The following is a 42,107-nucleotide window of genomic DNA, read 5'->3' as shown; positions in this document are numbered from 1 at the left end:
AGTCGTGAAACGACACGTCCACCGTCGCTTCCGTTGGTCCGTACAGGTTGACCAGTTCCGTCTGTGAAAGCAACCGCTTGCATCGGTGCGCTTGCGGCACCTGCAGCGCTTCCCCGCTGGTGAACACGCGGCGAAGACTGCTAAGCTGCTTTTCGCTCTCAGTGCTCTCCACCGCTTCCAGAAACAGATGCAACATTGACGGCACAAAGTGCATCACCGTCACGCCCCAACGCTCTACGGCCTCGACGATCGCCTGCGGATTTTTCTCCTCTCCTGGCCCTAAAAATGCTGCCGAAGCCCCCGTCATCCCCCACCAGAACAGCTCCCAGACCGAAACGTCAAAACTGAACGGGGTTTTCTGCAAGATCACATCCTGCTCTGTCAGGGGATAACGTTTTTGCATCCATTGCAGGCGGTTGATCACGGCATGATGCTCGATCATGACGCCCTTGGGCTGACCGGTTGAGCCGGAAGTGTAGATCACATACGCCAAATGACGGGGGCCCGATGTCACGCCCAGGATACTCTCGCCCTGGTACCAGCATTCATCTTCCAAATCCAGTGTCTCACCCGCAAAAGGCAGATCCACTAAAGCGCCCTTGACTAGCAAGAGTCTGGCTTGACTGTCTTGCAACAGATAGGCGATCCGCTCCTTGGGATATCCGGGATCGATTGGAAGGTAAGCCCCTCCCGCCTTCAAGATCGCCAAAATCCCGATGATCATCTCTGGCGAGCGGTCCGTCATGATGCCGACCGGTTGATCCGGCCCCACCCCTTTGGTACGCAAGACACGGGCTAATTGCCCTGCTTTCTCGTTAAGCTCTCCGTAGCAAAGCGTCTGCGTGTCAAAAATGGCCGCTGGAGCATCCGGATAGGCCCTGGCCATTTTTTCAAACAGCCCGTGCACCGTTTCCTCCTGGTCATACGCCCCCGCTGTCGAGTTGAACTGATTCAGGATCAGATTCGTCTCCTCTTCGTCAATCAACTGCAAATCTGCCAACCGCCTATCAGGCTGGAACAACGCAATTCGCAACAAACGCTCCAGATGCACCATCCACCGCTCTACGGCATCCGCTGTGTACAGGCTGGCATCGAAGCGTACCATCAGTTGCAATTCCTCATCTTTCCCTTGCACGATAAACTGCGCATGAGTCTCACCTGGCTGAACAATGTTAGTGTCGTGGATTTGATCGTGCAACACCAGTGTTCGCACCAGTACTTGCTCATCCTCCGTCCTTAGCCCGGCTAGTTGCAGTGCTTGCCGGATCGGGAAGTTCTGATAGCGGTTGGCTTCGGTTACCGTATCTTTCGTACTCAACACCAGATCCCGAAACGTGCCGCACTCTTCAAGAGAAGTGCGCAACAACAGCAAGTGATTGAGATGACGGCCGTCCTTACTCTCTTGCCGAAACACGGGCATGCCGACTACGACCTCTTGGCTGCGAGAATACTTGGCCAGCAGGACGTTCACAGCAGCCAAGATGAGCACATACAGGGAATAGGTAGAGCCCCTGCTCATCTGCAACAGCCGGGTTGCGAGATCCGGCGCGACAGGAAAAACACATTCGTGTGAGGCTTTTTCCGGCGCATCTCCCCGTGGAAGGTCGGCAGGAAATGCACTGAGTACAAGATCGCCTTGCAATTGCAGTTTCCAATACTCGTATTCAGCGTCCAGTTTGCCATTGGCCACTGCGAGATTGTATGTAATTGTATCCGACATTCTGCACTCTCCCTAAAAACTAAAGTCGATCTCCTCGGTTAACACATTTTGCAGGGACACCGCACCACTTGCCATTTCCAACTGTCGGATCGGTCTTAGGGGGTCCTCTGCGATCTGTTTCAGAAGATGCCCAAAGTCTTCCGACATCCGCTCGATCGTCTTGGGATGAAACAAGGCCGTCGCGTATTCGATCACGAGGACTAACCGCTCCATCTCCAGCGTCGCCTCCAGCGTCAGGTCCACTTTTGCCACTCTATGCCCCATCGGTTGCGACTCGATATACAACGGCAATTCGGACAGTGCTACTTTGTTTTCATTGTGCATGACAAACATCGCGTCAAAAAGCGGATTGCGACTCAAATCCTTGCCGAGAGCCAGATCGGCAACCAGCTTCTCAAACGGATATTCCTGATGCTCGTATACGCGAAGAGCATTCTCCTTCACTTCCTGGAGGAATTCCGCAAAGGGGAGTTCACCCATGGGTCGGTTGCGATAAACGAGCGTGTTGGCAAACATCCCGATCAACGGCTCGGTCTGCACATGCGTCCGTCCGGCTGACGGCGAACCGATCACGATATCCTCTTGATTAGCGTACTTGGCCAACAGCACGTTGAAAGCAGCCAACAGCAACATGAACATCGACGTGTTCGTTTGTGTCGACCATTCCTTAAGAGAAGCCAGCACGTCTCCCCCTACAAAAAACAAGTGCGTGTCGCCGTCCAGGCTCTGCACCGCCGGCCGAGGATAATCCGCAGGGAGAAGGAGCAGTGGCGGTTCCGGTGAGAACTGCTCCTGCCAAAACGTCTGGTGCGATGCGAGGGCTTCGCCTGACAACTGCTCATTTTGCCAGTTCGCAAAGTCCTTATATTGAATGGACAAGGCAGGCAATTCATGCCCCCCGTAAAGCGCGAAAAATTCTTCGGTCAAGATGCCTATGGAGAAACCGTCAGCGATGATGTGGTGCATGTCGAGCAACATCACATGCGTTTCATTGCTAACCTGCAACAGCGTCACCCTCCAAAGTGGAGCAGTTTTCAAATCGAACGAACGAACGCTCTCCTCCAGAACTTGGTTTACCTCCGTCTCCGACACTTGCAGATGATTGATTGGCACCTCGATCCCGGTCAGCACCTGTTGCATCGGCACGCCGTCAACTACCAAAAATCGTGTGCGCAGAGTCTCATGGCGATCCATGATCGTCTGAAATGCCTCCGTAAATCGCTCGCGGTTCAATGTGCCTTTTATCCGTAATGCTACGGTCACGTTGTACGCCGTCTGCTCCGGCTGCATTTGATTCAGAATAAACAGGCGGTGCTGTGCTGACGAAAGCGGATAAGCATCCGCCTGCAATATGGGCTCGATGCGGTGATGCGCGGTGCCCCAACCACTAGCGGCTTTCTCTTTAAGAAAACGCGCCAGATCCGCGATGGTCAGATGTCCAAGGAACTCGACCATCGACAAAGACAGTCCGAAGGATACCTGAATTGCGTTGACCATCTTCGCGGCGAAGATCGAATCCCCTCCAAGCTCATAAAACGAGTCGTAGAGCCCGACCTCCCGCACGCCCAGCGTCTGTTTCCAAATGTTTGCCAGTTGCCATTCATGCTCGTTGTATTCACCCGAGTCCCGCCCAGTCAACACAACTGGCTCCTCATCAACCGCGCTAATTTTCTCCCTGGTTTCGCTGGCATTTATAGCAGTTTCCACCAACTGCTCGACCTGAGCCAGCAATGGGGGACTGAGAATTATCGGAAAGCGGGGCTGATCCATAAGCGGTTTGATCTTTCTTAACTCACGGAAATTGAATGCACCGATCAGAACTTGGGTCAAGCGACTGTTCAAAGCGATATCGAACGCGTCCAGCGCTTCCTGAGTCCAAAGCGGATGAAACATGTGCTCTTGATCGACCACCCCGTGCTCCACTCCCATACCGGTCTCGCGCCACACTGCCCAGTTGATCGTTAGCGTCCGCGCTCCGCGCTTGGTGCGGGCCGGGGCAAACGCGTCCAGATAAGCGTTTGCAGCCGCATATTCACCTTGTCCGAATCCTCCTGTTAGTGAAGTCATCGCTGAGAACAGGACAAAAAAGTCCAACGGCTCTTCCTCCGTCAATTTCTCCAAAACCTGAGTGCCTTGAATCTTCGGTCGCAGCACGCGCTTGAACGTTTCCTCCTCTTTGGCATAGAGCATTCCAGCACTGGGTACCCCAGCCGCATGAACGATGCCGTTCAACCCACCCCATCGGCTACGCAGATCTTCGATCACCCTGAGCATAGCGGTTTCGTCCCCGCAGTCGGCAGCATAGAGTAGCACGTTTGAACCGGCAGCTTGGATCTCGCGAATCGCTGCCCGCTGTGATTCCGTCCGGCCGGGATCACGGCTGACCAGTGCCAAGCGCACCGGCTGTTTCGTTGCGAGATGCTTGGCGATCTCCAATCCCATCCCACCAGTGCCGCCGGTGATCAAATACGTCCCGAATGGGCGGATTTTCACTTCCTGATGTCCTATGATCTCCGATGTCGCTTCGACGATCTGTTGGACATAGCGCCGACTGTTCCGATACGCTGCCAGATAGGGCGGTTCGGTATCATTTAGCTCTCGAAGCAAATCGTTCACGCATATTGATTTGTCCAAATCCAGAGCGCGCACGAGCAGTTGCGGGTGCTCTACGGCAATGGTTTTGCCCAGAGCGAACACGGCTGAATAGATGGGATGCAGATCCGTTTCCTTCCCATCTACTTCATGGACGGTCGGCGCGGCGAGCACAAGTTCCAGTTTGTCCCCCCATTTCTGGCTGGCGAACAATCGGACGTATCTGAACAGGCTCTCCACCGGATCGAACTCCCCTGGTTCTGAGGCCAATGCTGACATATCGAGAACCCGCGCGAACGTGCCGTCTGGAAAATCAGCTGCTTGCTCCAGCGCCACCGCTGTTTCGTAAGCCAGCCCCGCCTCCGTGCATACGTTCAAAAGCTCGTGCGCTAATGGGTTGCTCCCGCTTCCGGTGACGATAAGTGTTTTGCCCCAATGCCTTTCCGAATAGGCATGAGGGGCCGCTTCTACCCACTGGATCGTTGAAAACATTCTGCTTCCGGCTACGGGGTAAATCTCCAACCAACAGCGCGTCCGATCGAACGCATATTGGGGCAAAGGGATCCGCCGTTTGTCCTCGATGGTATACAACGCCTCCCAGTCAATCTCCGCTCCGCAGGCATAGAGGTTCCCCAGTGACGTCAGCGCACTCCAATCCGCATCTCTTTGCACCAACTGATTCGCTTGCTCACGCAGTACTAGCAAATCTTTCTGAGTCACGTCCCCTGCTTCGTGTTCCCTCTTATGGTCGGGAACAACCCTGTGAACTTGGCAGAAGACTCCTTTTTGAGACGGGACCAATCCATTCTCCAACAACCGCGCGATTTTAGACCTTAGATCGCTCACACTGTCTGTCACGATTGCTACCCGAAAGGGAAAGTGACCACGTCCCGTTTGTACCGTATAGCAGACTGCTCCAAGGCTCGCCTTCGTCTTTATGGTGAGATCGCGTTCATACGAGCGCAACAGGGCGGCCAGCGCCGTGCGACTGTTCGCTGAGGCGGTAAACAAGCGCGGGACTTCACGATAAGTCAGCTCAAGTTGCGGTGCTTCTTCCAGTACCACGTGACAATTCGTTCCAGACAGCCCAAACGAGCTCACTCCGCAACGACGAGGCGTTCCGTCCGTCTCCCACGGCTCCAACTCATCCTGCACATAGACAGGGGAGTGAGTAAAAGGGATTTTGCGGTTGGGTCGCTGAAAGTGAATCGACGGCGGCAGCTCACGGCGATTCAATGCGAGCACCGCCTTGATGAACCCGGCGATTCCGGATGCCGCGTCGAGATGGCCGAGGTTGGGCTTGATCGAGCCAATTCCACAAAATTGACTTTGGTCTGTATACCGACGAAACGCCATCGTCACTCCTTCGATCTCGATCGGGTCCCCCAGCTCTGTTCCCGTGCCGTGGGCCTCGATATAGCGGATCGATTCCGGATGGATGCCCGCTGACTGCCACGCACGTTCCAGCACATTGGCCTGAGCCCGTGCGTTCGGCACCGTGATACCGTTGGTCGTCCCATCCTGATTGACGGCGCTCCCCTTAATCACGGCATAGACGTGATCACCGTCAGCGAGCGCTTGACGCAAAGGCTTAAGCAACACTGCCGCTGCGCCTTCTCCGTCAGCCGTGCCAGTTGCCTGATCATCAAAAGTCCTCGCCCGGCCGTCCTGCGACTTGCCGATCTTGTCCTCATGTTCGAGTGACAACAAGCGGATATTCACGCCGCCGGCCAACGCCATGTCGCAATCCCCCGTCTTCAAGGCTTGGCAAGCCAGATGCAATGCAACCAAGGAGGAGGAGCAAGCCGTATTTACGATCAGGCTGGGCCCGCTCAAATCGAGCGCATAGGAGATACGGCTCGCAGCCATCGAAGTTAAATTGCCGGGCAGTGCTGTCTTCAACGCATCCGGCTGCACATCCCGGATATATTGGAAATAGTTTTCAATGGCGTTAGGATTTAGCCCCAAATAGACGCCGGTCACCGATCCTGCCGAGCGTTTCCCCACATATCCTGCATCTTCCAATGCTCGCCACGCACATTGCGTAAACAGACGCTGGACCGGGTCCATCAGGCTGGCCTCCAAGGGGGAGAGTTTGAAAAACCTGTGGTCAAAGCGGTCGATCTCGTCCAGATAAGCAGCAGGGGAAAACTCCACCTCTGCTGGGTCGTTTCCCTTATGCAGGAGATAGTTTTCGATGTCACGCCGTCTCCCGGTAGGCATCCCACCAATCAGGTCGCGGCCTGTGCGCAGATGATCCCAGAACGCCTCCAGCGTCTTGGCTTGCGGAAAATCGATCGCAACGCCGATCACCGCTACATCGCTGACTGCCGGCTCTTCGATCTCCTCGACGATTTCTCGATCCTCGATAGGCACATCTTTCAGAGACAGACCTTGGAAGGTCAACATGCAGTCTCCTCCTTTGAGAAGATGTCAGACAACCGTTCAGTCATCCCTGTATCGGAAAGCACCTTTTCGATGCGCCGCTTTTCTTCCTCCTCAGGAACCCCTTTGGTACGCATGATTTGAGAGAGCCACTCTAGCGCTTGGCGCATCTCAACCTCTGAGGGAAACCTGCGGGCAGCTTCCAACTCGCCTTGCAACCGTTCCAGTTGATCGTACGTCACGATGACGCCTTGTCGGTAAGCGTCTGCATCCTTGTTACGATTGCGTGTCGCTACAGCCATCGCCAAGCAACGAGTCACTACAGTTGGCACGTGCGGGTCAAACGCCGGTGCTGCAAGCCGTTCGCGTAGTTGGAGACGGTCTTCCCTCTGTCCATACGACATGGCTTCTATCGTTGTATTAGCCGTGACAAGATTGGTGAGCACTGCTTGCGGCCCCATCTCCACGACTAACTCCACTCCCTGCTCTTGCAAAAAGTCGATGGTCTTTGTCCACTGCACCGTGTCGGTCAACTGACGCGTGAGATAGGGGACGATACGTTCGGCCCCTTCGTATGGGCGACCGGTGACATTCGCGATCACTGCGTATTGTAACGGCCTAAACGACAATTTGTTCAATTCCGCCTCCAATTCCGTAGCAGCATGTGCCATCAGCGGACTGTGGAAGGGCGGAGTCGTCAACAACGGCGTGACTTGCATACTCTGCTCCAGAAAATAATCCTCTACTCTCTGCACGCCCGCCGCGTGCCCTGAGATAACGAACTGGTCACGGCCATTGTCACAGGCGAGTGCGATAGCCTCCTTCTCTGTCGAAAAAAGCCGGCATGCCTCGGAGACCTGCTCTTTCATGACGCCGTTGAGCACAGACATCGCGCCGCTCCGCACCGATGCGGCCAGCAGACTGCGCTTGCGAACCAACCGAATCGCATCAGCAAACGGCAATGCCCCCGCGCAGGTCAACGCCGAGTATTCGCCAAGGCTGTGCCCTGCCAGAAATGCTGGCTCGATTCCGATCTCTTCCAAATACACGCGAAAGGCAGCAACACTGACCGTCAGGATGGCTGGCAGCATATGTTCATGGCGATTCAATTCTCGCACTCCGCCTTCAAAGCAGATCTTCGTTATGTCATAGCCAAGGGCGTCATTTGCTTCAGCGAAGGTCAGCTTGGCCGCATTGAACTCTTCCCACAAAGCCTTTCCCATCCCGATATACTGAGATCCTTGACCTGGAAACAGAAACGCAAGTTTATACATTGAGAGGCACCCCTTTGGAAAAGTTACGGGTTTGATCTTTCAGAATACCGTCCGGATTACAAGAACTCCTGGTATGCGTGATCGGCGATAATCATCTCGTGCATTTGTGTCGAACCCTCGATTATCTCCATCACTTTACAATCGCGATAATGACGCTGCGCTGTCGACGCTTGGCTGCAACCGATGGCTCCGTGCATCTGCACCGCATCGCTGGTCAACTTGGGTAACATCGTCGAGGCAAAATACTTGGCTGTCCACATCTCTGCCAGCGACCGCGGATCTCCTTGCCCCTTTAACCGGGTAGCCCGCTCGCACAGCAGACGAGCTGCTTTCACCTGCGTGACCATTTCAGTGATCATCTTCTGGATCAGTTGGTGCTTGCGGAGAGGTACCCCGAACTGCTCACGGCTGGCCGTATAACGTACCGACTCCTCGATACAGGCTTGTCCGATTCCAACGCACCCCCATGCGATGGTAAAACGGCCATAGTCCAGACACGTTGTTGCCACATAGGTGATACCAAAACCGGGTAGCCCCAGCAGATTGGCCTGAGGGATCGCGCAGTCGATCATCGTCAGCTCCGCTATCATCGAAGCGCGGGTCCCCAACATACCGCTAACCGGATAAGTTGCAAATCCGGGCGTATGGCGCTCGACGAGAAAAGCGGTCGGTTTGCCTTCATGCTGCGCGAAGATCAGAAACAAATCGGCCAGCTGTCCATAGGTGATCCACTTCTTGTTACCATTAAGAACATACTGATCTCCTCGTAACTCCGCAGTCGTCCGGATGCTCTTCGCATCGCTTCCGGCAAATGGCTCGGTGAGGCCGAACGCGCCGACCAACTCACCACTCGCCAATCTAGGCAGCCACGTTTCCTTCTGCTCCTTCGTCCCGAAGCGAGTGATGGCTACACACACCATTCCGTGCACAGTTAGCAAGGAACGGATGGAGGAACAGCCTCGTCCGATCTCCTCATGCAAAAGTCCAAGCGACATCGCATCAAGACCAAGTCCACCCCACTCCTTCGGAACGGCCGCACCAAGATAGCCCTGCTCGGCCAATTTTCGGATAATCTCGTTGGGGGTCTCTTCGCGCACATCCCATTCGTTCGCATTTGGTGTGATATGCTCATCCACAAAAGCTCGGCAAGAGGCGTAAAACGCCTCTTGCCCTTGTGAAAATTCAAGATTCACGTGTATCCGTCTCCTCTATACCGCTTGCTTGGTTCTGATCAAGTTCAGGATTGCGTTGATACTGCGGAAATTGTCCAAATGAATATCTTGATTCTCTAGTTCAATTCCTAACTCCGTCTCGATGAACATCACCAGTTGCATAGCGAACAGCGAATTCACAAAACCAAGGGCGAATATATCATCGTCATCCTGCAAATCGGGTTTGCGGAAAAATCGATGTAAAAACTGTTTGAGCTGTTCTTTCGTCTGTTCCATGAATGATACCTCGCTTCCGTCTCGTATTTGTTACAGGGACACCAGAGGGTTCTGCCCCGCATACTCGACCACCCTGCCCATTTCCAGCTTGATATGCTGGTCAGCCATGTGAAAGTAGCGGTCGTCGTGCGTGATGGCGATTACACACTTGCCCTGTTCTTTGAGCCTGGGCAGAATCTCATCATAGAAATGCCGGCGGTACTCTGGATCTTGATCGGCTGCCCATTCATCAAACAGGCAAATCGGACGATCTTCCAGATAGGAAAGCAACAGAGCCAGACGCTTTTTCTGACCAGTTGACAAGGATGTCGTCGTAAAACGACCGTCCACTACAGCGACTTTTTCCGACAATTCCAATTGGCTGAGCAGTTCCTCAATCTTGGCCTCTTGTCCCTTAACGTCGATCCCGTATAGGCGATCAAACAGGTAATAATCGCTAAATATCGCTGAGAAATACTGACTTAGTTGCTCCGAAGATAAGCTCTCACCGTTGACGAGCACGAAGCCTTCCTGTGGGACGTACAGGCCCGTGAGCAGCTTGGCTAACGTCGTTTTGCCACTGCCATTGCCTCCCGTAAGGAATGTGATGCTTCCGGAGCGGAAGGTCAAGTCAATCGGTCCGACGCCGAACGCAGAACCGTCGGTCGCCGCATACTTGTACGATACCCCCCGCATGACCAGTTCTACTGGCTCCTGGCCGTTCGGAATATACAAGTCTTCATCATTCGGTGCATTCAGATTGGCTATCTCCTCGCTCAGTTCCTGAATCCGTTTCCAGGAAATGCGAATCTGCACGAATGTTGGATAGGACATCAGGATTCCATTGACTGGACCTGTCATATAGAGAAAGACAAACACAAACACTTGCAGGGTTCCCGCCTGAATATGGGGGAAGATCAATGGAAACAAAAAAGCCACAAACCCGATCACGACCGTGAACAACAATTCCCCGATCACCGTGACACTGGCAAATCGAACGTCTCCTTCCGTCCGTTTCCATCTATAAGCGTCACAACTCTTTTCCATCTGATCGCGAAAGCTCAGGTTACGGTGATGGTTAAGGCGCAACTCCTTAAACCCCTTAATCAGGTCGTTCATAAGACGGAAAAAGGTCGTTTGGATGTCGCGTGTCTCCTCCCACAGCTTCTCCGCCTTGTTGCCCATATAAAAATACAATCCGGCGGCGAGCGCGATTACGGCCATGGAGATAAAAAGCGCATATCCGTTCAGCAACCCTAGATAGAGAAAGCAACAAATCAGTGTAACCAGAGAAGTGAGGCCGCCGACCAGCACATTCATAGATCGAGAGACGACTTCGGTATCGTTATTGAGCACAGCGTGCATACGCCCGTCCGCGATGGCTTCCATCTTATAAAATGGTGTTCGCAAAATTTTTTGAATCATGTCCGTTCGTTTTTCATACACGAGATTATTGGTCATCGTCACGAGTTTTGTGCGAATGTACCGCTGCCCGCATACGTACATGATGATCCCAAGCACGAAGTAAAACAGCAACCCATTCGTCAAATTGTCCTGATTGCCGAAAGTTTGGTTGATCACGAAGATGATAAACGCGTTACCAAAACCACTGACAATCCCGAGAAGGATCAACGCCGGATAGAGTTTTTCCATACTTTTTGGGAAAAACAGGATCAACAAGTGATACAAAAAGAACTGCACGCCTACTGCGATCATCGCCAAGACAGCCGGAAGCAGCGATTGAGGGCCCCAGACGCTCACTTCGCCCCATGGCAATCGCTCGAACAAGATATTTGGCAACCAATAAAAACCAAGGAGAAACAACCCGAGGAAAACACCGGATAAAAGTGCTCCCCTAACTTCCTTGCCTCGAAAGCCTGCAAACTTGCGCACGCCGCTCCCAATCTCCCGAACTGCTCGGATTTGAAAAACTAGCAGAGCGAGTGCCGTCGGTACCATCACAGCGAGAACGAGTGTTGCAATTTTGTCTACTTGGTCGAGTTGATCTTTTTGGGGTTTGACCAGCTCACGATCCTGAATCAGATCAAGTAGGCTTCGGGCGATATATTCGGTATAATCAGAATTCATGTTAGCGAGAACGGCTATTCCGATCTTGTCACCGGGACGAAGCACCATGAATGAAGAAAAGGCCGGATTCTCGCCTCCATGTGACAATTCGCCACTCCCACGCTGGAAGACCGACCAGCCTGCCGCATACGATGATCCGTTGCTAGACGGTGGCACAGTCGTGTCGGGGGCATGCGAGCGGCGGATTAACTCCTCACCGAACCCGTTGATCTTTTTCGTGCCGAGCTGGATTTTCATCCATTCCGCCACATCCTGCATGGACGCGCTTATATAACCTGCAGGTACATTTCCCCTATATCGGGGCGCCTCATAGGCAAGTGGATATGTAAAACCCATCTTATATCCAGCAGAGAGCCCGTTACGAACGGCATCCTCATAATTGGCATAAGTATGATCGAGTCCAAGCGGCTGCAGGACATTTCGCTGCATGTACTCCTCATAGGGTATTCCACTCACCGTCTGAATCACCAAACCAAGAATATCGTAATTGGCTGTTGCATACTCGAATCGCTCGCCAAGCCGGGTTCCTTTGGCAGGCTTGAGTTCTATACCGCTCAGTTTCCGTACCCACTGCTCCAGAGCATCGTCTGAAGACGAGCGCGGAATGAGCCCGACGGTCTCCGGCGGAAGTCCAGACTTATGGTACAACAGCTGTTCCAGCGTTATTTCAACAGGCTGTCCACCAAGCGTTACCGTAAACCAAGGCAGGTACTTGCTAACCGGATCCTTTAACTTCAACCGGCCCTGTTGTTCCAATTGCAACACAGCCAGTGCGGTGTACGCCTTCGTGTTCGAACCGAGCTCAAACACCGTCTCGCGGGTGACAGGGCGCTGTTTCTCCAGATCGCTGTACCCAAAACCGCGCTCATATACGACCCGATCTCCATTTACAATTACCACAGCTAGGCCAGGGATTTTGCTTGCGTCCATTTGTTCATAGATGAATGTTTCGATCTTATCCGGAGCATTCGTTACTGCCATTGCAGTAGGAAGTAGTGGGCTGCTCGCGATTAGGATAGTCAAGAGCAGGAGACACAATCGCAGCAGATTCATATAAAAGCTCCTTTTCTTATTCAAATAACAGGTCGAGTGCCTCTTGGCTAAGCCCAGCAGTTTCGAAGTCTGACGGCGTAAACTCCCTGTCCTCCTTACCCATGCAATGGGCGATTAATCGTTGTACCTGCAAACGCCACAGGCTCGCAAACCGTTCCATTGTGTCTGGGGAGAATTTGCGCGTGCTGTATGTAAACACTGCGCTCAGGCGCTGATCCTGTACATACGCAACGATGTCAAGCCGGGCTGTCAATACGTTCTCCCCCGACTGTTCAGGACCGGTGTCCAAAGAGCTACGCTCGATCCATTCGCTCGGGGCCTGATTGTCGATCACGCCCAAGTAGTTGAATCGCACCCGCTTGCGTCCGACTTCTCGGAGTTTGCCCCGAAGGGCTGACAGGACTCCGTAGCCGATACCTTTATTGGGGACAGCAAACACTTGCTCTTTGATTTGCTTGATTGCCTCTCCCAACTCTAGCTCGCCCGCAAAAGTTAGACGAATCGGGTACAAGGCTGTGAACCAGCCGACTGTTCGCGATATGTCTTGTTCCTCAATGAACGGTTCACGCCCGTGGCCCTCACTCTCCACTGTTACAGCTCCCGTGGTACCGCTCATCTCCCGTAACGCAAGTCCCAAGGCGGTCAATAGCAAGTCGATCGGCTGTGTGTTGTACGCACGGTTGGCGTCAGTGATCAGAAAACCCGTCTCCTCCTTCGACAGATTTACCGTTACAGCCTTACACTCTCGGAGAAGGTCAGCCCCGTAGTCGAACTCATAAGGCAAAGTCTCCGTCTCCTCCTCTAGAACCTGTTGCCAGTACGGTAACTCCTCGTCCAACTCCATATCGTGCAACGCGTCAGCCCACGCCTGATACGACATCGTCTTGGCAGGGAACTTCACCTCTTCTTCCCGTGACAGAGCGGTCAGGGCTAGGTTGAGATCCTCCAGCAACACATGCCAAGACACCGCGTCAACCAGCAGGTGATGAGCCGTTAGCAATAGGTAGTCCACTTCCTGCATATGGAACAACGCAGCACCAAACAGCGGTCCTCGAGTCAGGCGCAGGCTCTCTTTGAACAGTTGGGCCTGACGCTGCAGATCGTCTTCATCAGAGACGGTAATCTCCGCCAAATCAAACTCCTTCGTTAGCCATGCAGGATCATACCAGAGCGTACCTACGGCCTCGTCATAGCGAAGTCGAAGGGTATCATGATGGCGCATCACACAGGTCACAGCGGTTTGCAGAAGCGACGGCGAGACCAAATGACGCAGCTTCAAAAACACTGTTTGATGGAAAAAGTTCGGATTCGTAAGCTCTTGTGCCCAAAACCAGGCAACAATCGGCGTTAGCCGCACTTGCCCTTCAACCGGGACTTGCGCAGCGGCAACTCGTAAGCTTTGCTCCTCGATCACGGCAGCCAGTTCACCGATCACCGGGTAGGACAGGATGTCTCTGACCTTCAAGTGCAGACCCACCTCAGACAGCTTGGACACCACTTGGATTGCCTTGATCGAGTCACCGCCAAGGTGATAAAAATTATCGCTCGCCGCTACCTGGTCCACCTGTAAAATACTTTGCAAAATATTTCGTAAAATCTCCAACGACTGAAGTGAGTTGGTTAACATCGTACTACTTTCTGTCAGTGGATCGGGTAACGCCTTCCGGTCCACCTTCCCGTTTGATGTCAGTGGCAAACTATCCATCAACACCAGATAGGCTGGCACCAAATAGCTGGGCAAGCGTCCCAGCAAGGTCTTGCGAATCTCGAACGCTGTGAGCCCGCCGTTCGTGACCACAAACCCGGCAAGTGCCGTCTGCCCAGAAGCGTCTTGGACATCGACGACCACTGCTTCGACAACACCCTCCACAGCGAGCAGTTGATTTTCAACTTCCCCCAGTTCGATGCGATGCCCCTTCACTTTGACCTGGGAGTCCATCCGTCCGAGATACTCCATTACTTCATCCGCACGCCATCTCGCCACGTCACCCGTCTTAAACATACGCCCCGTGCCCCATGGGTCTTGCACAAATCGCTCAACAGTCAACTCAGGGCGGTTCAAGTAACCGAGCGCTACGCCGTCTCCGGCAATGCACAACTCACCTTTTTGCCCAATCGGCACAGGTTCGCCTCTTGGGTCCAGCAGATACAGGCGTGTGTTGAAAATCGGGCGCCCAATTGGCACTGAGCCTTTCCGGCCATCCGCTTGGTCATATCGATGAAACATGCACCCGACCACTGTCTCGGTCGGACCGTATTCGTTGAAGATCGACACTCTTCCATCGAAAATCGACAAGACATCAGCAGCCAACGAAGCTTTTAGGTCTTCTCCCCCAACAATCAATGTGTGTACCGCCGCATCTGGATAACGTTTCTCACGAATTAGCGCCAAGTGGGCAGGTGTCGTCTTGACAACCGTCGCTACTCCTTCACGCAAGAGCAAATCCAAGACGAACTCGTCTTCCTTGGCTGGATAAATAGCGATGGCGCCGCCACAGATCAAAACCGGATAAATTGAGGTGACTGTCAGATCGAAGGCGAGTGACGTGTAAAGAGCCGAAACATCGTCCGGCCCGCGAAGATAGCTTTTCATCGCCCACCACACGTAGTTGACCAGCCCCCTCTCCGTGACGACAACCCCTTTGGGCAGTCCGGTCGAACCTGATGTGTAGATCACATAGGCGGGGGCTTCCGCATTCATACTCGTCTCCAGATCTTCCGGCGAGCCTGCGTCATTCGCCAGCTCATTCACGCGTATTATATCGGTGACAACCTCAGCGCCGGCCGAAAAGGACTCGTCCGCCAACAACAGAGCCGCCCGACTGTCTTTTAATAGAAAGGAGATCCGGTCTGACGGATACGCCGGATCCATCGGTAGGTAAGCAGCGCCCGATTTTAACACTGCAAACAGTGAGATCAGTAGCTCAAACGAATGCCGAAGATGTACGGCTACAATCGATCCCGGCCCTATGCCACGCTCCTTCAGTAGATGTGCCAATCGATTTGAACCCTCATGCAATTCACCGTACGTGAGTGTCTTCCGCCCGAGGATTGCAGCTATTCTATGCGGGGCAGCTTTCGCCTGCTGAACGAACAGTTGATGCACAGGAACGGATGGATAGTCCGTAACGGTGCGATTGCGCCTCACAAGCAACTCCTCTCGTTCCGCCTCTTCAAGGATTGTCAGCCCATCGATTGTGACCTGACCGCCGGACAGTAAAATCTGTTCTGACAGCAATACCATCCGACGTTGCATCCGTTCGATCGCGTCTTCATCATAATCGTCCCTTTTAAAATCAAACTGCAGTTCAATTCGTCCCGAATCCTGCCAATCCTTAATAACGACTTGCAACGAATAGACTTGATACCCGCTATAGAACTCCTCATTCTCTACCGTGACGCCATCCCAACCGCTCACTAGTTTTGTGTTGTAATAGTTTACGCAGACTTGAAACAGTTGATCGACTCCCTGCTTGTTCAGCTCCAACTCCGAGACCAGTAGATCGTACGGATAGCGCTGATGAAAATACGCGTCGCGAAATTCACGGTTCAACCGCTTGAGGAATTCGGAAGCTGCGGCTTCACCGTTGACAGTTGTACGAAAAGGAACTGTGCTGGTGAACATTCCTACCATTCGTTTTTCCTTAGCTCCGGAACGGTTCAATACCGGGCTACCGATGATTAAATCCTGCTGTTGAGTCGTCTTATAGAGATCGAGCAAAACCAACCCGGTGAAATATGTGTTAAGCGAACACTTCGTTTGTTCGACATACTCTCTGATACGCATAGACAACGGTCCGTCCAGCAAATACCGTTTTCGCCTTCCCGACAGGTCATCCGAACTCTTGTGCAGAAATCCCTCCGGCAGCAAGCGGAACTTGTCCAGCCAATAACGACGGTTTTTGGTGCAGCGCGCACTTTCCAAATACTCGCGCTCCCCTTTGATCGTTTCGATATAACTAGGTTCCGGGGTCTGATCGATCTCTTCTTGAGCGAGCAGTTGGAGGTATTGACTGCAGATCTGATCAGTCATGATCTGAATACTCCATCCATCCGCCACCAAATGGTGAAACTTCACAAAATAAGCGTTATGCTGTTCAGTCATTTTAAGCAGAGCAAAACAGTACAGCGGCTGCCCAACAAGCTGGAAAGCTCGTCTGAATTCCGTCTCCGCCCACTTGGCCGCCGCAGCTTGTGGATCATCCTCTTGGCTGAAATCAAGCAACGGTACAGTTTCACGGCGATAGGGAACGACAATCTGAGCAGGTATACCCTCATGCTCGCTGATCCGAACATGCACGCCTTCATGTTTCTCAAGAAACAGATGGATTGCCTCTTCCAACAGCGCCAACTCAACAGGGCCTTTAAGATGTACAATCCCTCCGATGTTGTACATAGGCAGATTGGGATAGATTTTTTCAATGTACCAAATTCGTTTCTGTGGATGAGTAAGCGGTAACACCAGACTTTGCAATATCTTCGCCCCTTCTATTGACCGAAAAAGAAGAGATAATATACCTAAATCTCCTTTTGTTGGAAACCATATAAGAAATAAGTTAAATCATAGCACTTGGAACGTCAATATAATTTTTAATTTTACGAAAATAATTCATCCACAACCTTTTACTACTAAAAACTTCTCTTGCTATCAGCCGTTTTTTATGAGCTCGGTCAAGTAATTAAAATGTAATCCTTCACATCGTTGAGGATCTGGCTCCTCTACAATAACAATCGTACTCTCCCAAGGTGGACTCAAGGAGTCTTAAACCAAACTCAATGAAAAAAGGACTCCCTAAACGAAGTCCCCTACTCAAGTTGCTAATCGTATCACTTATGAAAGTGCTTCTGTCATCATTTGTGCGGCTCCTCCATCGCGTGCACCTTCCTACTGGGCTGTCAAACGACTCCGAATCGCCTTCGTTGCCGCAACCATGTTTCGTAATGACTGAATGGTTTCTTCTCTCCCTCTTGTCTTCAGCCCGCAATCCGGATTAATCCAAAATTGATCTGGTGGAAGTACTTGTACACCTCGTGCTACCATCTCTTCCATTTCTGAGACAGCTGGAATCCGGGGGCTATGGATATCGTATACACCGAGCCCGATGCCTTTGTCATATGTACCTGTTTCGAACACAGACACGAGCTCTCCGTGGCTGCGGGAAGTTTCAATCGAAACCACATCGGCATCGAGTTCGCTGATGACATCCATAAAATCATGGAATTCGCAATAGCACATATGTGTGTGAATTTGGGTGCTCGGCGCAACGGTTGAGGTCGCTAGACGAAACGCTCTGACAGCCCATTCGAGATAAGCTGCCTGTTCTTCCTTTTTGAGCGGAAGTCCTTCGCGCAGTGCTGGTTCATCGACTTGAATCATGAGAATCCCCGCTTCTTCCAAGGCTTCTACTTCTTTTCGCAATGCCAAGGCGATTTGTTCGCACACTTCTTGTCGGGTGACATCGACTCGAGCAAATGACCAATGTAAGATGGTCGCTGGACCTGTTAACATGCCTTTCATTGGTTTGTCGGTCAATGACTTTGCATACACACTTTCTTTGACCGTCATCGGTGCCACAAACTCCACATCTCCGTAAATAATAGGTGGCTTCACGCAGCGCGAGCCATACGACTGCACCCAGCCGTTTTTCGTGAACAAAAAGCCATCGAGCTTTTCGCCAAAATACTCAACCATATCTGTTCGCTCAAACTCGCCATGGACGAGGACATCCAAACCGAGCTCTTCTTGTATCTCGATCCACTCCTTGATTTGCGCCTGAATGAAAGCATCGTATTGCTCCACTGTCCAGTTCCCTTTTTTAAACTGCTGTCGGGCTTGGCGAACCTCCGCCGTCTGCGGGAAGCTTCCGATTGTAGTAGTTGGCAGCAGTGGCAGCTTCCACATATCTTGTTGAATCTCTCGACGTTCGAGATAAGGGACGCTTCTTTCAGGTTTTGCAGCAGCTATTTGACGCAAAGCATTCTTCACTTCTCGACGATTCCTCGCTGGAGATAGTGCCAGCTTGAGCAAATCCGCTTCATTTTGGGAGATCTCTCTCGAAATGACATACTTACCATATTGGAATCCTTGGACTAAGAGCTGTACTTCCCCCAGTTTTTCGTCGGAAAACGCCAATGCTGGCATGACTTCCTCTGGCAAGTCGCTCTCTGCTTCAACCGTTACCGGTACATGCAACAAACTACTGGACGGCTGCAGCCACAGCTTTTCGAGTGGAACTATTTCGGAAATTTCTTTGACCAGCTCCCATTTCTCCTCAATGGACGCACGCCATATGTTTCGACCGTCGATGATTCCCGCCGCGAGAATCTTTTCTGCCGGAAACCCATGTCTTGTCAGATTCGCTAGATTGCGCTTGGCCCCGTGTACAAAATCAAGACCAATTCCTTTTATCGGTAATGAAACCAGCTCCTCATACCAATCCACCGCTTCAAAATAGGTTTGCAGCATGCACTGTAGATGCGGTAGTGCTTGATCGATTTGCGTATAAATCCGTTTGATGATGGCGCGATCATGCGACGAGACATCCCGTACAAATGCTGGCTCATCGATTTGCACCCATTCCACGCCATGCAGCTCCAACTCCCGGAGAACTTCTATGTAAAGCGGAACGAGTTGATCCACGACAGTCTCAAATTCGTTTTTCTCATATCCTTTGGACAATTTGACAAACGTATACGGGCCTACAATGACAGGCTTTCCGATGATACCGAGCTTTTCTTTGGCCTCCAAATATGCCTGGAGAGGCTTGTTCTCCGTTATGGATGGTTGTCGTTCACCGAACTCCGGGACGATATAATGGTAGTTCGTGTTAAACCATTTCGTCATTTCGCTGGCGACAGCTTCCTTCGAACCGCGAGCCATGGCGAAGTATGTAGCGAATGAAACCGGGCCTCCCTCGTATTCATAACGCTTGGGGACCATTCCAAACATCACAGCCATATCCAGCATGTGATCGTAGTACGTAAAGTCACCCACAGGGATCAGATCGACCCCTTTTTCCTGCTGACACAACAGGTTTTGGTGACGGATTTGCTCCATTTGCTGTACCAGGCTTGCCTCATCGATGGTGCCTGCCCAAAATGCTTCCAATACCTTTTTCCACTCGCGGTTCTTCCCGATCCGTGGATATCCCAAATTGCTGCTTTTCATGAGCTTCCTCTCCATTCTTTAATCGATCTTGACTCGAATCCGCCCAATAAAAAAGGCATCTCCAACGATCAAAAAGAACGTTAGAAATGCCAAATAAGCACTGAGATCACAGCATCCTAACACCTCCCTATCTCCCGTAGGTTAAGCAGTGTCGTCGAAACAGGCAGGTCTCCTGACTTTGGGATCATCATCTGCACATGCCTTCCCAATCCGTTTGGATCAGTGGCTATTCAATGTGCCGACTCCCCTCATACAGTGGCGGGACCGTGTCGGAATCTCACCGACTTCCCTTTTCATCCTTGGTCGATCCTGACGACCAAAGAACCTGTTCCCACTCCTATGAAATTGTCATGGTTCTGTGAAGTGCCCCAATAAATTAGCAGGGCAACATACTGTTCATACAGTAACACAGAATCCATTTTTTGTCATATTAAAATATAAAATCATCGTCCGTCAACGGTTCTACGTTCAGTGTGCGGACATAGCCATTTCCTTTTTTCGAGAAGAAGTCATGCTGCTTCGTCTGCGTCCGAATGCCATTCAGCACGATCGGGTTCACTTCTTCCTCTGGGAATAGCGGGTCCAGCCCCAGATTCATCAATGCCTTGTTCGCGTTGTAGCGCACGTAGGCATGAACCTCGTCAGCCAATCCGATTTCCGTATACAACGAAGTCGTATAGGCCTCTTCATTTTCTTGCAGCTCACGCAGAAGGGCATACAGCTCCTCTTTTGCTGCGGTCTGCTCGACCACACTCAGACCTTGATATACTTCTTGGGCGAGAACGCCGACATAGAGTCCGTGGATGCTCTCGTCACGAACAATCAGGTCGATAATTTCCCCGCTGCTTGTCATCTTGCCTTGACCCGCCAAATAGAGCGGATAGAAGAAGCCGCTGTAAAACAGATAGCTTTCCAGGAAGACGGACGCTACCATCGCCATGTACAAGTCTTTCGGTTTCTCAATTTCCTGATAGCGCTTAGAGATGAGGGCCGCTTTCTTTTGCAGATGCGGATTGTTTTCTACCCACGAAAAAATACCGTCAATCTCTTCTGTCGATGCCAGCGTTGTAAAAATACTGCTGTACGATTTGGCATGGATTTGCTCCATCATGCCCATGAAGGCGAGAACCGCTTTTCTTTGCAGTCCATCGACATGCTCCATGATCTTCGGCATCCCTACTCCACCCTGAACCGTATCCAGCAAGGTGAGACCGCCCAATACTTTTTTATACGTATCCCGTTCAGTCGCACTGAGCTCCATCCAGGACATCTTGTCATCTGACAGCGGAATCTCATCATCCGTCCAGAACTGCATGATGTTTTGATTCCAAAACGTCATCGTAAAATCGTCGTCCGGCCTGTTCCAATTGACTGCTTTCATATGGCGTTCCTCTTCTCTTTTTGCTTGATGCTTTTCCTTTAATGAATCTCGTTCCCTAAATTGCGCAGCTAATGCACTCTTCTACAGTCAAATGCTTCGTACGCGTATAGTAGAGTGATTTCAGACCTTTTTTCGCTGCGTAAATGTAATAGCGAGCCAGTTCTCTGGTGGAAATATTGCTGTTCACGTGCAGCACAGTCGAAATTCCTTGGTCGATGTGCTCTTGAATTTCGGCAATCAGATCAATCACTTTGAATTGATCAATGACATACGCCGATTTGTAGTAAAAATAGTTTTCCTGCGACAAGTACGGCATCGGGTAATACGTCGTAGAGTTGGCATACGTTCTCGTTTCGATATGCTCGACGATTGGCATCACGCTGGAAGTCGCATTCTGAATGTAGGAAATGCTCTGTGTCGGCGCAATCGCCAAACGGTACGCATGGTAAACGCCATGCTTTTGCACCTTTTGCTGTAGTTCCGCCCAATCCTCTGGCGTTGGAATGTGCATCCCTTCGAAGAGAAGCTTTGCTTTTTCCGTCCGCGGGCTGTAATCGTTCGTCAAATACTTGTTAAAATAAGTGCCTTTTGCATATTCCGATTGTTCAAAGCCCAAGAAGGTGGCGCCAGTTTTCTTGGCAATTTCCATGCTTTTCTCCAAGGAGTAGAAGTTCATCATCATGAAAAACGTACGAGCGAAATCCTTGGCTTCTTCACTCTCGTAAGCAATTCTGTTCTTTGCCAGATAACCGTTCAGGTTCATCGCACCGAGACCTACTGAGTGCAGCTCACGGTTTGCCTTTTGAACGCCTGGAGCGTTTTCTACACGCGTCATGTCACTCACGGCTGTAATGGCTTCGATGCCTTCGTGGACGGATTCACGGATCATTTTTCGTTCCATCACGTTGACGATATTGAGCGATGCCAGATTGCAGCTAATATCGCGACGGATGATATCCATTTCTCCGTAATTGGTGATCGTCGAAGTCTCCTGCAGCTGGAAGATTTCCGTGCACAGGTTAGACATTTTCACCGAACCAAGGTCTTTCAGCGCATGGTTGTTGTTCGCATTTGTTTTGTTCATGATGTACGGATAACCCGATTCCATTTGAATCATCGCGATTTTGGTCAGCATCTCGCGTGCGCTCATCACGGTCTTTTTCTTGATGCGATCGTTTGCCAAGAGCTCCTCGTACATGTCATCGAGGTCCATATCATCCAGATGCACGCCGTATTCTTTGTACACAGAGTACGGAGCAAACACAGTCAATGGCTTGTTTTCCTCAGCCAGCTTGTAGAATACGTTTGGTACGATCAAGCCGATGGACAACGTTTTGATGCGTGCTTTTTCATCCGCATTGATCTTTTTGCAATCGAGAAACTCGTTGATATCCCAGCCGAAGATGTTGTAGTACGCTGCACCTGAGCCTTTGCGTTGCCCCATTTGATCCGCGTAGGAAAACGCATCTTCCAGCAGCTTGAGAACGGGCATGACACCTTTTGCTGCGCCCTCGACGCCTTTGATCGGCTCTCCTCGTCCGCGAAGCTTGGACAGGTTCACGGCTACACCGCCGCCAATTTTGGATAGCTGCATACAAGTTCCCAAAATAAAGTTGATGGAGTTCAGTGAATCATCCATTTCGAGCAAGAAGCAGGAGACCATTTCTCCACGGCGGCTTTTTCCCGCGTTCAGGAAGGTTGGTGTCGCTGGCTGCAAGCGTTGATCCATCATCGATACTGTTAAACGCTTGGCGAGTTCAAAGTCACCTTGTCCAAGGGACAGTGCCACAACGGCCACTCGGTCTGGATACTGCTCCAAGTACATCGATTTATCGTTCGTTTTCAGGGCGTAATCTTTATAAAATTTGGAGATAGCCATGTACGAAGCAAATTGAAAATCAGCGTCATAGGCCAAACGGAAAACTTCATCGACCTGCTCAACCGTGTATGTTTCATAGACGTTTTCATAGAAGTCATTCTCGATCAAATAGTCCATGCGTTCTTTGACACTGCCAAAAGTCATCGTATTGGACTGCACTTCTTCCATGAAGACCGCAACCGCTTCCCGATCCTTTTCCAGTTGGTAAAATCCGTCGTTGCCACGCTGCATCAGTTCGTTGTTCAATTCAATATGCCGCAATTGTTGCCACCCCACTCGTAAATTGTTCCACGTCCCGGCCGGTACCGGACAGTTCAAATTTAGAAATTACCGGAACGCCATATTGGCTCGCGATCGTATCCGCGCTTTTGGCAAAGCTGGTTCCCCAGTTGCGGTTGCCGCTGGCGGATACTCCGCGCAGATTGACATGATTTCGCTTCAGGAACGTCGCCACCTTCTCCGGCACTTGTCCGAATCCCGTCGTGTATGTTATCAAAATGAATGGCTCGTCCAGCACCATATCTTGATCAATTTCCACATGTGGCAAATTAATTTTGTTGACGAATCTTCGGACGTTTCCTGTTTTTGAATCATAAGCGATTAACATGTCCCTCATCCTATCCTGCTATTTTTACTCTGTATGTATGAAATTTAGCCAAAGTAAAAGCGCATCCGACGTTTACATGCCGAATGCGCGTGATGACTTCCATCTAACAATTCGCCGATGCGAATTGAGCGCTCGAACACTTCCCTATCTCCCGTAGGTTAAACAGTGCAAGCGGTTAGGCAGGTCTCCTGGCTTTTGGATCATCGCTCCATTTACACCTTCCCGATCCTTCTTGATCAGTGGCATTCTTTCGCAAATGGAACTCTCTCATTACAGTGGCGGGACCGCGTCGGATTCTCACCGACTTCCCTATTAAGTCTACCAAATCTGGTGGTAAACACCTCACCGCATCAATATGTAGTTGGTAAAACTTACTTTACCTCAATATATCGTAGGAGTCAAGCTCGGTATGCGCTCTTCTCGAAAACTAACTATTCTCCTTTTTCGGCTATTGCCAATCTCTGGTTCTCGTTCCTATAATAGATTTTGTGCGTGTTGGTTAGCCTTGGAGAGATTGGAGAGTCGCCCTCATGAAAAGCACCGACTATCAACCTGTCGTCATTCCTCGTTCTTACAGTAAAATGATGACTTATCAAGAACGTCACTATCACATTTTCGTAAGTATACCTGCCGATCCTCCTCCGGAATCAGGCTTTCCCGTCATATATTTGCTAGATGGCAACTCTGTTTTTGCAACCTTGACCGAAGCGATACGAATACAATCACGCGGCCCTGAACGAACTGGCGTGTATCCTGCAATCGTCGTCGGGATTGGGTATCCAACGGACGGTCCGTACCATCCTTCCCGTTTCTTTGATTACACGTATGAAGTTCCCGCCTCGGAGCTTCCTGGCAACCCAAGAGGAGCGGAGTGGCCTCAGATGGGGGGAGCGGAGCAGTTCCTCACCTTTTTGGAGGAGGAGCTCAAGCCTAGCATCGAAAACGACTTCCCCATCGATCGGACGCAGCAAGCGATTTTTGGACATTCGCTAGGTGGCTTGTTTGTCTTGCATGTACTTTTGTCGAGACCACACGCTTTTCAGCGGTATATAGCTGGCAGTCCCTCGATCCACTGGAATGAGAGCGTGCTGCTTGCGAAGGAGAGTCAATTGCAGACCCAGCTGACCGATGACCTCGACGTCCATGTGCTCCTCACCATCGGGGAGTTGGAAAACGATGGGCGATTCTTGGTCAAAGAAAAATCTCTGGCGATGGTCGAACGATTGTCCTCTATGGGCAAAGGTCAAATCAAGGCTTCCTTTAAAGAATTTGCTGACGAAAATCATTCGTCCGTTTTGCCAGTCTTCATTAGCCAAGGACTCAAATTCGCCACGAAAAAAACTGCCCGCTAAAAACGGGCAGTTTTTGTTTATCATGATTCACTTACTGTAGAGACAACACTTTGGTGATTTGGGGCAGCTCTTCTATGGCAGATACAATCGTCGGTGTAATCTCTTCATCAGTCACAGAGATAAGCAGGGCATTCTTCCCTTTTTGTTCGCGCGATACATTTAACTTGGAAACATTGATTTGATACTCGGCCAGTTTTCGTGAGACATCATAAATCACGCCTGGATAATCGATATGGTGAACCAACAATCCATGGGCCCCTGGAGGTATGCGACACGCGCAATAATTGATTTCGCTGATGTACACTTCTCTCCAATCTTGCGCAAAGGTGTACTTGTTCGCTCCTACCCGCAAAACCGCCAAATGATTCGCATATTCGCCGGAGCTGTGTTGGACAGAAACCTTTGTCCCGAGTCCTTCCACTAGCAGCGTTGCGATTTGCTCTTTATTTTCATGAGCAAGAATACTTAATTGTGCACCAGCTAACTCTGGCTCGAGTCTTCGAATCAGTTCAGCCAGCTCACGCAGTCCAGCATGTTGGGTCATGTGATGCCTTCACTCTCCCAGTCAGGTTTATCCTTGTTTTTACGGCAGAATCCATGCTTCCGGCTCTTTCTTGATGGAGGATTCGTTATCAGCACGATACCAAGCCGTCAACGTTTGCCCATCTTTCGTATAGTAGATTCGGTAGATGGTATTGCCTTTTCCGCTGTTGGTAAAAGGACTTTCCTCCAGCGGAACCGCTGTCACTCCACCCGAGGTAACAACCCCGCCGTTCTCCTTGATGACGTTTTGGATCGTTGCCATATGCTCTTTCCCCATGGAGGCCATCCCGAAATAAGAAATGATCGCCAAGAGAACCGCTCCCGCCAAAAACGAAACGATAATCACTTTTGATTTTTTCGTAGCATCCACCGAGTGCTTCCCCCGTCTATCTTAGTTCTCTTTATCGACTAAGCGTACCTTGTCAATCGTACCGCCACCCAAGCATACTTCCCCATCGTAGAAGACGACAGCCTGACCAGGTGTCACTGCTTTTTGCGGCTGATCAAATACAACTTCTACGGTGCCTTCTTCCAGCAGGTGAACGGTTACTCCCTGATCTGGCTGGCGATAACGGAATTTGGCTGTACAAGTAAACGTTTCGGATGGCTTCTTATCACTCACCCAGCTAACGTTGGTCGCCAAGAGACTCTTCGAGTACAGACGGATATGATCAGAGCCTTCACCGACGATCAGGACGTTGCGCTCCAGATCTTTGTCTACAACAAACCAAGGCTGTCCGCTCGTTCCATGACCTCCGCCTATCCCTAAGCCTTGTCGTTGACCCAGGGTGTAGTACATCAGTCCGTCGTGCGTACCGATGACTGCTCCATCTACGGTCTCGATATTTCCTGGTTTGGCAGGCAAATAGTTTTGCAGGAACTCGCGGAAGTTGCGCTCTCCAATAAAGCAGATTCCTGTACTGTCCTTCTTTTTCGCTGTATACAGTCCTGCTTTCTCTGCGATCTCCCTTACTTGAGGTTTCGGGAGATGACCAATCGGGAACATCGTTTTGGAAAGCTGTTCTTGGCCCAATACATTCAAGAAGTAAGTCTGGTCCTTGTTGTTGTCTGCGCCACGAATCAGCTTGTACTCGCCGTCGATGTACTTGACCTGCGCGTAATGGCCGGTAGCAATATAATCCGCCCCCAGATCCATGACCTTGGCGAGAAGCTCACCGAACTTGATTTCACGGTTGCACATGACATCCGGATTCGGTGTACGTCCCCGTTTATATTCATCCAAAAAATACTGGAATACCTTGTCCATGTATTCTTTTTCAAAGTTTACCGTGTAATATGGAATGCCGATCTGTTCACAGACGCGCCGGACATCCTGGAAGTCTTCTTCCGCCGTGCAGTGGCCGAATTCATCGGTATCATCCCAGTTTTTCATGAAGATGCCGATGACGTCATATCCCTGTTGCTTAAGCAGGTAAGCCGTCACGGAGGAGTCGACTCCGCCGGACATGCCGACAACGACGCGTGTATCTTCTGGTCGCTTCATAAGTCTTTCTCCTCTTATTCAATTTGTACCCTTACAGATTACCATGTTTCGCAAAACAAATCATGTTTTGTTGCACTTTTGCCGGTTAGAATGAAAAAACGCCTGACGCGTAGTTGGCGCCAGACGTTTGGTAGCAAGGTTAAGCCTGCGTAGATTCATCCTTGATTTCCGCGCGAAATCCCTCGATGCTTTCTTCACGACGCTGATTTTTTGCTTCAAGGTTTGCTCTTTCCTCAGCAGAAATCTCTCCAGCATGAGCCGCCAGATAATCTTCGGACTCACGAATGCTCTCTTCGGTATTGGAAATCATCTGTTGAAGCTTTTCTGCGTTGTCAGAACGGTCATCCGGCTTCGCCATAATCGATACGCCTCCTACAAAGGGTTATATTCAACACCTTTACCATTGTGCGCCAATCATGGTTTCTTTATGTACCCGTGTTATAATAGAAGAAACGGATTAAACGAAAAAGAGGGTTTCACCTATGGCTTCCTTAGATTTGTTGGAAAGAAAGCTGCTTCGGATCATCTCTGATACCGATCCTGTCCGCCTGAAACGACAATGGGTGAAAGGGCAAAAGATACCTGAATCCGAAGTGGAACAGCGCATGCGTATCGATCTTCTCTTGCGCAGACTCGACAAGCTACCTGAGGCCAAGCGTCAAGAAGTGCTTGCGCTACTCAAATGGTTTAGCTGGTAGAAGATTAGCGGATGGACGTTCCCAGACGCCACTGGCCGTCTATCCGATTCATTTGCTTCCTATCCACAATCGCATCTTGATTCAGAGGTCCGTAGATGTGCGGATACAGCAATCCATCCTTCGCAGGCTCGTATTTGACTTCCGAAGTCGTTTTCTTTTCATCGATAACGAGTACATACAACTCCTCGTCAAACTGTGCGTAGACGCGGTTTGCTACCTTTTCAAGCAGCTCGTCCCCTTTTGTCGCGTGAATAAAGCCTTCCTGCTCGTAATCGCGCGGCAAGTAGTGATCCTTGTCCATCCACTTTTCCCAGTATGCTTTTGGTACCATGCAGTAAATGATAGAGTCTTGCATGTTTCTCCTCCAGATTCGATTATTTTTTTGGCATTGCTTTGTTCAGGTGACGCATAGCTTTATCATAGAACATCTGATCCATTCGCCCCTGATCATGTCGCCATTGAATGAAGTTACGCAGAGAGTGCAGATCCACCCAAGCATCCTTCGCTTGCGGATTGCGGTCAGGTACCTCTCCCGTTATTTCACCATCGTAGACAAGCTTCGCCATCTCGGTTGGGTGCATGCCGATCTGATAAGCGATTTGGTGTAAAGCTATTTTCATGGAACCTCCCCTTGCTCTTCATGGGATACATCTTATCTTCCGTCTATTGTGCCAGTCTTTTCGAATGATGCCAAGCCCCAAGCCCTACTCCCAAAGGATGTACCTTCCTCCCTTGCGTTTTGCTACAATGGACAGAGGATTTTAAGGAAGGGGCGGTATCCCATCATGACAAAACAACGAGATCAACCACGAAAGAAATGGTTCCAGCGAAAACGTATCTGGATTCCCCTTCTTTTCATCGCTTTCCTGTTTGTTAACAACAGCTCTTATCTTGCAAAAGAGCCAGAAGGCGAGCCTTTTTTACTTGCTCATCGCGGGATGGCACAAACCTTTCATATGGAGAACATCACCAATGAAACTTGTACGGCGGAACGGATTTATCCACCGGAGCATCCGTACCTGGAAAATACGATTCCTTCCATGCAGGCGGCTTTTGATGCAGGCGCGGACGTTGTCGAGCTCGATGTACAATGGACCAAAGACAATCGGTTCGCCGTGTTTCATGACTGGACGCTCGACTGTCGGACAAACGGTACCGGTGTCACGAGAGATTATACCTTGGCCGAATTACAACAGCTCGACATTGGCTACAACTACACAGCGGATGAAGGAAAAACTTTTCCCTTCCGCGGAAAAGGGATCGGCATGATGCCCTCTCTCGATGATGTGCTACAAACATTCCCCGATCGCTCGCTGCTTATCCATATCAAAAGCAATGACCCACTCGAGGGGAAAGCGTTGGCGGATGTTTTGGCAGCATTGCCTGCCGAACGACTGGCACAGCTCTCTGTTTATGGTGGTGACAAGCCAATCGAGACATTGAAACAACAACTGCCCCAGCTGCGCGTGATGTCTGTGGCGACAATGAAAAGCTGCCTGATTCCGTACATCGCAGCAGGTTGGTCTGGATATGTACCAGAAGCCTGTGCGCAAACCCAATTGCATATTCCTGATCAAATTGCCCCATGGCTCTGGGGTTGGCCGAATCGTTTCATGGCAAGAATGGAAGCAAATGACACCCGCGTGATCCTAGTCGCAGGCAGTGGAGATGTGTCGCAAGGCTTTGATGTTCCGACTGATTTAAAACGAGTGCCTGAAAGCTTTACAGGGGGAGTATGGACGAACCGGATTGATCTGATCGGTTCAGCCTTTCACGAAAACGCAGAAAAATAATGAAACGATTCTCCAACATATTCGTATATACTTATACGGAATAGACTTCCAACCTAACTAGGAGTGATTGATATGCTCAAGAAGCTTTTGAAAAATTTACTCGGTAATCACTCATCTTCGCACAAGTACCGGAAATACAGCAGCAGCGATTACAAGCATCGCAGAAAATACAGCTCTAGCAATCGGTACGGACATTCCCATTACGGCAGCTCCCATTATAAAAGAAAGCACTCCAGCCGTAGCTTCTTCAGCAGTTAAACAACTGTTTAACAAATGGTCAGACAACAAAACTCCGCTAACGCTAGCGGAGTTTTTTCATCATGTCGCTCTCCGGTCATTTTTGAATCTTCCCATAATAACGGTGTTGTAGTAATTGCCATCGGAAAGAACCTTGTCGTTTTTGAGTACCCCTTCGATTTCAAAGCCAAACCGTTTGTACAGCTCAATTGCCTTCTCATTCGTTTCCATTACATTCAACGTCATTTTGGTAATGTGGTTGGCGTCTGCCCAGGCAACCGATTCTTGCAAAAGATTTTTCCCAATGCCGTAACCCCAGAACTCTTGTAGGACGCATACACCAAACTCTACTTTGTGGGCAAATCTGTTTAAGTAAACACCTGCACATCTGGAAAACCCGACAATCCGATCCTGTACAACAGCAACTAAAAACAAGTTTCTTGGACTTTCTGCATCCGTATTGATGATCTGTTCGAATCCTTGCACATCGATGAAAGCCTCTCCTCTTTCTCTGTCCAAATTTTCAGTCTCCCCATCGATTTGCAGTCGCAGGTCCGACAACTGTTGTGCATCTGTTTTCATTGCAGAGCGAATCGTGTAGGATAACCCATTCACAGAAAGTAGTTGTTGGCTGATTATCATCATTTTTCTCCTATTGGTAAAATTTTGGCCTTTCATTCTAACATAGGTAGAAGTCTTTGTGAATCTTCTATCTTCTCTCTTCATAACTAGAGAGAGGAAATCATTTTGTTTACATAACATTTATTATGTCTATTTATACGACTGACTGTAGATATGCTACAATAAGGAAAAGGAGCGTGCTCGCATGAATTTTTCCAAATCATTTTATTATACGGTCGATCATTCCAAGGTAGAGGAATATAAGAAGATGCTCGATCTAATGAAAATCCCCTACATCGTGGAAGCACCGATCGTCTTGCTGAATCAAGGAGCGAATGAATACTCCTTTGTTTTTCCTGACATGTCAGGTCGTCTCTACGGAATGGTAAGCAAGTTATTTCAAGAGGATGGCAAGCCTTATCCGAAGAAATGAACATAGGCAAAAAAAAGGACCCAATGACTGGGTCAAAATAGGAAGTGGAGAGAATGCATGCTATGTAATATATTCTAACATGTAAAAAACAAATGTCAAACAAACTTTCGAATTTTCTGTGTTTTATGTTAGGTTTTGTTACATATATACTCTCGTCTTTGTGCGGAAAGGAAAGAACCCTAGCGATGAGTCCATTTTCACGTAAGGGTTCTATACGCACACCTATGCATGTACATTGGTAATCTTCTCCATATCGATCCATTGACTGCCCTTTTGGTTTGCTAATTGAACACGTCTCGCCTTCGGGTCTACCCATTTGACCACACCCCACATGCTGCACGTATTCCCCCGCTCCCCCTCAAAGGACACACACCAGCTCACATTCAAGGGATAATTCTCTCTTGCCGAATCTCGCAGCATGTACATAAATGCCTCTCTTTCTTTGTCCGTTACATCAAGGTTGCCGTTATTCACACTTTTCCACCCGCCTATTTACGAACATTTGATTATCCAGATACTCATCCTATGTGGGAAATTGTAATTACATTATAGTGATTACGAACATAAGTTCGCAACCCTTTTTTCAATTTCTTCATTTGAACCCATGATAGCCTTATGAAAGTTTCCTCTGTAAAAGTCTCCCCATTTGTTCAGCCAAGATTTGATGTGGAATAGGACTTTCAATCACTTCTTGATAAAAATCCTTCGTTCTTTGGAAAGAATCTGTAAGAAAAAAGCCGTTTTCCAATTGATTTAGGAAAACGGCTCTTGCTTTAGTTAGACAATTCCTGTGGTTGATGCTGCGGTCTTTTCTCAACCAGCTCCAAAAACTTTCCGAAGGTAGAAGCCAGTATTTGCTGAAAAAGCATACCGAGAACAACGGGAAGAGCAACAGGCGCAGGAAAGTACGTGATTGCCATAACTGCACCCGCACTAATGTTTCGCATTCCACTGTTGAAGGTTAACGTGACGATCACATCACGCTCCCATCCGAACAGCCTTGCGATCCCCCACCCCATCAAATAACCCAAAATGGCTACTACCAGTACAAGGACCGCCATTCCTACCAGTTTAGCGTCCATCATATGAAAGTAAGACGAGACCATCGAGCTGTTGATCGCGACGACAACACCCATTCCCATCTTAGAAAATGGCGCTAATTTGGGTGCCAGCGTTTTTTTGACGTTCCCATTTGATAAATGATTGAGCAGCATACCGACAAGCGATGGCAACACGATCATATAAAACAAACCCTTCATCAGTTCAGCTAAATCCATCTCGACTGTTGCCCCTAAAAACAAGGACATCCCCATCGGAACAACTAATGGGGAGAGCATCGTATCTAACAAAATAATGGATAGCGTCAGTGCGATGTTCCCGAAATATATTGATGACCACAAAAAGCTCGTGATCCCTGTGGGAATTAAAGCAGCCAACAAAAAGCCCGTGATGACATGGATATCATCTGGATAAAACAACCGAGCCATTGACCAAGCAATAAGCGGCATAAGTGCATGAAGAATCAACAAGTTGACGATTAAAGGGAGCGGTCTGGTCAGTACCTTTGCAAATTCTTTAAATCCTGAGCCCAGACTGCCGGCAAATGTCATGAAGGCAAACACCCAAGGAGACAAAAAAGCAAATGGCTGCAAATTTGTCCCGGCTATTACCCCAATGGCAACACTACTCGGCGTTAGTATGGGCATGATTTTCTCAAGCGATCGATTCAGTTTGGCTAACCCGTTCATCTAATACACCTCAAGTCTCGTCCTTTGATGCTATTGATGTGAGGTATGTTATCATGAACAGATTATCGTTACAAGACCAAAGTTCATTATTAGATTGCATACGCATCATTTATTCGCAATTTCATCTTGCATACTTTCGCGCACGGGAGTAAAGCCTATGACGGAAAGGAGGTATTTTATGAACGGAATGGATTGGGTAGAATTTATCCGAAAAACCGAAGATAAGATGTATCACCTCCATCGAGCGATAGATGGAATCTGTAATGATCCCGACTACAAGGAATCAGTTACTACCTTGACAGAAGTGGTAAGAGATTATCAAGTACTTGTGGAAAAAGCCAAGGGTGAATTACGCGGTATCGACCTCCATCGAGATCGAGAGCGCGCGCATCATTACGATCATGATCACCACTAGCCAATATAGACTCCCAGTCAGGGAGTTCTTCTTCGTTAGTAAATCACAGAATTTTCATTTTAATCATTCCGTCAAAATATAAATAGGAAGAACCTCACTCTACGCATGTAGTGTGTGAGGTTTTGGAAGTAGGTTAGCCCTTCATTTTCTTTTCAATTTCTTTTAAGGATTTCTTCTTCTGGCATGCGGCTTTTACATCAGTTGGCCACGGCTCGTCACTTAGTCTTTGCAAATCTTTTATCAATCGCTTGTCAGCAGTCACATGAATATTGGCATCTGGGAAGGCCTCTTTTAATTTCTTTCCGACTTCTTTTTGAATCGATTCCAGATTGAACCGATTAAAATTCGTCACTTGAATAGCCACATCGAGCTCTTTATCGATTTGCACAGCCACTATTTTGTCTATGCCCTTCACGCTAGCTGTAATTGCTCTCGCTCGCTCTTCCCATTGATAATGTCTGACGGGAACAGGCATGCACAACGGCTCCGCTTCCGTTTTTTGCTTCGTTTCTGTACCAGATTGCTTCGTACACCCTGTTACGGTCAAAGCAAAAGCCAACGTCAGCACCACGAAAGTTCCCCGCACACAAAACACCTCCTGACCAAAATCACCTGTTACTAGCTTGACCTGGAACGGAGGAAGTATGTAAAGAAAAAAGCGGTGACTCCTCTGCATAATTTGAGTCACCGCGGACCCCAAGAACATTACGAGTCCTATGTACAAGGATATAAAAAATCGCATCGAAACGCGATAGGAGATAACTGGATAGTGAATGCGAGCAAAAAAAATCCCAACCAACAGAAAGTGGTTGGGGCGTACGGGGTAGTACGCATATGTCATACGTGAATAATGTAAGCATATAGGACTTCACTTCTGTTGACAACGAACAATAATAGGTACATTTACCTATAGATGGAATAAAAAAATGGCGCCGACTTTGACTGCATCATTTAGTCGAACGCGTGGAATAGAATCCCCAAGATTGGATTATACTAGCTAGCTTGGATTACTTTTCTATTATCATGAAAACTCATCGTTTACGCTATGCGAAAATAATGGTAATAGGTGAAAATCTTACCTATAAAGCATGATCCATCATAGAAACCCTCTGCTGAAATGTGTGATTCGCAACAAAAAATCCAGCCAGAAGTTGCTAATCGTGTTATGATATCCCTGTAAAATATTGAGGAGTTGAGATCATGAGTAGAGAGCAATGGACAGCGGTCGATCACTATTTTACGGATAAATTACTGGAAGCCGATTCCGTTCTAGACACAGTTCTTCAAGTGAACGCAGCTGCAGGTCTGCCAGCTATCGATGTAGCACCCAATCAAGGTAAGCTTCTTCATCTGTTAGCACGGATCCAAGGCGCTCGTTCGATTTTGGAAATTGGCACTCTCGGTGGATACAGTACCATCTGGCTAGCCCGCGCACTCCCTGCTGGCGGTCGTCTCATTACTCTCGAATATGATCCGAAGCATGCAGAAGTTGCACAATCGAACATTACCCGCGCAGGACTGGATCAGATCGTGGAAGTGAAGGTCGGACTTGCCCTTGATTCTCTCATCCAACTTTACAAAGAAAATCAGGGTCCTTTTGATTTTATTTTTATCGATGCAGATAAAAAAGGAAACCCCGACTATTTTCAATGGGCATTGAAGCTCTCGCGCAAAGGTACTGTAATTATCACGGATAATGTTGTACGAAGTGGTCAAGTCGTGGACGAAACAAGCACAGATCCCAATATTGTCGGTGTACGTCAATTCACCGACATGGTAGCGGAAGAGCAACGTGTCAGTGGAACCGTTGTACAGACAGTTGGCAGCAAGGGCTATGATGGCTTTGCGATCATGCTTGTCACCGGGGAGAACTAGTCTTTTTCACTTTCAAAGGTTGTAACGAGTAGGAGTGTGTACATCTTGTTTACGCTTTGTTTACCTAGCTTTATGCTCATCGCTAATGTCATTTTGGTTCTCACGGTACTGTCGTTGATTATCAAAGTGTTGGTGAAGAGAGAATAGCTAACTTTTTTGGAGGTGCTTTTCCTTGGAGCCATTGCGTGATCAGTTCCTTGATTTACGAGAAGTAACAGAGGCAGATCTCCCTGTATTTTTCACTCAGCAATTGGACAAATCCGCTCATAGGATGGCGGCCTTTACTGTCAAGAACCCTGAAGATAGAGATGGATTCACCGCTCATTGGACAAGAATTTTGAACAATGATTCGATTGTGAAAAGAACCATTGTCATGAATGGGCAAATTGTCGGTAATGTTTCGTGCTTTGAGCTGTTTGGCTTGCCTACGATTGGATACTGGATTGACAAAAGCTTTTGGGGCAAAGGTATCGCGACAAATGCACTTTCTCTCTTTTTAGAGGAACTCCGAACACGTCCTGTATATGCGCGTGTCGCCCATGACAACATCGCATCCATTCGTGTGTTAGAAAAAAACGGTTTTCAGCCTTTCGGTGTCGATCAGGCATTTTCGGAAGCACGCGGCGAAGAAGTGGAAGAACTCATTCTGGTCAAACACACATGCCTATGAGGTTAGAAGCGCTTACCGTGAGCGCTTCTCCTCTTTTTATGCAGCGATTATTTTTGAATTCGAAAAGGACATCCTACATGCAAGATTCGGTCACAGAGCAACATGGTAGCTACATTGTCGCGTCCGCTCGACTGCGGAGTCACACCCTCTGTACAGCACTTCATAAAATGCGCCATTTCCCCTACAAAGCCCCGCAAATACAGATCTTTCACCCCTCCTGACATGGTGGAGATGGAAGGGCTGAAAACAGTAACTTGCTCCGTCAATGATTTCCATGATGCAGCATCCGTTGGCACCGATTGATGAATCGTGACCGTTTCGATATCATTTGCCCGCATATATCCGTGGTCAAATGTAACGAGCAAACTTTCGCTTTCCTTTGACCATGCGCTCATTCCCGCAAAATAAACACTCCCGACAACCCCATTTTCAAATTGCAAGGTGAGACTGTTCGCAATCCTTCGGTTATCGTTATTGCTAAACCCGGAGACTTGCGATACTTCACCGAACAAGTACCGCATCAAATCAACCATGTGAATGGCGACAAGCTTCATGAACTCTTCCTCGTTCGTACAAAATGGCGTGCTGTCAACAGCGAATGTCAATTGAAAAGAGCGCACCTCTCCCAGTGTCCCCTCCGAAATCCATTCTTTTACTTTCATGTAGCAAGGCGCATAACGTTTCATAAATCCCACCATCAGCACAACTCCGGCTTGATCGGCTGCATCGGCGATCTGAGCCGCTTCTTTTGCATTCCATCCCAGCGGCTTGTCCACGTACACATTTTTGCCTGCACGAATGCAATCCAGCGCCAAAGAAAATTGATCTTGTGGCTGGGCTACGATTACCACTCCATCGCACTGTTCCTGTTTGAGCATGCTTTTATAGTCGTTATACGCAGTCCCCCCGCTTCCGAATCGCTGGAGGGCAGCTGTCGACCGTTCCATACTGCGAGTAGCAATTGCCTGGATGACCGCCCCCGCTTCCACGGCCGATGGAATGATATTGGTTGTCGCATGAAAGCCGGCTCCGATAAAACAAAGTTTTGAATTGCTCACTATTTTCTCTCCCATTCATTCAGGATGGTGTCTGACGTATTTCGATCATATCCCTGCTGAAAAAACGAAAAAAGGACACGTGTCCCTTTTTAAAAGAAAGAATCGCTCATGATGGTCATATTTATTTAAATTGATCTACCGCTTGCATCAGCCTCAGAAGCTGCTCCGGTTCGATCACAATTTTCCCCTTCGCGATGGACAAATAATGATTTTCTTTCAACCGTTTGATTGCCCTGTTGACCGATCTGATGCTAATGCCCAAACGTTCCGCCATATGTTGACGCTTCAAGGGTATAATCGCTGCCTTGTTATCGACCGCATACTCCTGGGCAAGCTGGATTAGAAGAGACGCCATATTATAGAGAACCGGATAAAAAATGTTTTCCCCGATCTTGGAAGACCGGTGATGGACCTTGTTGGCAATCGTTCGGGCGAGTTCCTTCGCAAAGACGTGACTGCCCTCAAAACAAGTGAGAAAGTCCTCACGACTCATTTGGAGTGTCGTGCAGTTTGTAATCGATTCGACTGTACAATCATAGCGGTGAACCCCCGCCAATAATTCCGTATCTCCAATCCATGTATACGGTTCTGTATCGGTAAATGCATAGACATTGCCATTGTCAAACTCGTTTACGATCCTCATCGTCCCTGCGCAGATGATATATACATGACGGATGGCTTCATCTTTTTTGCAAATGACAGTATGCCTGGGAAATTTCCTGACGATAAAGCGGTCACGGATCTCAGAGGGGACATCCGTCAACATGCTGCCCAGCTTCTCGTACTTTTTTGTCAATTGGGAGAGCTGCATATGGACTCCCTCTCTTTCCATTCTCATTGTGGTGAATCGTCTAAGAACGTAAATGGCAGGTAGATTATACCACAAGCCGTTTTCCAACGATCAACACACCATTCTTTCGAAAGCATTCGTCAAAATCTTCCTACATGTGTTATAATAAAAGTACACTATTCACTTCTTACCGAATTTTTAAATAAACAACACAATTGAATGCGGTAGTTCTTAAGATGATCTCCTGAATCAGCGAGGGTCATCTTTTTTGTTCTTTCTAGCAAACATCACATGACGAGAGGTTGTAGATTCGATGGAAACGTTGCCTTGCCAAGGCTGTAAAGGATTGTGCTGTGGTCCTGTTCCTATAACAGAGAAGGAATTTAAAATGATACACAAGAAATTGAAAGCGCTTCCAAAAAAGCTCCGTGAAGATCTGAAAAATCAACCGAGAATGTTCGGAACTTGTATCTTCTACGACATGCAAAAAGATCAGTGTGGTATCCATAGCGTTCGACCGGAAGTTTGTCGTGCTTTTGGATATCACAAAGACCTTGTCTGTTTTCGCAAACCGGAATTGGCAACGAAGGAAACGCTGACCTTTAAGGAGAAACAGATTGGGTATTTGAGTATTGATTTTACTTGGAAGCATTTTTAAAGAAATGGAGCTGAGAGATTTGCGCGTTCATCTTGCCTGATCACATAGGTAGGCAACAAAATGCGCGCTTTAAGGGCCTTCCAATCGCAGTAATGCGACTGGAGGGCCTTTGTATTGGCTGATGGGTGGACGGCTGCCTTCGTTAACATTAATCAGCTATCATTACCCGAGAGCATTCATCACGCTGCATCTCCATTAGGTATTTAGTTGCAGACAGATTTTCCCCAAGTAATGGCTGTTGATCGTAGCATGAGCTTTAGAGGCATCTTCTAGAGCAAAGATATGGCTGATATGAACGGATAGTCGATTGCGGGTGATGTAACGCTGAAGCCTGCCAATGATTTCAGGATCTGGTTCGCCGTTATATCCTTCTATTCTGATTCCTGAGGATGTCCGTAATTCAGGGCGTATCCCATGAGGGTATGCGACGCGTCCTCCAGCACGAATACAACCAATTGCATGATTTGCGGCCTCTCCTGCTGCGGTGAACAGAGCCGCGTCGAATCCATCTGGGGCAAATTTCATTGCCATCGAAAGGATATCCCCCCCTTTACCATTTACAACCGCATCGCAGCCAAGCTTCTTTACCATGGCAACACCGTCTTCACCTGACGCAATCGCAAATACACGGGCTCCCAGGCTTTTCGCGAGCTGGACCGCCATATGACCTACCCCTCCGCTTGCGCCGAAAATCATGACAGATTCTGCTTGTTGAAGATTCAGTACATCTTCCAGTCCGCGTAAAGCGGTAATACCGACTCCGGATATGACCGCTGCTTCCTGCCTGGTTAATCCCTCTGGAATACGGGACACATATTGGGATTCAACAGCTGTGTACTCTGCATAGAAGCCGCCTTTCGGATTCAGAAACCCAGGTGCATAGACCAGATCTCCCAAGTTAACATTTGAAACTTTCTCCCCCCGTGCAACAACCGTGCCGGATCCTTCAGAACCGAGAATGTAAGGGAATTGCGGTTTCAAACTCAGCATTTCCGCGTATCCGCCTTGCCGTTCGAATGCGTCCCATTCTCCCACACCGGCATATGCTAATCGAATCAACACGTCGTCCGGACCAATTTTAGGCATATCGACCTCCTGCAGCCGTAATTCTTCCGGACCCCCAAATCTATTCAGCACTACAGCCTTCATCTTATCTGGAATCTTATTCATGCTTACCTCCTCAAATCAACACATGTTATCTTGCATCCATGAATCTATCATATTAACATGTCAATAGTTGTCATGGTTAATAGAGAAGGAGTGCATCAGTGATGTCCAAAGCCAAGCTCCTGTTCGACCTTATTATGTATGTGAATGCCAGTCGCCGTTTTACGGCTCAAGATGTGGCTCATGAATTCAATGTTTCCGTACGGACGGCTCATCGGTATCTGACTGAATTAAGTGAGATGGGCGTTCCGCTCTATACAGAACCTGGCCGCAGCGGTGGTTATCGCGTATTGGACAATCGGATATTACCTCCCATTCTACTAAACGAGAACGAAGCATTTTCCATCTTCTTCGCATTTCAATCGCTGAAATATTACACATCGCTGCCCTTTGAGATTGACATCGACTCGGTATCGAAGAAACTTTATACAAGCCTCCCCATCGATACGAGAAAGAAGATCGATCGCCTCGACGAGGTTTTTTCATTTTGGAACAAAAAGAGAAGCATCCCGTCTAAAAATCTGAAAGAAATCGTGGAAGCGGCCACCGAGCAACGAGTCGTTCAAATCAAATATATCTCAAAAGACGGTACTTCTTTGAGGGAAGCAGCTCCAATTGGCGTCTACGCCTATGATGGCTTTTGGTATATGCCTGCCTTCGTTATGGACACCAACGAGGTGAAACTGTTTCGTACGGACCGAATTGTAACACTCAACAAGGTTGAGCGGACATTTGTTCCCAGGGTCACACTTCACGATTGGCTGCGTAGCCATACCGAACTAGAACCAGTTACACCCATACGGCTTTACGTTGAGCTATCCAGAGAAGGACTTCGTCAGTGCCGAAGCCAGCCTTGGCTGGAACCACATATCGTCTTGCAGAATGAGGATTTCGGTTATATAGACACCGTTATTGATCACAAGGAAATCGAATTCGTCTCCCAGTACTTTTTCCGGTTAGGTACTGAAGCTAAAGTATTAGAGCCAGAGAGGATCGTGAATCGTATCATCATACTATCCCAAAAGCTTCTACAACATTACACAGTAATGAATCATACTGACAAAGCATAAATAGTGATAGGGACACTGCCTAGTTGGACAGGGTATGTTTGTGGTAAATAAGCAGAAGAACCAATAGATTATTAATAATTGATAGGATTATCCGAAAATTAGTTTTAGACGCAACGTCAGAATGAAGCAAATCATGGATCTCAACTGAATAATCATTGTTATAGACTGCCTCTGCCTCATTGAACGATCGTTCCCGTTCGTTCAGCAACCCTCTACACTTCATACGCGATAAAAATCCCGAGGAAGGCAGCATCACTTCATCCGCCATAGGTAGTGTATGAGAAGGAGGCTAATTATGCTGAGGAAGAGTACAAATGCAGGTAGAGGGTCAGCAGTAATGACTGGGGTGTTATTAATAGTCGGGTTGGTTACAGGTATATTAAGTGTTGTTCCCGTTATAGATGGAGCAGACTACCTTGTCAGGGCTTCTACAAATGAAAACCAGGTACTACTAGGAGCGTTTTTCCAGTTGTTAATGATTGTTTCATATGTTGGTATTCCTATATTAATGTACCCGATTTTAAGTAAGCATCATAAAGGTTTAGCTCTTGGATCTGTTGCATTTGGCATCATTGCGGGTGTGTTCATTATGATTGGTGTAATCATTCTTTTGTTGCTTTTGTCAGTAAGCCACGAATTTGCAAAAGCTGGAACTTTGCATGTATCTTATTTTCAGACCCTGGGTGGCTTGTTGCGGGAAGGACGTGATTTGGTAAACCATGTGGCAACGACACTGGCATTTGTTTTGGCGATGCTCTTGTTCAATCACATATTTTACCAAACAAGATTAGTTCCACGTTGGTTGGCAGGCTGGGGTCTTATTGGGTCTACATTGTCCATATTGGCAAGCTTGTTATTTATGATTCGCTTCATCGGTTTGGATGCAACCTACATGATGTTGAACATTCTAATAGCCTTTCAACAATTGGTTTTGGCTGTATGGCTAATCATGAAGGGATTCAACCCAACGGACTATGAATTGAAATGGCAGAAAAAAGGCTAAAGAGCGAAACGTCTCATTTCAAAGGGATGCCTCAAGACTGTTTACTTGAGACATCCCTTTTTCTTTTACACGCATTCACGCATCCCTTTACTCCACACTTATCAAAACGTTCTCCAACGCATCCAACGCCTGTTCGGCGTCTGCACCATCCGCAGTCAATACGACCGACTGTCCTTTTGAAACAGCAAGGGACATGACGCCGATAATACTCTTGGCATTCACCTTCTTCTCATCCTTGTTCAATCCGATTTCACTGGAAAAAGAGGCTGCCACTTTCACAAACAAAGTAGCCGGACGCGCGTGTAATCCCTGTGCCAGCTGGACGATGACCTGTCTCTCTCTCATTTGATTCACTCCTATCCCTTTCTTGTGATATACCTACAGGCCTTCTATAGCAGTCAGCAGTTCTTCTACCTGATCCACGCGAGTCAATCCCGTTTCCTTGTCGACGATGGAAGTATAAATGTGCGGAATAACCTGCTTTGCACCTGCTGCGAGGCATACCTCCACAATCGGACGAATCGAAGCTGCATCGATCCCGCCAGTCGGCTCAAAAACGGGAATCCCGTAACGTACGGCTGCTTCTGCCATCGCTTTGATTTCGTTTAGCCTTTCCAGCCCGTCTACTGGATAAAATTTGACCGAGTGTACGCCAATCTCTGCCAGCATCGCGGCGGCTGCATCGCAAGAGAGTAGTTCTGACACTTTGTTGCTCATTGGTCCCGTGGTGACATGAACTTTTCCTGATTGTCCGCCGGGGGCAATCAATGCATTCACGATGGTATGTGTGTTGCCGACTGCCTGTAGCCCCCCGAGTGTATAGCCTGCTGCCGGAAATACCTGATTAACGTGATCCGGTTGTGTCTGCACCGCGACTTCTGCGACTTTTTTCCATTGC

At 48.8% G+C, this 42,107-nt stretch carries 37 protein-coding genes and 2 riboswitches (1 of these 39 running past the window's edge); of the genes, 11 read left to right on the top strand and 26 right to left on the bottom strand.

What is annotated here, in order from left to right; all coding sequences use genetic code 11:
• From FB479_RS04755 to nrdI, 11 genes are all read right to left on the bottom strand, one after another.
• Positions 1–1,720, bottom strand: a 1,720-nt coding sequence (locus FB479_RS04755) for a non-ribosomal peptide synthetase (RefSeq protein WP_142062876.1), incomplete at its 3' end; no start/stop codon positions are given.
• Between the two features lie 12 nt (positions 1,721–1,732).
• On the bottom strand, positions 1,733–6,721 hold the full coding sequence (locus FB479_RS04750; protein WP_142062873.1) for an SDR family NAD(P)-dependent oxidoreductase: 4,989 nt from the start codon (positions 6,719–6,721) through the stop codon (positions 1,733–1,735).
• The gene (gene fabD, locus FB479_RS04745; RefSeq protein WP_106656374.1) at positions 6,715–7,971 is read right to left on the bottom strand and encodes an ACP S-malonyltransferase; all 1,257 of its coding nucleotides are present in this window, start codon (positions 7,969–7,971) and stop codon (positions 6,715–6,717) included. The genes FB479_RS04750 and fabD overlap by 7 nt, the downstream gene beginning before the upstream one ends.
• 56 nt (positions 7,972–8,027) lie before the next feature.
• Entirely contained in the window at positions 8,028–9,164 is a 1,137-nt protein-coding gene (locus tag FB479_RS04740) for an acyl-CoA dehydrogenase family protein (RefSeq protein ID WP_142062870.1), read from the bottom strand.
• A gap of 15 nt (positions 9,165–9,179) precedes the next feature.
• Entirely contained in the window at positions 9,180–9,419 is a 240-nt protein-coding gene (locus FB479_RS04735) for an acyl carrier protein (RefSeq protein WP_142062867.1), read from the bottom strand.
• 30 nt (positions 9,420–9,449) lie between these two features.
• A complete protein-coding gene (locus tag FB479_RS04730) occupies positions 9,450–12,539 on the bottom strand; it encodes a cyclic peptide export ABC transporter (RefSeq protein WP_255438273.1) in 3,090 nt (1,029 codons plus the stop codon).
• Between the two features lie 16 nt (positions 12,540–12,555).
• A complete protein-coding gene (locus tag FB479_RS04725; RefSeq protein ID WP_142062864.1) occupies positions 12,556–17,013 on the bottom strand; it encodes a non-ribosomal peptide synthetase in 4,458 nt (1,485 codons plus the stop codon).
• 411 nt (positions 17,014–17,424) lie between these two features.
• Entirely contained in the window at positions 17,425–19,707 is a 2,283-nt protein-coding gene (metE, locus tag FB479_RS04720) for a 5-methyltetrahydropteroyltriglutamate--homocysteine S-methyltransferase (RefSeq protein WP_142062861.1), read from the bottom strand.
• Positions 19,708–19,852: 145 nt separating this feature from the next.
• Positions 19,853–20,051: riboswitch (cobalamin riboswitch) on the bottom strand.
• An 86-nt stretch (positions 20,052–20,137) separates the two neighbouring features.
• Complete coding sequence (gene nrdF / locus FB479_RS04715) at positions 20,138–21,088, bottom strand: class 1b ribonucleoside-diphosphate reductase subunit beta (RefSeq protein ID WP_142062858.1); 951 nt, start codon at positions 21,086–21,088, stop codon at positions 20,138–20,140.
• 55 nt (positions 21,089–21,143) lie between these two features.
• Entirely contained in the window at positions 21,144–23,228 is a 2,085-nt protein-coding gene (nrdE, locus tag FB479_RS04710) for a class 1b ribonucleoside-diphosphate reductase subunit alpha (protein ID WP_142062855.1), read from the bottom strand.
• On the bottom strand, positions 23,215–23,574 hold the full coding sequence (nrdI, locus tag FB479_RS04705) for a class Ib ribonucleoside-diphosphate reductase assembly flavoprotein NrdI (protein WP_142062852.1): 360 nt from the start codon (positions 23,572–23,574) through the stop codon (positions 23,215–23,217). The genes nrdE and nrdI overlap by 14 nt, the downstream gene beginning before the upstream one ends.
• Positions 23,575–23,735: 161 nt before the next feature.
• Positions 23,736–23,934: riboswitch (cobalamin riboswitch) on the bottom strand.
• 170 nt (positions 23,935–24,104) lie between these two features.
• Here nrdI and FB479_RS04700 point away from each other — a divergent pair.
• On the top strand, positions 24,105–24,926 hold the full coding sequence (locus FB479_RS04700; protein ID WP_142062849.1) for an alpha/beta hydrolase: 822 nt from the start codon (positions 24,105–24,107) through the stop codon (positions 24,924–24,926).
• A gap of 31 nt (positions 24,927–24,957) precedes the next feature.
• Here the strand turns inward: FB479_RS04700 and FB479_RS04695 are convergent, their stop codons facing one another.
• The 4 genes from FB479_RS04695 to tlp all read right to left on the bottom strand — a co-directional run bounded on the left by FB479_RS04695 (position 24,958) and on the right by tlp (position 27,331).
• Positions 24,958–25,470, bottom strand: coding sequence for an ACT domain-containing protein (locus FB479_RS04695; RefSeq protein ID WP_142062846.1), 513 nt, complete (start codon positions 25,468–25,470; stop codon positions 24,958–24,960).
• A gap of 39 nt (positions 25,471–25,509) precedes the next feature.
• The gene (locus FB479_RS04690) at positions 25,510–25,839 is read right to left on the bottom strand and encodes a hypothetical protein (RefSeq protein WP_142062841.1); all 330 of its coding nucleotides are present in this window, start codon (positions 25,837–25,839) and stop codon (positions 25,510–25,512) included.
• A 21-nt stretch (positions 25,840–25,860) separates the two neighbouring features.
• Positions 25,861–26,973: a tRNA 2-thiouridine(34) synthase MnmA gene (gene mnmA, locus FB479_RS04685; protein WP_106656385.1), complete on the bottom strand. Its 1,113-nt coding sequence runs from the start codon at positions 26,971–26,973 to the stop codon at positions 25,861–25,863.
• 139 nt (positions 26,974–27,112) lie between these two features.
• Positions 27,113–27,331, bottom strand: coding sequence for a small acid-soluble spore protein Tlp (gene tlp / locus FB479_RS04680; RefSeq protein WP_106656386.1), 219 nt, complete (start codon positions 27,329–27,331; stop codon positions 27,113–27,115).
• A 124-nt stretch (positions 27,332–27,455) separates the two neighbouring features.
• Here tlp and FB479_RS04675 point away from each other — a divergent pair, with 124 nt between their 5' ends.
• Positions 27,456–27,671 carry a hypothetical protein gene (locus tag FB479_RS04675; RefSeq protein ID WP_142062838.1) on the top strand — a complete coding sequence of 72 codons (216 nt, stop codon included), beginning with the start codon at positions 27,456–27,458 and terminating at the stop codon, positions 27,669–27,671.
• Positions 27,672–27,675: 4 nt separating this feature from the next.
• Here FB479_RS04675 and FB479_RS04670 read toward each other — a convergent pair whose 3' ends face one another.
• Positions 27,676–28,026, bottom strand: coding sequence for a DUF952 domain-containing protein (locus FB479_RS04670; RefSeq protein ID WP_142062835.1), 351 nt, complete (start codon positions 28,024–28,026; stop codon positions 27,676–27,678).
• A 19-nt stretch (positions 28,027–28,045) separates the two neighbouring features.
• The gene (locus FB479_RS04665) at positions 28,046–28,291 is read right to left on the bottom strand and encodes a hypothetical protein (RefSeq protein ID WP_047067373.1); all 246 of its coding nucleotides are present in this window, start codon (positions 28,289–28,291) and stop codon (positions 28,046–28,048) included.
• A 165-nt stretch (positions 28,292–28,456) separates the two neighbouring features.
• Between FB479_RS04665 and FB479_RS04660 the strand changes: the two genes are divergently transcribed.
• Entirely contained in the window at positions 28,457–29,464 is a 1,008-nt protein-coding gene (locus tag FB479_RS04660; RefSeq protein WP_142062832.1) for a glycerophosphodiester phosphodiesterase family protein, read from the top strand.
• 72 nt (positions 29,465–29,536) lie between these two features.
• The gene (locus FB479_RS04655) at positions 29,537–29,722 is read left to right on the top strand and encodes a hypothetical protein (RefSeq protein WP_083994995.1); all 186 of its coding nucleotides are present in this window, start codon (positions 29,537–29,539) and stop codon (positions 29,720–29,722) included.
• Positions 29,723–29,782: 60 nt separating this feature from the next.
• On the opposite strand, the gene FB479_RS04650 is transcribed toward FB479_RS04655, so the two are convergent.
• On the bottom strand, positions 29,783–30,343 hold the full coding sequence (locus tag FB479_RS04650; RefSeq protein WP_106656390.1) for a GNAT family N-acetyltransferase: 561 nt from the start codon (positions 30,341–30,343) through the stop codon (positions 29,783–29,785).
• Between the two features lie 184 nt (positions 30,344–30,527).
• Between FB479_RS04650 and FB479_RS04645 the strand changes: the two genes are divergently transcribed.
• On the top strand, positions 30,528–30,755 hold the full coding sequence (locus FB479_RS04645; protein WP_106656391.1) for a hypothetical protein: 228 nt from the start codon (positions 30,528–30,530) through the stop codon (positions 30,753–30,755).
• Between the two features lie 222 nt (positions 30,756–30,977).
• Here the strand turns inward: FB479_RS04645 and FB479_RS04640 are convergent, their stop codons facing one another.
• Together FB479_RS04640 and FB479_RS04635 are read right to left on the bottom strand one after the other, a co-directional pair.
• Positions 30,978–31,229: a YolD-like family protein gene (locus tag FB479_RS04640; protein WP_106656392.1), complete on the bottom strand. Its 252-nt coding sequence runs from the start codon at positions 31,227–31,229 to the stop codon at positions 30,978–30,980.
• A gap of 299 nt (positions 31,230–31,528) precedes the next feature.
• Positions 31,529–32,503 (bottom strand): bile acid:sodium symporter family protein, encoded by a 975-nt coding sequence (locus FB479_RS04635; RefSeq protein WP_106656393.1) that lies wholly within the window; start codon positions 32,501–32,503, stop codon positions 31,529–31,531.
• A gap of 178 nt (positions 32,504–32,681) precedes the next feature.
• On the opposite strand from FB479_RS04635, the gene FB479_RS04630 reads away from it, so the two are divergent.
• Positions 32,682–32,918, top strand: coding sequence for a hypothetical protein (locus tag FB479_RS04630; RefSeq protein ID WP_047067384.1), 237 nt, complete (start codon positions 32,682–32,684; stop codon positions 32,916–32,918).
• A 133-nt stretch (positions 32,919–33,051) separates the two neighbouring features.
• Here the strand turns inward: FB479_RS04630 and FB479_RS04625 are convergent, their stop codons facing one another.
• Entirely contained in the window at positions 33,052–33,504 is a 453-nt protein-coding gene (locus FB479_RS04625) for a YhcN/YlaJ family sporulation lipoprotein (RefSeq protein ID WP_142062829.1), read from the bottom strand.
• A gap of 614 nt (positions 33,505–34,118) precedes the next feature.
• Here FB479_RS04625 and FB479_RS04620 point away from each other — a divergent pair.
• A complete protein-coding gene (locus FB479_RS04620) occupies positions 34,119–34,793 on the top strand; it encodes an O-methyltransferase (protein ID WP_142062826.1) in 675 nt (224 codons plus the stop codon).
• 172 nt (positions 34,794–34,965) lie between these two features.
• The gene (locus tag FB479_RS04615) at positions 34,966–35,463 is read left to right on the top strand and encodes a GNAT family N-acetyltransferase (protein ID WP_106656397.1); all 498 of its coding nucleotides are present in this window, start codon (positions 34,966–34,968) and stop codon (positions 35,461–35,463) included.
• A gap of 47 nt (positions 35,464–35,510) precedes the next feature.
• On the opposite strand, the gene FB479_RS04610 is transcribed toward FB479_RS04615, so the two are convergent.
• The gene (locus tag FB479_RS04610) at positions 35,511–36,521 is read right to left on the bottom strand and encodes a Gfo/Idh/MocA family protein (protein WP_142062823.1); all 1,011 of its coding nucleotides are present in this window, start codon (positions 36,519–36,521) and stop codon (positions 35,511–35,513) included.
• Positions 36,522–36,642: 121 nt separating this feature from the next.
• Complete coding sequence (locus FB479_RS04605; RefSeq protein WP_185746329.1) at positions 36,643–37,332, bottom strand: Crp/Fnr family transcriptional regulator; 690 nt, start codon at positions 37,330–37,332, stop codon at positions 36,643–36,645.
• Between the two features lie 292 nt (positions 37,333–37,624).
• On the opposite strand from FB479_RS04605, the gene FB479_RS04600 reads away from it, so the two are divergent.
• Complete coding sequence (locus tag FB479_RS04600; RefSeq protein WP_142062818.1) at positions 37,625–37,969, top strand: YkgJ family cysteine cluster protein; 345 nt, start codon at positions 37,625–37,627, stop codon at positions 37,967–37,969.
• 195 nt (positions 37,970–38,164) lie between these two features.
• On the opposite strand, the gene FB479_RS04595 is transcribed toward FB479_RS04600, so the two are convergent.
• Positions 38,165–39,055 (bottom strand): quinone oxidoreductase family protein, encoded by an 891-nt coding sequence (locus tag FB479_RS04595; protein WP_255438271.1) that lies wholly within the window; start codon positions 39,053–39,055, stop codon positions 38,165–38,167.
• A gap of 185 nt (positions 39,056–39,240) precedes the next feature.
• Between FB479_RS04595 and FB479_RS04590 the strand changes: the two genes are divergently transcribed.
• Together FB479_RS04590 and FB479_RS04585 are read left to right on the top strand one after the other, a co-directional pair.
• Positions 39,241–40,206, top strand: a complete 966-nt coding sequence (locus FB479_RS04590) for a helix-turn-helix transcriptional regulator (protein WP_142062812.1) — start codon at positions 39,241–39,243, stop codon at positions 40,204–40,206.
• Positions 40,207–40,501: 295 nt separating this feature from the next.
• Positions 40,502–41,209, top strand: a complete 708-nt coding sequence (locus tag FB479_RS04585; RefSeq protein WP_142062809.1) for a DUF4386 domain-containing protein — start codon at positions 40,502–40,504, stop codon at positions 41,207–41,209.
• A gap of 87 nt (positions 41,210–41,296) precedes the next feature.
• Here FB479_RS04585 and FB479_RS04580 read toward each other — a convergent pair whose 3' ends face one another.
• Positions 41,297–41,554: an HPr family phosphocarrier protein gene (locus tag FB479_RS04580; protein ID WP_106656403.1), complete on the bottom strand. Its 258-nt coding sequence runs from the start codon at positions 41,552–41,554 to the stop codon at positions 41,297–41,299.
• 33 nt (positions 41,555–41,587) lie between these two features.
• Positions 41,588–42,107: the 3' portion of a KDGP aldolase gene (locus tag FB479_RS04575; RefSeq protein WP_142062806.1), read on the bottom strand. The gene runs 203 nt beyond the window's last position; the window shows 520 of its 723 coding nt (coding positions 204–723); its start codon lies beyond the right edge, outside the window; it ends in the stop codon at positions 41,588–41,590.

The organism is Brevibacillus sp. AG162 (assembly GCF_006715575.1).
GTDB lineage: Bacteria > Bacillota > Bacilli > Brevibacillales > Brevibacillaceae > Brevibacillus > Brevibacillus brevis.
Note: the sequence above shows the minus strand (reverse complement) of the source record. Positions and strands in the feature narration are given on the sequence as shown.

What these genes read in the sequence shown, in the direction of transcription:
- FB479_RS04750 (WP_142062873.1), bottom strand. Translation starts at nt 6,721, where the DNA reads ATGTTGACCTTCCAAGGTCTGTCTCTGAAAGATGTGCCTATCGAGGAT.
- fabD (WP_106656374.1), bottom strand. Translation starts at nt 7,971, where the DNA reads ATGTATAAACTTGCGTTTCTGTTTCCAGGTCAAGGATCTCAGTATATC.
- FB479_RS04735 (WP_142062867.1), bottom strand. Translation starts at nt 9,419, where the DNA reads ATGGAACAGACGAAAGAACAGCTCAAACAGTTTTTACATCGATTTTTC.
- FB479_RS04730 (WP_255438273.1), bottom strand. Translation starts at nt 12,539, where the DNA reads ATGAATCTGCTGCGATTGTGTCTCCTGCTCTTGACTATCCTAATCGCG.
- metE (WP_142062861.1), bottom strand. Translation starts at nt 19,707, where the DNA reads ATGAAAAGCAGCAATTTGGGATATCCACGGATCGGGAAGAACCGCGAG.
- nrdF (WP_142062858.1), bottom strand. Translation starts at nt 21,088, where the DNA reads ATGAAAGCAGTCAATTGGAACAGGCCGGACGACGATTTTACGATGACG.
- nrdI (WP_142062852.1), bottom strand. Translation starts at nt 23,574, where the DNA reads ATGTTAATCGCTTATGATTCAAAAACAGGAAACGTCCGAAGATTCGTC.
- FB479_RS04700 (WP_142062849.1), top strand. Translation starts at nt 24,105, where the DNA reads ATGAAAAGCACCGACTATCAACCTGTCGTCATTCCTCGTTCTTACAGT.
- FB479_RS04695 (WP_142062846.1), bottom strand. Translation starts at nt 25,470, where the DNA reads ATGACCCAACATGCTGGACTGCGTGAGCTGGCTGAACTGATTCGAAGA.
- mnmA (WP_106656385.1), bottom strand. Translation starts at nt 26,973, where the DNA reads ATGAAGCGACCAGAAGATACACGCGTCGTTGTCGGCATGTCCGGCGGA.
- tlp (WP_106656386.1), bottom strand. Translation starts at nt 27,331, where the DNA reads ATGGCGAAGCCGGATGACCGTTCTGACAACGCAGAAAAGCTTCAACAG.
- FB479_RS04675 (WP_142062838.1), top strand. Translation starts at nt 27,456, where the DNA reads ATGGCTTCCTTAGATTTGTTGGAAAGAAAGCTGCTTCGGATCATCTCT.
- FB479_RS04670 (WP_142062835.1), bottom strand. Translation starts at nt 28,026, where the DNA reads ATGCAAGACTCTATCATTTACTGCATGGTACCAAAAGCATACTGGGAA.
- FB479_RS04665 (WP_047067373.1), bottom strand. Translation starts at nt 28,291, where the DNA reads ATGAAAATAGCTTTACACCAAATCGCTTATCAGATCGGCATGCACCCA.
- FB479_RS04660 (WP_142062832.1), top strand. Translation starts at nt 28,457, where the DNA reads ATGACAAAACAACGAGATCAACCACGAAAGAAATGGTTCCAGCGAAAA.
- FB479_RS04655 (WP_083994995.1), top strand. Translation starts at nt 29,537, where the DNA reads ATGCTCAAGAAGCTTTTGAAAAATTTACTCGGTAATCACTCATCTTCG.
- FB479_RS04650 (WP_106656390.1), bottom strand. Translation starts at nt 30,343, where the DNA reads ATGATAATCAGCCAACAACTACTTTCTGTGAATGGGTTATCCTACACG.
- FB479_RS04645 (WP_106656391.1), top strand. Translation starts at nt 30,528, where the DNA reads ATGAATTTTTCCAAATCATTTTATTATACGGTCGATCATTCCAAGGTA.
- FB479_RS04635 (WP_106656393.1), bottom strand. Translation starts at nt 32,503, where the DNA reads ATGAACGGGTTAGCCAAACTGAATCGATCGCTTGAGAAAATCATGCCC.
- FB479_RS04630 (WP_047067384.1), top strand. Translation starts at nt 32,682, where the DNA reads ATGAACGGAATGGATTGGGTAGAATTTATCCGAAAAACCGAAGATAAG.
- FB479_RS04620 (WP_142062826.1), top strand. Translation starts at nt 34,119, where the DNA reads ATGAGTAGAGAGCAATGGACAGCGGTCGATCACTATTTTACGGATAAA.
- FB479_RS04605 (WP_185746329.1), bottom strand. Translation starts at nt 37,332, where the DNA reads ATGCAGCTCTCCCAATTGACAAAAAAGTACGAGAAGCTGGGCAGCATG.
- FB479_RS04600 (WP_142062818.1), top strand. Translation starts at nt 37,625, where the DNA reads ATGGAAACGTTGCCTTGCCAAGGCTGTAAAGGATTGTGCTGTGGTCCT.
- FB479_RS04595 (WP_255438271.1), bottom strand. Translation starts at nt 39,055, where the DNA reads ATGCCTAAAATTGGTCCGGACGACGTGTTGATTCGATTAGCATATGCC.
- FB479_RS04590 (WP_142062812.1), top strand. Translation starts at nt 39,241, where the DNA reads ATGTCCAAAGCCAAGCTCCTGTTCGACCTTATTATGTATGTGAATGCC.
- FB479_RS04585 (WP_142062809.1), top strand. Translation starts at nt 40,502, where the DNA reads ATGCTGAGGAAGAGTACAAATGCAGGTAGAGGGTCAGCAGTAATGACT.
- FB479_RS04580 (WP_106656403.1), bottom strand. Translation starts at nt 41,554, where the DNA reads ATGAGAGAGAGACAGGTCATCGTCCAGCTGGCACAGGGATTACACGCG.